Source organism: Nocardia wallacei (assembly GCF_029869545.1).
GTDB classification, from domain to species: domain Bacteria; phylum Actinomycetota; class Actinomycetes; order Mycobacteriales; family Mycobacteriaceae; genus Nocardia; species Nocardia wallacei_A.
Genome location: NZ_JARWQD010000239.1, coordinates 1 through 56549 on the forward strand (window position 1 = coordinate 1; position 56549 = coordinate 56549).

The following is a 56549-nucleotide window of genomic DNA, read 5'->3' on the forward strand; positions in this document are numbered from 1 at the left end:
CGGTCCCATTCCGAACCCGGAAGCTAAGCTCACCTGCGCCGATGGTACTGCACTCGACAGGGTGTGGGAGAGTAGGACACCGCCGGACAATATTTCCCGAAAAGGGGGCCCATACCGTGGGTCCCCTTTTCGTCGTTCCGGCGGACCGACGGGTTCAGCTCCCCGCGGTCAGCTCCTTGCCCAGGGCGTCGAGCTGATCGCCGGTCCCCTGTTCGCGCCATTGCGGCTTCTCGTGGCCGTCGAGGTAGGCGCCGTGCTCGGTGAGCGTGAGTCGCGTACCCGCCTGTGCCGCAGCGATTTCCACCGTGGTGACCGATAGCGTCGTCACCGTGTCGCCGCTGCGCATGGTGGAGGTGTAGGCGATCCGCTCACCGGGGACGATCTCGTGATAGGTGGCCTCGAAGGTCAGTTCGTTGCCGTCGTGGGTGCCCGCGGCCAGTTCGCGGCCGCCGACGCGGAAGTCGAGTTCGTGCCGGGCGTTGCCGCCGGTCAACCAGCGGGCCTTGGTCTCCGGATCGGACCAGGCGGCGAAGACCTGCGCCGGGGTGGCGGGGTACTCGCGTTCGTGGCTGAACGTGGCGTGGACTACGGAATGCTCTGTCATGACCTACTCCTTGCTCTCGGTGTTCTCGGCCAGCACCGCGCCCAGCGCGTCGAGCCGGCGCTCCCAGCCGGTGCGGCGCGCATGCAGCCATTGCTCGGCGGAGCGCAGCGCATCGGGTGCCAGTTGGCAGGTGCGAACCCTGCCGACCTTCTCGGAGTGGACCAGCCCCGCCTCCTCCAGCACCTGCAGGTGCTGAAGGACCGCCGCCAGCGACATGTCCAGCGGCTGCGCCAGCGCACTGACCGCCGCCGGTCCGCTGGTCAGGCGCTCCAGCAGTGCGCGGCGAGTCGGGTCGGCCAGCGCTCGGAAGACCAGGTCCAACCGCTCCGATTGGTTAAGCACATACTTAACTTTAGGTCGATTCCGCCAATAGTCAAGTAGCTACTTAACAAACTCGTCCGAGGTTCCGCGTCAGATCGATCCGAAACCTGTTCTCGTGTAGGCGCCCTGGCAACCTTGATGTCCGAAGGTCACGAGTATCAACGTCGTGAGCCCCGGCTCACTGATCGGCAACCCGCGCGCGGCGGTGGGTGACGACCTGGCCTGCTCGCGGACGGCGTGCGGTGCGATGTTGACCCGTAGGCTGGAGACATGTCCGGCATCCAGGGCGTGCTGTATGACATCGACGGCGTGCTGGTGACCTCGTGGCGGGCGATCCCCGGCGCCGCCGAGGCCGTGCGCGGCCTGCGCGAGGCCGGGCTGCGCCGGGCCTTCCTCACCAACACCACCTCGGCCACCTGCGCGGAGATTTCCGAAAGGCTTTGTGCCGCAGGAATTTCGGTTGAGTAGTCGGAGATCGTCACGGACCGACCCTCGATGCCGACCACCCGGATGTGATCGTGATCGGCGGTGCCGGAGCCGAATTCACGCACCGGGCGCTGAGCCGGGTGGTCGAGGCGATGCTGGACGGCGTGCCCGTCATCGCCATGCAGGGCGGCATGACCTGGGCGACGGCCGACGGTCTGCGGATCGACACCGGCGCATATCTGCCGGGCCTGGAGGCGGCCGGGCGATCGCGAATCGCCGACGCCCCGGAGACACCGAATCACGCCCTCGATTCCGTGGCCGAGTTGCCCGCGCTGCTGCGCGGAGTTCTCGAAGTGAAAACGCGCGAGTAACCAGAAATACTTCTAGAAACCTCCTGCAAAATGTCGCGAAATCCCTTGGGGGTGAGTATGGTCCAGGGTGGACAGGCAAACCGCTGGTAACTCCGTTTCGGAGCGCGACTCACCGGCGGTGGCAGCGAGGGCCTGATCCGGATGAGGGGGTTGGGCCCTCGCCGTTCCGACCTGTTTTCGGCAGACAATTGGATATCGACCGCCGGGCGCGTCGCGAAATCACCACAAGTACGTTAGACAACTTTCAGCTATCGTTATCGGAATTCGCGCAGTTAACGAAGCGGCCGATCCTTCCCTGATGGATCGGGCGCTTAGGTATTGTCTGGCGCGATGTCACAGGAAACGAACGCGGGCAGGATGTACGCCGGGCAGCCCGTAGAAGACCGGCAGCGGCAGCGACGTGCGCGTTTTCTGGAGTCCGGGCTGACGGTGTTCGCGCGCGACGGCTATGGAAATAGTTCGGTCGGCGCCATCTGCAAAGATGCCGGACTCTCCTCGCGACAGTTCTATGAGGAGTTCACCGGGCGCGAATCGCTGCTACTCGAGCTCTACGAACAGATCGACCGGCAATCGCGGGAAGCGGTGGCGGCCGCCCTGGCCGAACAGGCCGATCGGAACGCGGTCGAGATCATCGATGCCGCCGTGCGGGCCTACGTCGAATCGATCGGCCGGGACCCGCGTAAGGCGCGGGTCGCGTTGGTCGAAGTGGTCGGTGCCGGGCCCACCGTGGAGAAATTCCGGCTGGAATTGCGCCGCGCGTGGGGCTCGCTACTGGCCGGCGCGGCCGAAGATGCTGCGCTACAAGGGGAAATCCCGCCCGGCGATTACGAGATGCGCGTGCTCGCGATCATCGGCGCGGTCAACTATGTGGTCGACGCGTGGAGCGGTGCCGAGCCGCGCCCGCCGCTCGACGATGTGATCCGGGTGCTGCGCCGAATCATCATCGGCGCCGTCAGCGCGTGAGGCCGCAGGACTGGTCGTATGCTGGTGATTCGCTCTAGCATTCCAGTGTGACAGGCGTTGAGGTGGGGGAACCGTCCCCGAGTTTTGTTGTCTGCGGGGATAATCCGCTCGTATATCAGCTGGCGGCGCAGCTGGTGGATCGCTTTGCCGACGCCGTGGTGACCGTCGTGATCCCGAACCGCCGCGGTGGTTACGTACCGCGGCTGGAGCGGCTGGCGCGGGTGCGGGTGCTGTGCGCGGAACGGCTGGACGAGGAGACGCTGCGGGTGGCCGGTGTCGCGCAGGCGCGGGCGCTGGCACTGGTCGATCAGGCGGATGTGGAGAACTTCCACGCCGCGCTGCGGGCGCACGAGCTCAACCCGGACATTCGCCTGGTGATCCGAATGTTCAACACCGGCTTGGGTTTCCGCATTCGGACCCTGTTCGCCGACTGTGTGGTGCTGTCGATTTCCGAGATGGCCGCGCCGTCGTTCATCGCGGCCGCGCTCGGCGAGAAGGCCCTGGACTACCTGCGCCTGGGCGAGCGCACCCTGTATGTCACCGGTCCCTCCGGAATCCCGGAGGGCACGGTGGTGTGCGGACTGGCGGAATCGCCGTCGGGCGATATTCGCATGCTGGCCTCGACGCGTAGCGATTCACGGGCGCTGGCGCTGGCCGGACGCGCACCGTACCTGCTGAACGGGCGCAGACGGTGGCTGCTGCGGTTCCGGTATCTGGTGCGCAACAACCTGATTCGGCTCGTCGTGGCGTTGCTGACCCTGATCGCACTGGGCTGCGGGCTGATGGTGGCCTTCGGAAACCCCTGGGGCGATGCGGTATACGAGACGCTGCTGGATGCCGCCGGTGCGGCGCAGCCGGAGCGCGATCGCGAGCCGATCTTCAAGGCGCTGCAGGTCGCCGTCGTCTTCATCGGGCTCGCTCTGACTCCCGTCGTCACGGCCATGGTGGTGGGCGGGGTGCTGCGCGCCCAGCTGTCGGAGCAGATCGGCCCGGAGCCTTCGGATTTCAACGATCACGTGGTGGTGGCCGGGCTGGGCAATGTCGGCATGCGCGTGCTGGAGCAGCTCTGCGATCTGGGCGTGCCCGTGGTCGGACTGGACTACGACGAGAACGCTCGCGGCATCGCGCTCGCGCGCACGCTGGGTGTGCCGGTGGTGATCGGCCAGGCCACCTGGGAGGACACCCTGGAGGCGGCGGGGGTCTCGCGGGCTCGGGCCCTGGTGCTGCTCACCAGCAGCGACGCGGTGAATCTCGAGGCCGCGCTGCTCGGTCAGTCCTACCACCAGGCCCATCGCGAGGACCTGCAGGTGGTGCTGCGCCTGTCCGACGACGACCTGGCCCAGCGGGTGGAGCGCAGCCTCGGCGGATCCGTCGTGGTGCGCAGCGTCTTTCAGCTCGCGGCGGAGGGATTCGCCGCGGCCATGGCCGAGCGCCGGGTGATCGCGACGCTGTCGATCAACGGTGGCACCCTGATGGTCGCCGAGGTTCCGGTGGAGGCCGGATCGTCGTTGGTGGGCAAGCCGATCCGGACCGCGGGCCTGCCGGTGCACACCCGGGTGCTGGCCCTGCAGTCGGTGGTCGGCGCCGAGTTGGAGTGGGAGCCGGATCAGGAGGCCCTGCTGGCGGCGGGTAATCAGCTGGTCGTGGTGTCCAATCGCACCGGGCTCGATCATCTGCTGGAGCAGAGCGCGGGTGGCCGGGCGGACGACGATCCGATCGAGCCCGCCCCGGCGCCCGCGCGGTAGCGTGCGCGCATGGAGACGATTCCGATCCAGGTGCCCGACGGGAGCACCGTGCCGGTGCGGCTGGTGGCGGCGCGCGGTGCGCACCGGCATCCGATCACCCCCGACACCCCACGTCCGGTAATCGTGATCATCCCCGGGCTCGGTGTCCCGGGCGTCTTCTACGGCGACTTCGCGCGGGAACTGGCGGGCCGCGGGTTCGACGTGGCGATCGGGGAACTGCGCGGCAACGGCGACAGCCGCCCCAAGCCGAGCCCCAGCAGTGCCTACGGCTACCAGGAACTCGTTTCGGTCGACTTCCCGGCGATCTTCGAGGTGGTGCGCGAACGCTTCCCCGCGAGCACCCCGATCCTGTTGGGGCACAGCATGGGTGGGCAACTCGGGGTGATGTACGCCGCGCGCGTCCGCGGGCGGCTCGGCGGCCTGGTCCTCGTCGCCTCCGGGACTCCCTACTTTCGCGGTTACGGCGGGATCGCGCGCTCGGCCATGCTGCTGGGCCCGGCGGCGATCTCGCTGACCGCCAATCTGGCCGGTTTCTGGCCCGGCGACCGGATCACCGCGGGCGGATTCGGGCGGCAGTCGAAGGTGCTGATCTCCGACTGGGCCCGGCTGGCGCGCACGGGCCGGTTCGTTCCCGTCGACGCCGACATCGACTACGAGGAACGCATTGCGCGCCTGAAGCTTCCGGTCCTGTCGATCACGCTCGAGGGCGACGACCTCACCCCCCGCAGCTCCGCCGATCATCTGCTGGAGAAGCTGCCGAACGCCCGCATCACCACCTGGCACCAGCCCGGACCGCGGGGGCACAACGGCTGGATCACCGATCCCGCGACCACCGTCGACCGCATCGAGCGGTGGGTCCGGGATCGGTGATCGCGCCCGCTATCCCCGTGCGGGCTCCATCAGCATCTGCTGGAAGAATTCCCAGATCAGCGCGGCCTGGAAGGCCATCTGCTTGTTGTCGGCCGCACCGCCGTGGCCGCCCTCGATATTCTCGTGATACCAGGCGGTGTGGCCCTGTTCGGCCAGGCGCGCGGCCATCTTGCGGGCGTGGCCGGGGTGGACGCGGTCGTCGCGGGTGGAGGTGGTCAGCAGGATCGGGGGATAGGTCCGATCGGCTCGCGTGTTCTGGTACGGCGAGTACTTTCCGATGAACTCCCACTCCTGCGGATCGTCCGGATCGCCGTACTCGGCCATCCAGGAGGCACCGGCCAGGAGCAGGTGATAGCGCCGCATATCCAGCAGCGGCACCTGACAGACGATGGCGCCGAACAACTCCGGGTAGCGGGTGAGCATGACGCCCATCAGCAGGCCGCCGTTGCTGCCACCCACCGCGCCCAGCTGCCGCGGGGTCGTGATCCCCCGGGCCACCAGGTCCCGGGCGATCGAGGAGAAGTCCTCGTAGACGCGGTGCCGATTCTCCTTCTGCGCCTGGGTGTGCCATTCGGGGCCGTATTCCCCACCGCCGCGAATATTGGTCATCACCCAGGTGCCGCCGCGCTCGAGCCAGCCCATTCCGGAGGCGCCGCTGTAGGCCGGGGTGCGCGAGACCTCGAAGCCGCCGTATCCGGACATCACCGTCGGCCCCGGCTCACCCTTGCGGTCGCGGTGGCGAATCACGAAGTACGGCACCATCGTTCCGTCGTCGGAGCGGGCGAAGAACTGCTCGGTCTCGACGCCGTCGGCGTCGAAGAATCCGGGCTCCTGCTTCAGCGGTTCCGTCGGCCCGCCCACCGAACCGGCCAGCAGCGTCGCCGGAGTGGTGAAACCGCTTGTGGTGAGCATGAATTCGTCGCCGCCCTCGAGCGGATCGAGGTTCATGACGTTGGTCGTGGCCATCGGCGGGGTGTCGGCCAGCGGGGCGCGCGTCCAGCCGTCGGGTCCGGGGGTCAGCACGTAGAGCTTGGTCTGCACATCCTCGAGGGTGATGAGCAGCAGATGGTTCTCGGTCCAGCCGTAGCCGTGCAGGGAGGTGTGTGCGTCGGGCGTGAAGACGACCTCGAAATTCCTTGCGCCCTCGAGGAATTCGTTCAGATCGATGGTGAGTAGAGCGCCCGCCGGGTAGGTGGCGCCGCCCACCTCCCACGGCGACTTCAGCCGGACCAGCAGCCAATCCTTGTACCAGGACTCCGAGGCATCGCTCGGCACGTCGAGATGGCGGAGGGTGCCGTCGTCCTCGAGCAGGTATACCGATTCGTTGAAGAAGTCGGTCGCCCGGGCCACGTAATGGCGCTCGTAACCCGGCGTGCGGTCGTACCCGGCCGACACCATGACATCGGCGGGCTCGCCCTCGAACACCGTCTCCGCCTGCGTCAGGGGCGTGCCGCGCCGCCAGCGCTTGGCGATCCGCGGATAGCCCGACTCGGTGAGCGATCCGGGGCCGAAATCCGTTCCGACATAGACGGTGTCGGCGTCGATCCAGCGCAGCTGCGACTTGGCCTCCGGGAGGTAGAAGCCCCCGTCGGCCTCCGCGCGGAAGCGCTTGGTCACCATGTCGAACTCGCGCACCACCTTGGCGTCGGCCCCGCCGCGGGACAGGCTGATCAGCGCCAGGGACTGCTCCGGGCGCAGCACGGCGGCGCCGCCCCAGACCCAGTTCTCCTCCTCGTCGGCGGCCAGCTCGTCGAGATCGATCAGCACCTCCCAGTCCGGGGTGTCGGTGCGATATTCGGCGAAGGTGGTGCGCCGCCACAGGCCCTTCGGGTGCTCGGCGTCGCGCCAGAAGTTGTACAGCCAGCGGCCGCGGCGCGCCGGGTACGGGATGCGGGTGTCGGTGTCGAGCATGTCGAGGATGCGGTGCTCCAGCTCGGAGAACCGGTCCGAGGTGGCGAAGCGGCCGACCACCACCTCGTTGTGTGCGCGGGCCCAGTTCAGCGCGCGGTCGGAGGTCACTTCCTCCAGCCACAGGTAGGGATCGGTCTGCTGCTCCTCGACACTCATGCCTGACATTGTTGCCGACGCCGCGGCTCGCCGTGTCGGTGAACCTAGGATTGCGGCATCGTTGCCGCCGCGCTCGGGAGGTTCGGATTGCCGCACTTTTTCTGGGAACAGCACTGTTGCCTGCCGTTGCTGCCGTCGGCCGATATCGCCGAGCTGGCGCGCTACCCGCTCGGCTCGTACCTGTCGGTGAACGTCGGATACGCCCCGCAGTCCACCTCGGACGCGCTCGGCCTGGTGCGGCAATTCCGGCGGGATGCCTTGGCGGACGGTCGTTTCCGGCTCGTCGAATCCGTCGACGACACCGTCGGTGACGACCGGACCATCGCGCTGGCGTTCGATCTGGAGGATTCCGGGCCGCTGGGCGGCGATCTCGACAACGTGGAGCTGTTTCACGAGCTGGGTGTGCGCTCGTTGCTGCCGAGCTACAACCAGTCCAATGCCGCCGGTGGTGGTTGCCTCGACACCGCCGATACGGGTCTGACCGCTTACGGCCGCGACCTGATCCGCAAGCTCAACGAGGTGGGCGTCTTCGCCGACGGCTCGCACTGCTCGGTGCGCACCGGCCTCGATATCGCCGAGGTCACCGGCGTGCCGATGATCTACAGCCACTCCAATTTCGCGGCGCTGTGGGCGCATCCGCGCAACATCACCGACGCCCAGGCTCGCGCGTGCGCCGGGACCGGCGGCGTGATCGGTATCAACGGTGTCGGAATCTTCCTGGGCTGCAACGGTTCCGGCGAGCGGGCCGCGCGCATCGAGGCGATGGCCGATCACCTCGCCTACGGGGCGGATCTGGTCGGGATCGAGCACGTCGGCATCGGCTCGGACTTCTCCTTCGACGGTGACCAGTTCAATGCCGAGATCGCAGCGGCCCCGGAGAATTTCTCCGAGGACTACACCCGGTGGGGCCCGCTGCAGTGGACGCCGCCGGAGGATCTGCTCGGTGCCGCGCGGGTGCCGGGGCTCGATGCGGTGCTGGCACGGCGCGGCTTCACCGAGGCGGATCGGGCGGCGGTATTCGGCGGGAACTTCCTGCGGGCGGCTCGGCAGGTGTGGCGGTAGCGCCTATCCCAACTGCACCAACATCTTTCCGAGGTTGGCCCCCGAGAGCACGCCGAGGAACGCGGCCGGTGCCTGTTCCAGCCCGTGGTACACCGTCGATTCCGTGCGCAGGGTGCCGTCGGCGAGCCAGGGGGCCGCCGTGGCGATGTACTCGCCGAAGTTCTCCAGGTAACTGTTGACCAGCATGCCGCGCAGCGTCACCTCGCGTTTCACGGCCGTGAACAGATTCGGGATGGGTTGTGCGGCACCGTTGTAGCCCTCGATGGCGCCGACCAGCGCGATCCGGCCGTGGGTGCGGATCGCGTCCAGTGCGACCCGCAGGTGCTCGCCGCCGACATTGTCGAGGTAGACGTCGATGCCGTCGGGTGCGGCCGCGGCCAGCTGACCGGCGAGATCACCGGCCCGGTAGTCCAGCGCAGCGTCGTAGCCGAACTTCTCGGTCAGTGCCTTGCCCTTGACCGGGCCGCCCGCCGAGCCGATCACCCGGCTCGCGCCCAGCTTGCGGGCGAGCTGACCCGCGACGCTGCCGACCGCCCCCGCGGCCGCGGAGATGAACACCACATCGCCCGGGCGGACGGGCGCCACATCCGTCAGCGCCGCGTACGCCGTGAGCCCGGTGGTGCCGAGCGGGCCGAGGTAGTCCCGCGGCGCGGCCAGGGTGGTGTCGATCGGGGTCGCCGCCGCCGCATCGAGCACCGTGTGCTCGCGCCAGCCGAGAAAATGGGTGACGTTCGTGCCGACCGGGACATCGGCGGACCGCGAGGCGATCACCTCACCCACCGCCGAACCCTCCATCGGCGCGCCCAGTTCGAACGGCGCGATGTAGGAGGGCGCATCATCCATCCGCCCGCGCATGTACGGGTCGACCGACATCCAGGTATTGCGCACCAGGATCTGCCCCGGCGCCAACTCCGGAATCACCCGCTCCACCAACGCGAAGTTCTCCGCGGTAGGCACCCCGGAAGGCCGTGCCGCCAAATGTATTTCACGAGTAGTACGGGGTAGCGCACTGGTCGCGTTCGACATGACCGAAGCCTTTCTGAATCGAGTCCGAATCCCATCGACCCGGAACTACCGACGACACTAAGAACCCCGCCCCCCGCACCCCCAGGGCCGCCCACGCCACCCCCCGGGCCGCCCACGCCAGGCCCGCCCGCACGGCACATTCCCGCACCCCGTGCACGTTCCCGCACCGGCTCCAGGCGCCTGCAAGGGGTGCGGCAACGCATAAGGCGTGCGGGAAAGTGCCACTCCACGGCGCGTCGAGCCGCCGGGAACGCGGGGGGCGCGTCAGCCTGCCGCCCGGTCTTGGGTGGGGGAGTTGCCTGTCCAGCGGCGGTAGGCTCGGCGCAGGGCGCGGTCGTCGGCGAAGCCGAGTTTGCGGGCTACCGCCTCGGTGGTCGAATGCTGTTGGGTGAGAAGGTGTTTCGCTTGCTCGTAGCGGAGCAGGTCGACCTCGTGCCGCCAGGTGGTGCCGTGGTCGGCCAGCCGCCGCTGCAGCGTCCGGGCACTGACGGCCAAGCGGGCCGCGACGGCGTCGAGCGCGGGCGGACCGGCGGTGAGTTCTGCGGCGAGCGCGGAACGGAAAGCCTCCAGCGGACCGGGAATCGGGCGGGCACTGGCCAGCACGAGATCGGCATGACTGCGCAGCAGATCCGCCAACGACGGATCCGCGCGCGGCAGCGGCGCGACGGCATCGGCGGCGGTGAAGGTGATGCTGTCGGCGGGGGCATCGAATTCGATGCGGGACGTCCCGAAGGCATCGATCAGCGCGGAATGATCGCTCGGCGCCGGATGTCCGAAGGTGATGCGCTCGGGCAGCACCGGGCGCCCGAGCGCCTCGCGGGCCCGGCGCAGGTAGTAGGCGAGCACATACTCGTTGATCACCGACGCGACCTTCGGATCGCCCGCGGTGGTTCGGAAGCCGACGGTGAGCTCGTCGTCGTGCCGGAGGTCGAAGCCCTCCGCGGCCGCGGTCACCAGGCGGTGGTACGGCTGCGCCGCGCGCAGCGCGTCGGCCAGGGTGGGACCGTTGGTGACCAGGTAGTCCCAGGTGGTCAGGGTGCCCAGCGGCGCGGCGGCCACGACAGCGACCCCGGCCCCCGGTTCCGGATGCGCGTGCGCGAGCAGCTCCCACAGGCGCACCAGTGCGCGCAGCGGAATCCGGTTGAGTTCGCCCGCCAGCGCCTGCGCATCGGTGCCCTCGACCGCGGCGAGCCGCTCGGGAGCGGCACCGGCCCGCCGCGCGGATTCCAGCACCAGCCGGGTCAGATGCGTTGAGACGGTATCGGCGATCGGGTCCAGCGGTGCGGTGCCCGATCCCGATGCGCTGTCTGCCACGCCTCCACGGTAGCGACCCGGACGATTCGGGCAATCCGGGATGTGAACGAACTTACTGCAACTTATCGGAGGTGGGTGGGCTCGCGACGGTGGTCGGAGTTAGGCTCGCAGGCGTGACTTCCCACTACGATGTCGTCGTTCTCGGTGCTGGTCCCGGCGGTTACGTCGCCGCGATCCGCGCCGCTCAACTCGGCCTGCGAACAGCGATCGTCGAGCAGAAATACTGGGGCGGTGTGTGCCTGAACGTGGGCTGTATCCCGTCCAAGGCGCTGCTGCGCAATGCGGAGCTGGCGCACCTGTTCACCAAGGAAGCGAAGACGTTCGGTATCACCGGCGAGGCGAGCTTCGACTTCGGCGCGGCATTCGACCGCAGCCGCAAGGTCGCCGACGGCCGCGTCAAGGGCGTCCACTTCCTGATGAAGAAGAACAAGATCGACGAGTTCGACGGCAAGGGGACGTTCACCGGCCCGAACGCGCTGTCGGTCGCGCTCACCAAGGGCGGCGAGGAGTCGATCACCTTCGACAACGCCATCATCGCCACCGGAACCGTCACCAAGCTGCTGCCGGGCACGTCGCTGTCGGCCAATGTCGTCACCTACGAGGAGCAGATCCTCACCCGCGACCTGCCGGGCTCGATTCTGGTAGTGGGCGCGGGCGCCATCGGCATGGAGTTCGCCTACGTCCTGAAGAACTACGGCGTGGACGTGCGGATCGTGGAGTTCCTCGACCGCGCCCTGCCGAACGAGGACGCCGATGTCTCCAAGGAGATCACCAAGGCGTACAAGAAGCTCGGCATCACCATCACCACCGGTGCGTCGGTGCAGTCGATCGAGGACAACGGCACCAAGGTCACCGTCTCGATCAAGGACAACAAGACGGGCGCGGTCGAGACCGTCACCGTCGACAAGGTGCTGCAGGCCGTCGGTTTCGCGCCGCGGGTGGAGGGTTACGGCCTGGAGAACACCGGCGTGCAGCTGACCGACCGCGGTGCCATCGCCATCGACGACTACATGCGCACCAACGTGCCGCACATCTACGCCATCGGTGACGTCACCGCCAAGCTGCAGCTGGCGCACGTCGCCGAGGCGCAGGGCGTGGTCGCCGCCGAGACCATCGGCGGTGCCGAGACCATGACGCTGGGCGATTACCGCATGATGCCGCGCGCCACCTTCTGCCAGCCGCAGGTTGCGAGCTTCGGCCTCACCGAGCAGCAGGCCCGCGACGAGGGCTACGACGTGAAGGTCGCGAACTTCCCGTTCACCGCCAACGGCAAGGCCCACGGCCTCGGCGACGCCACCGGTTTCGTGAAGCTGATCTCCGACAACAAGTACGGCGAACTGCTCGGCGGCCACCTGATCGGCCCCGACGTCTCCGAACTTCTCCCGGAGCTGACCCTGGCCCAGAAGTGGGACCTCACGGTCAACGAACTCGCCCGCAACGTGCACACCCACCCCACCCTGAGCGAGGCCCTCCAGGAGGCCATCCACGGGTTGGCGGGACACATGATCAATTTCTGATCCCGGCCGAAGGCGCCCTTCGGTTTCGGACCGGAGGGCGCCTTACTCTCGGTGGTAGGCCGCCTGGGCCTCGAGGATCGTGTTCATATTGGTTTCCAGGGTGATGATCAGGGCCTCGAGGTGTTCGGCCACCTGGGCGCCGAGGTCGGTGAGGGTGTATTCGACACGGGGTGGGATGGACTGCTGGACCTCGCGGTGGATCATGCCGTCGCGTTCGAGGGTCTGCAGGGTTTGCGAGAGCATGCGCTCGCTGACGCCGTCGACGCGGCGGCGCAGGGCGCTGAAACGGTAGGGGCCCTCGCGCAGGGCGACCAGAGCGAGGACACCCCAGCGGCTCGCGACGTTCTGCAGCACCGGTCGTGAGGTGCAGTTCCGGGCGAAGACGTCGGCCTCCAGCGTCGGGTCGGAGCCGTCCGCCGCGGTGATCTGCCGGGTGGTCATGTGCTTGATGCTACTCATTCGTTTGGTAGTGCCGGAATATCTAGTACTAACTATTAGTTAGTGCCGTATATTCCGTACGCAACCAGGAGGTAGAACATGACCGTCGCCGTCACCGCAGCCAGTGGACAGCTGGGCCGTCTCGTCGTCGAGGAGCTGCTGCGCCGGGACGCCGGGCCGGTGGTCGCCGTCGTCCGTGATCCGTCGAAGGTGGCCGATCTCGCCGACCGCGGCGTCGATGTCCGGCAGGCGTCCTACGACGACGCGGAGGCGTTGGATCGCGCGCTCGCCGGGGTGGACCGGGTGCTGCTCGTCTCCGGCAACGAGTTCGGCGCGCGAGTGGACCAGCACGCCACCGTGATTCGCGCCGCCGAGCGGGCGGGGGTGCAATTGCTCGCCTACACCAGCATTCCGCGCGCCACCGAGAACTCGATGATCCTCGCGCAGGAGCATCGCGGCACCGAGGAGACGCTCGCGAAAGCCGCTGTGCCGCACGTGATTCTGCGCAACGGCTGGTACTGGGAGAACTACCTCGGCGGCGTGGCACCGGCCGTCGAGAGCGGTGTGCTGTACGGCGCGGCCGGTGCCGGTCGGGTGGCGGGCGCGGCGCGGGCCGACTACGCGGAGGCGGCCGCCGTCGTGCTCGGCACCGAGGGGCATGCGGGCCGGGTCTACGAGCTGGGTGGGGATGAGCGGCTGACGTATGCCGATCTGGCGCAGGTGATTTCGGAGGTGTCCGGGAAGCCGGTGCGGTATCAGGATCTCGCGCGGGACGATTACGCCGCGGCGTTGGAGAAGTCGGGTCTGCCCGGCGATTACGCGAGGGTGCTGGCCGACGCCGACACCGGGATTCGGGCCGGAATGCTCGACGTGACCAGCGGTGACCTGCAGAAGCTGCTAGGGCGTCCCTCGACACCCGCCGCCGAGGTGTTCCGAGCAGACCCGCAGGCATAGTGCCCTAATCGGTCACCCACTGGACGAGCTGGATGACGATGCCGTTGGGGTCGAGGGTTTGGAAGTAGCGCTCGCCCCACGGCTCGGTCTCGAGCGGTGTCACGATCGGGACGCCTTCGCGCCGGACGCGCTGGTACTCGGCCTCGATGTCGTCGACGACGAAGGCCACCAGCGTGCCCTGGCCCGCGCTCCCGGCGATGCGTTCCGGCTTGAAGGTCGGCAACCCGGTGCGCAGGTAGATGATGTTGAACCCGGCGTCGGGGCGCCCCAGCGAGACGAAGCCGTCGGCGGACATCTGCACCTCGAAGCCGAAGTGCTCGGTGAGGAATTTCGCCGACGCCTCCGGGTCGGGCACGTTCAAGGAGAGGGCGGATGCGGTGATGTTCATGGAACCTCCTCGAATAACTCTATACTTAGTACGCTGTACTTTGTAGAGAAATTTCCGGAGCGGCGCATCGTGACCATGATCACGCCGATACGATCGGGCCGGAGGTGCGTGCAGAGTGGACGATCGGGACGGATCCGCACGCGGCGAGAAGGAACGCCGCGGGCAGGGGCGCGGGAGAGTTGCCGCGGAACGGGCACCCGGCGGGCGGCGCGAACGCAGCGGCGGGGGCGACCCGGCGCGCACGCTGGAACTGCTGTGGCGCGAGCCCGCCCGGACGTCGGGGCGCGGCCCGAAGCAGCGCAGCAGTGTGGACGAGGTGGTCGCGGCGGCGGTGGAGATCGCCGATACCGAAGGGCTCGAGGCGCTGACGATGCGGGCGGTGGCGGCCCGGCTGGGCCTGACGCCGATGGCCACCTACACCTATGTGCCGGGCAAGGCCGAGCTGCTGGATCTGATGCTCGATGCGGTCTACCGGGAGATGAATCGCGCGGAGCTCACCGGATTGCCTTGGCGGGAAAGGGTTTCCACGGTGGCCGCGGAGAACCGCGAGCTGCTGGCCCGCCATCCCTGGGTCGCCTACGTCCCCACCACCCGCCCGCCGCTGGGGCCGGGCCTGGCCGCCAAGTACGACCACGAACTGCGCGCCTTCGACGGTCTCGGACTCGACGATGTCGAGATGGATGCCGCCCTCACCCTGCTGCTCGGCTTCGTCACCTCGGTGGCCCGCATCGCCATCGACACCGCGCGCGCGGCGACCGACAGCGGCATGTCCGACCGCGAGTGGTGGGAACGCACGGCCCCGGTCCTCGAGCGCGTCTTCGACCCCGAACGCTATCCCCTCGCCGCCCGCATCGGCTCCGCCGCCGGTCGGGCGCACGACAGCGCGTACTCCGCCGACCACGCCTGGGAGTTCGGTCTGGCCCGCGTGCTCGACGGCCTGGCCGGGCTCATCGAGAAGCCCACCCGCTGAACGAGTTTCAGGAGACGAGGGGGCGGACCTCGGCGGCGGCGAAGCGGACGAACTCGACCGGGTCGGCGTCGGCGGTGGGCTGCAGGATGACGGTATCGGCACCGGCGTCGGCGAGCCGGGCCACGGCGCCTGCCACCGCCCGGGCATCGCCCGCGACGCCGACGCCGTCTTCGTCGGTCGCTCCGATTCCGTCGATGGATTCACGGCCCGTGCGAACCATGTCGGTGCGGAGGCGCTCCAGGGCGTCGGGACCCGTCGCCGTCGACAGATTGGCCAGCACGCGTCCGGCGCCGGGACGGCTCGCCGCCGCCCGGCCCTCCCGTAATAGCGTGATCGCCCGGCGCAGCGCGGCGGCGGAGGTGCCCGAGGTGAGAATCGCCCCGTCGGCGATCTCGCCGACCAGGCGCAGGGTGCGGGGACCCGTTGCGGCGGAGATGATGTCGGGCGCTTGCGCCGGGGGCCAATCGAGCGCGACGTCCGCGAGCCGGACGTAGCGGCCCTCGACGGTGAGCCGCTCACCCGCGAGCAGCCCGCGCAGGGCGTCGACATACTCGCGCAGCAGCGTGACCGGGGACTCGACACGCGCGCCGATCTGCCCCATCCAGTCCTGCACGCCGTGCCCGACGCACCACACGGCTCGCCCCGGGAAGAGTCGTTCCAGCGTGGCGATCTCCATGGCGGTGGCGGCCACATTGCGCAGCGGTACCGGCAGCACGCCGATCCCGACGCGCAGCCGCTCGGTGCTCGCGAGGGCCGTGGCGACCGAGGAGATCCCGCCCCCGAAGAAGCAGTCCTCCCACAACCAAAGCTCCTCTAGCCCCGAGTGTTCGGCGGCATGGGCGACCTCCCGCAACCGCTCCGGAGGAATCTGCGGAAGACACACGGCGCCGAGGATCGTCATACGACGATGGTTACCAGACCCCACCGACAACCGAGGTGTCAGTGGTCGGTCTGTACGCGCAGGGTGGTGATGGTGCTGGCCAGGCCCTCGTACTGGTTGACCAGCAGCACGATCTCGATGAGGCGACGCTCGTCGTAGTGGTCGGCGAGGGCCGACCAGGCGTCGTCGTCGATGGTGCGGGTCTGCACCAGTTGGTCGACCGCGGCCAGCAGGGCCCGCTCCTTCGCGCTCCATCCAGGGGCCTGCGGGCCGAGGCGCAGGCGGTCCAGGATCTCGCGGGTGACGCCCGCCCGCCTACCCAGGCGAATGTGATGGTCTGTCTCGTAGTCGCATTGGCGCAGATGCGCCACTCGCAGGATCACCAGCTCGGTCTCGTAGCGCGGCAGTTTGCCGCCCGGCATCAACCGTCCGGAGTAGTGCAGCCAGCCGCGGAACAGCCCGCCGGTGCGGCCGAGGGTGCTGAACAGATGCGCGTCGGGCGTACCCGCCGCGCGCGAAAGTACCTGCCAGACAACCCAGTTGACGGGCCCGAGTTCACGCAGGCGGCCCGGTTCGATGCGTGGCTTCGTCGACACCATGCCCCACGCTAACAGCCTGGTCCTCCGATTGCGAACAGCGATGTTCATCGAGTGTGCCGCGGTCACCGATGCGCGGCCAGCACCGCCGCGAGGCCCGCTCGCAGATCCTCGACGAAATACTCGGGCACCTCGAGCGAGGGGAAATGTCCCCCGGTTTCGGGCGAGTTCCAACGGACGATCCGCCGGTACCGCTCCCGTGCCCACGGGCGCGGAGTCTTCTCGGTGTCGCGGGGGTACATGGTGAGTGCGGCCGGGACATCGACCCGGAGTTCGGGGTCGAGCGAGTTGTGGCTTTCGTAGTAGATCCGGGCCGCCGAGGCGCCGGTCCGCGTCAGCCAGTACAGGGTGACGTCGTCGAGCACGCGGTCGATGGAAATCCTTTCGAACGGACTGTCCTCGGTGTCCGACCACTCGGCGAATTTGTCGAGAATCCAGGCCAGCAGCCCGACCGGCGAGTCGACGAGCGAGTAGCCGATGGTCTGCGGCCGGGTCGCCTGCTGCTTCGCGTACGCGGCGCGGTGCCGCCGCCCGGTGCCGTGCCAGAAGTCGTGGGTCTCCCGGACCCACGTGCGCTCGTCCTCGGTCAGCCCGTCCGTCGACATGCCGGGCGGTGCCTCCGCGAACGTGGTGTGGATGCCGAGCACGTGCCCCGGGAACCTACCGGCGAGAACCGTGGTGATATTGCCTCCCCAATCGCCACCGTGGGCCGCGAACGTGCGGTAGCCGAGCCTGTCCATCAGCTCCACCCATGCGGCCGCGACCTTTTCGGTTCCCCAGCCGGTGGTGGCCGGTTTGTCGCTGTAACCGAAGCCCGGTAGCGACGGGACCACGACGTGGAACGCGGGCGCGTCGGCGTCGTTCGGATCCGCCAATGCGTCTACGACGTCGATGAACCGGACGATGCTGTCGGGCCAGCCGTGCGTCAGGAGCAGCGGGGTGGCGTCCGCGCGGGGGGATCGGCGATGCAGGAAGTGGATTCCCAGGCCGTCGATGGTCGTGCGGAACTGGCCGATCCGGTCGAGGCGCTTTTCGAACGCCCGCCAGTCGTACCCGGAGCGCCAGTAGTGCACGACATCGATGAGATCGGCGAGGGGGACGCCCTGGTCCCAGCGGCCACGACCGGGCGCGGCGCCGGAGACCGTCTCGGGTTCCGGCAGTCGCGCCGCGGCCAATCGCGCGCGCAGATCGTCGAGTTCGGCGTCGGTCGCGTGGGCTTCGAATGCGTGGACGTCGCTGGACATGAGAACTCCTGGTCGGCGTGGAAGCGGCTCGCACGTCTCGTGAACCGGCTAAGACGGTTCTAACACGGTGCGACGCCCTACTGCAACCGGCTATGGTGGTTCTATGAGTGCTCGGTTCCCCGACTTCCGTCTCGGCAACGTGCTGGCGACCAGCTTCACGGGGACCCTGTCGGAGCGGCACGGCACTCCGGTGGAGCGCATTCCCACGCCGCGGCGATTCGTCGACTGGCTGGCGGTGTACGGCCTCGCCGTGGACTTCTGCACCACCGCCCAGCTCGAACTCGCTCGCGAACTGAGGGAGGCGATTCACGCCGCCGCGACGGCGGCCGCCACCCACGACGCCCTCCCCGCGGCGGCGGTCCGAATCATCAACGACCGCAGCATGCAAGGCCGGGCCGTGGCGGTGCTGACGCCCGATGGCAACAGGCAGTGGCGGCTCGGCTCGGCTACGGGCGTAGCGGATGCCCTGGGCGTGATCGCCGCCGACGCGATCGGCATCATCGCGGGCGAACGGGACGGGAAACTGGCCCTGTGCGCATCGCCGACCTGCCGGGCCGCCTTCTTCGACACCAGCCGGAGCCGCACGCGCAGATGGTGCGATATGAATACGTGCGGGAACCGCGAGAAGAAGGCGCGCTTCCACCGGCGCAAGGAATCCGATTCGGCGCGGTAATGCGAAAGCTATTGCCCGGCAAGCATTTTGAGTACGAGCGGGCGCGAGATCGTCCCGGCCACCCGCCGTGCGAGTTCGTTGGCGCTCGCCCCGTCCCCGTGGGCGGCGCGTAGCGCGTCGGCGAGTTCGGCGCGCGCGGCCTCGGCCTCCGCCTGGGCGGCGCGCAGGCGCTCGGCGGCCCGGTCGACGGCGTCGCCGGATACCGGCTCGCTGGTGGTCAATGGGTTGACCGCTGCGGGCTCCCGGCGCATGGCGGCGCGGGCGAATTCCTGCAGGAACTCCTGCGTCGCCACCGAATCCTCGGCCGCGGGGCCGAGGAGCAGCCGGGTGGTCTGCGGCACCGCGTGGGTCCAGGCGGCCAGTCCGCACAGCGCCAGCAGCACCCGCCCCGCGACTCGCTCGTCGACGCCGAACTGCTCCTGGGCGCGGGCGAATTTGCGCGCGTACAGCTCGTCGCGGCGGCCGTCGACATCGTGGGCGTCGGCGCCGCGGTGCAGTGCCTCCCACAGCAGCAGCCGCAGCAGCTGGGGATTGTCGCGGTGGTAGCGGAACAGTTTGCCCACGTAGTCGCCGGGTTCGGTGTCGGCCAGGGGCTGCACGACATCGGTGAATTCGTCCAGTGACTCGATGAGGATGACGTCGAACAGCTTGTCCTTGCTGCCGAACAGGCCGTAGATGCGTTCCTTGTTGACCCCGGCCGCCTCGGCGATGCGGTCGACGCGGGCGCCGGCGAGGCCGTACTCGGCGAATTCGTCGCGGGCGGCGCGCAACAGTGCCTGCCGGGTCGCATCGCTGCGTTTGGTCGGAGCGCTCATGGGTGTGACCTTACCAGCAGTCAACCAACTATTCGGTTGACTTTGCCGTCGACCCGGCTTACCGTCGTCCGCATGGCAACAACCACGGTCCCGAATCAGGCCGCCGCCCAGGTCGTCCGGCGCTCCCCGGAGGCCTCACCCCGTGCGCACACGGGCCGCACCCTCCCGATCTTCGTCCTGTCCGCGCTGCTCGCCACGGGCCAGATGTACGTTCCGATCCCGCTTTTCACGGCCATGCAGGCGGATTGGCAGGTGGGCGCGAGCGTGATGACCTGGATCATCAGCGCCTTCGCCTTCGGCTACGCCGGTGGGTTCGTCCTGTTCGGCCCGCTGTCGGACCGCTTCGGACACCGCCGCGTGCTGGTGACCGGCATGGTGGCCGCCGCGGTGGTCACGCTGTTGACCGGTCTGGCATTCAGCGTGCCGATCGAGATCGGCCTTCGGATAATCCAGGGCCTGATCGTCGGCTCGATCCCCCCGGCCATCATGGCCTACGTCGGTACCCGGATCGCGCCCGCGCACCGGGCCGTGGCGACCATGTCGGTGTCGACCTCGTTCCTCGCCGCGACCGTGGTCGCCCAGATCGCCGCGCAGACCATGGTGGCGTCGTTCCCGTGGCGGACGGTGTTCGTCGTGTCGGCCGTCGCGTTCGCCGTGCTGGCGGTGCTGCTGCGGACGGTGATGCTCGCCGACACGCCCGCGGGCGCGGATCGGCCACTGCTGCACAGTTATTCGGCGATTCCCGCGGTGCTGCGGATCCGGCCGCTGCTGCCGATGCTGGTGGCCGGTGCGCTGGCCATGGCCGTCATGGTCGGGATCTACACCGGAATCGAACTCACGGGCCTGGTGCACGGTTCGGGGGAACTGCTGACGCTGCGCGCCGGGGCGCTCCCGGTGATGGCGCTGCTGCCGGTGCTGGCGGTCCCGCTGGCGCGGCTGTCCAAACCCGGCCAGATCGTGCTCGGTGTGCTGATCGCCGCGACCGCGATGGTGCTCGCCGCCTTCGCGGGCAGCCACCTCGCCCTCCTGACGGTGCTGCTCGCCGTGCTGGTGGGCGGGCTCGGCACGATCGCCCCCGCGGTCCTGCAGAGTGCCGGTGAACTCGGCGGCGAGGCCCGCGCCGCCGCCATGTCGGTCGCCATGTTCAGCTTCTACGTGGGCGCCACCGTCGGCCCGCTGGTAGCGGCCGCCGCTGCGCCCCACGGGTTTTCGATGCTCGCGTGGTCACTGGCGGCCATGCTGCTCGCGGCCTTCGCCCTGACCCTGATCGGCATGCGCCTGCAGCGGGCGGCCGGGTAGATCGGGTAGGACCGGTTACCTTCGCAGAGCTTTCGGTTTGCGAAGGATCAGCACGACACCGGCGACCAGGAGCAGTAGGCCCCCGCCGGTCGCGGCGAGGCCGATGGTGAACTCCGAAGTCTCCAGCGGCGCCCGGCGGGTCTTGGCGGTGCCCGACGGCTCGGCGAAATGCTCGAGTTCGCCCGTGTAAGGCTTTGCCGCGGTGTCGATCTCGGGCGGGTGCGCGGCGGCGCGGACTGCCTGCGCCGCATTGATCTGCCCGGCCCCGACGAGGGCGTCGTGCCCGCCCGCCGGATGATTCGCGGTCCGGATCAGGATCGCGCGGGTCTGCGCCGGTGTCAGGTCGGGGTTGGTGGCCAGCATCAGCGCGACGACGCCCGAGGCCAGGGCCGTGGCCGGTGAGGTGCCGTCCGACGGCCGGTAGCCACCGTTCTTGTCGGCACTGATGATGCCGACACCGGGGGAGGCGATCGTGTTGTGCGTGCGCACGGTGCTGAATTCGGCGCGCGCGCCGCCCGGTTGCGTCGCGGCGACCGAGATGACGTTCGCGTAGCCCGCCGGGAAGTTGCCGTCGTTGGTCTCGTCGCTGCCGCCGCTGTTACCGGCGGCGGCGAGCAGCGTGACACCCTTGTTCACCGCGCGGCCGACGGCCGCCACCTCCGAGCCGTTCAGCTCGGAGAACATGCCGCCGCCGAGGGACATCGAGATCACGTCGGCGCCGTTGTCGACCGCGAAGTCGATGCCGTGGGCCAAGGGGGAGACGCCGTCCTTGGTGCGTTCGGGCGTCGCGTCCTGGTCGCGGCGGTCGTCGGTGACCCGCGCGGTGATGATCCGTGCCTTCGGCGCGACCTTCAGCACATCGGACACCATTGCGGTGCCGTGGATTCCGTAGCGGGCGTCGCCCGGCTTCAGTCCGTCCGAGTCGTAGAAGTCGGGACCGATCTTGTCGACGCGGCCTCGCAGGGCGGGATGGTCCTGATTGATGCCGGAGTCCAGGACCGCCACGGTCACGCCGTCGCCCTGGGTGGTCCGGTGCGCGGCGGGCAGGCCGAGGGCCTCGGACTCCCAGCTGGCCGGGGCGTCCTCGGCGACGGCCGCCGGGGCGGTGAGAGCGAGCGCCCCCAGCAATCCGGCCAGCACGGTGGCGGTCGCGCCGCCGCGGCGGGTGCGTGATGTCATCGCAGACCTCCGTCCCGCAGCCGGGGCAGATGGCCGACGAAGAGTCCGACCAGGTCCTCGGCATTGGCGTCCCAGGACTCGTAGTCGGTGTCCTGGCCGCCCAGCTCACCCCACTGCTCGGGCAGTCGTCCCGCGACGTGACCGTCCACCGAGCCGATGGTGGCGCCGACGGCGTACGGGAGGTTCGCGCCGGGCACCGCACGCAGGTAGGAGCCGTTGCGCACCTCCCATCCGGCCGCGAGGGTGCCGGGCACGGCGTACGGCGCGACGGCGCCCTCGACCTCCCGGTTGTCCTGAAAGAACTTGTGCACCCGTTCCTTCGGGCCGCTGTCCGGTCGGCCTTCGGGCAGCACGACCAGCGCGACGGTCGCGACCATATTGCCGGTGGTGTCCACGTAGGTGGCCCGCAGCACCGCCTCGCAACCGTTGTCCTGCGCCGCCGCCAGCGTGTTTCGGGTCAGGCCCCGGTCGCATCCGGTCTCCGGTGAGATCCCCACCCGATTCCAGATCGCACTGCCGGGTTCGTACAGCCCGCCGTCGTAGCCGGTGCGCCCGCCCAGGGAGATCGGGAACACCTTGTCGACCGGCTCGTCCCGCCACAGATTCTCGCCGTAGGCCAGGTTCGGCAGCACCTGCCGGTGATTGCTGTAGGCGTTCCCGGCGACCGCGCCACCGCCCAGCAAGGCCAGGGTGCCGACGACCGCGAGCAATCCGCCGAGCACCTTGCGCCCCGCGCCCCCGCCCCCAGGGACCTGGTGCTGCGGGAGCGGCTGATTCGGGGGTGTTCGGTTCGGTGGGGCCTGTGGGTGCCGGGGCGGCTGATTCGGGGGTGTTCGGTTCAGCAGGACCTGCGGCGGTCGAGGCCGCTGATTCGGGGGGATCTGGTTCGGCGGGAGGCCCGGCCCGGCGGGCGGTCCGGCTGGCACCGGCGGCATCTGACGGCCGTACGGCCGTGCGCCACCCGGCCCGGCGGGCGGCGGGTACGACATGTGCTTTTCTTCTCTCTCCGTCGCGCCGGACGGCGATGCCGTCCGGATCGGCTGCCGACCGTATTCGCGGTATGTTCGTGGCCGCGTGTTCTGGTGCGCACGGACAGTGTCCGGATGCGCAGAACCGGCCGAATCTGCCCGGAGTCGATGTCAATCCCGCAGGGCCTGACCGAGTTTGGTGAACTCGAGGGCCTTGCGGGCGCGGGTCAGCACGTTGGTGCGGGAGCGCAGGATGTGGCCGTGCAGGGTGTCGAGCGCGCGGTCCAGGTCGCCGGTGAGGAGGTATTCGGCGATGGCGATGTGGTCGGCGGTCATGGTCGCTATCCGCTCCGGCGTCGGCATGTCCAGCGAGCGGATCGGGCGGATCTTGGCTTGCACGCTGATCAGGGCGTCGGCCAGGGCCGCATTGCCCGCCGCCGTCAGCACGGCGGTGTGGAACTGCTCGTCCGCGGCGATGAGACCGGCGTCCGCGTCCGGCGGGTTGTCGCGCAGCCGGCGCCAGCGGTCGAGCTCCCGGCGGATCGCCAGCTGATCGTGTGCCGCCGTACTCGATCCGGCCGAACGGGCCGCCTCCGGCAGGGGCGTGGTGACGAACCGGACGCGCTGAATTCCCCGCGCCTCCAGAATGATTCGCAACTCGTACAGATCGCCGAGCTCGTCCAGTCGGGGCCGGTACGGATACAGGCCGTCGTCGTGGCGCTCCACCAGGCCGTCGGCGAGCAGGCGGGCCAGGGCCTCCCGGACGGGAGTCCGTGATACCCCGTACGTCTCGGCGAGGCGTTCCTCGCCCAGGCGCACGGTGGGATCGACCGCGCCCGCCGCCAGATCCCGGCACAGCGCGCGATAGACCCGCTCTCCCAACGAGATACGCCCCCTGCGCGTCATCTCGTGCGCCCGGTCAGATGGCCATCGCCGCGCGCACGGAGGTCTCCGCGCCCGCACCGCCCGCCCCCGAGGAGGCGATCCGGCCGGACTGCAGCACGTAGTAGCGTCCGGCGGCCTGCAGCGCGAAGCCGATGTGCTGCTCCACCAGCAGCACGCTCAACCCGCCGCGGCGCGTGAGTTCCATGATGGTGCGCTCGATTTCGGCCACCACCGACGGCTGAATGCCCTCGGTGGGCTCGTCGAGGATCAGCAACCTCGGCTCCGTGATCAGGGCCCGGGCGATGGCCAATTGCTGACGTTGCCCCCCGGACAGCAGCCCGGCCTTGCGGTCGAGCAGGTCGCGCAGCGCCGGAAACAGCTGCAGCGCCTCCTCGATCAGCGCCTTGCCGCGCTTGCGGCCGTCGGCCACCACCTGCAGATTCTCCGTGGTGGTCAGCTGCGGGAAACACTGCTGTCCCTGCGGAACATAGGCCATCCCGCGCCGCACCCGCCGCGACGGCGACAGCTTGGTGATCGTCTCGCCCTCGAAGCGGATCTGCCCCGACCGCACCGGCAGCAGCCCGACGGCGGCCCGCAGCAGCGTCGTCTTCCCGGCGCCGTTGTGACCCATGACCGCGGCGACACCATCGTCCGGAACGGTCAGCGTCACCCCGCGCACCACCTCGGTGCGATCGTAACCGGCATGGATGTCAACGAGTTCCAGCATCGGCAGCCTCCTCGGCATAGGTTTCGACGGCGGCCGCGGTGCCCAGGTAGACCTCCTGCACCTTCGGGTCGGCCTGCACCTGCTCGACCGTGCCCTCGCTGAGCACTCGCCCACCGGCCAGCACGGTCACGGAGGTCGCGAACGCCCGCATGAAATCCATATCGTGCTCGACGACGATGACGACTCGATCGGAACCGATGCGCCGCAGCAGGTTTCCCGTCTCCTCGCGCTCCTCTGCACTCATACCGGCCACCGGCTCGTCCAGCAGCAGCACCGACGCGTTCTGCACCAGCAGCATGCCGATCTCGAGCCACTGCTTCTGCCCGTGTGCGAGCACTCCGGCCGGTTTGTCCCGCAGATCCTGCAAACCCGTTGTCTCCAGGGCTGATTCGATGACGGGCACCACGTCCCGGCGCCGCCGCAGCAGGGTGAGCGGTGAGCGTCCGGAGCCCGCGGCGATATCGAGATTCTGCAAAACCGTGAGCTGCTGGAACACGCTGGCCGTCTGAAAGGTTCGGCCCACCCCGAGCCGTGCGATCCGGTGCACCTTGCGGCGCAACAACTCCACGCCCGATTTCTGTGCCGACCCGGTCGCGGGGACCAGGCCGGTGATGGCATCGATGAGGGTGGTCTTGCCCGCCCCGTTGGGACCGATCAGGAATCGCAGATCACCTTGCAGCACGGTGAGATCCACATCGGACACCGCCTTGAACCCGTCGAAATCGACCGAAAGCCCGCGGATTTCGAGGTACTCACTGTCCATGCCACCGGTACCGCCGAACCGGGGCCCGGTGGCCACGTCGCCTTTCGGGTCGGTCATCGCGCCTCGACCTTCCGTTCCGTCCCGGCATTTTCCGTTTCGGGCGGGTCCGCCGCGGCTTGCGGAGCCGCCGGTCGCCGAAACCGGTCGGCGAATCCCCTTGCCAGCGGCCACAACCCGGCCAGTCCGGCCGGAACGAATCCGACCACCACGATGAACAGCACGCCCTGCAGGTAGGTCCACCCGGACGGGAAATGCTCGGAGAGGCTGGTCTGCGCCCACGCCACCCCGATCGCGCCGAGCACCGGCCCCAGCAGCGTGGTCCGCCCGCCGATCGCCACGCCGATCAAGAACACGATCGAGGGCACCACACCGATATCGGCCGGGGAGATGATGCCGACGATCGGCGTGAACAGCGCGCCCGCGATGCCCGCGAAGAAGGCCGCCACCACATACGCGACGATCTTGATATTGGCGGGATCGTAGCCGAGGAAGCGCACCCGCTCCTCCTGGTCGCGCACGGCCACCAGCAACTCCCCGTAGCGGCTGTGCATCAGCTGCCGCGCCACGGCGACGACCAGCAGCAGCGCGGCGGCCGCGAGGAAGAACAGCATCCGCCGGTTCACCGGATCGTCGAGCCGGAAGCCGAAGAAGGCGCGGAAGTCGCTGAGCCCCGTGAAGCCGCCGATGGTCTGCTGCCCGGTGAGCAGGATGGCCAGCGCGGCGGTCAGTGCCTGGGACAGGATCGCGAAGTACGCCCCCTTGACCCGTCGCTTGAAGACCCCGAAGCCGAGCAGCGCGGCGAGCAGGGCGGGCAGCACCAGCACCGCCAGGATCGCCACCGGTGCCGATGCGAAAGGCACCCAGTACGAGGGCAATTCGGAGATCCCGGCGATCTGCATGAACTCCGGAACGTCCTGCCTCAGCCGCGCCGCATCGGCCAGCTGCATATGCATGGCCATGATGTAGGCGCCGATCCCGAAGAACACGCCCTGGCCGAGGGTGAGCATTCCGCCTCGCCCCCAGGCCAATCCGATGCCGACCGCCACGATCGCGAAGCACAGGAACTTCGCCAGCAGGCCGAGCCGGAAGTCGCTCAGGACGGCGGGCGCCACCGCGAACAACGCCACCGCGGCGAGCCCGAAGCCGCCGAGCGTGCGCAAGTGCCCTCTCGTGCCGTGCGGGATTCCCCCCGTGCGCGGGTCCCGATCGCTCATGCCAGGCTCCTCGTCCGAACGGTGAACAGACCCTGCGGCCGCACCTGCAGGAACACCACGATCAGCACGAACAGGATCACCTTCGCCACGGAGGCGGTGGTGGAGTACTCGATGAACGAATTCAGCAGCCCCAGCGCGAAAGCCGCGAGCACGGTGCCCTTGATCTGACCGAGCCCGCCGATCACGACGACCAGGAACGCGTCGACGAGATAGCTCTGCCCGATGGTCGGACTGGTCGATCCGATCAGCGTGAGCGCGACGCCCGCCACGGCGGCCAGTCCCGATCCGATGAAGAACGTGCCGACATCGGTCGAACGGCTGGATACGCCGCTGGTTTCGGCGAGGTCGCGGTTTTGCACGACGGCCCGGATGCGCCGCCCGAGCGGTGTCGCCTTCAGCGCGGCGGCCAGCGCGACCACCGCGACGACGGCGAGCACCAGGATGAAGATGCGGGTCTTGGGCACGACCGACCCGGCGAGGGTGAGGCCGCCGGACAGCCAGTCGGGGGCGACCACGTTCTTGGCCGGTGCGCCGAAGATGTTGCGCGCCAACTGCTGCAGGACGAGCCCGACCCCGAAGGTCACCAGCAGCGTGTCCAGCGGCCGCTCGTACATCCAGCGGATCAGGCCCATCTCCAGGGCGGCGCCGAGCAGCCCGCCGACCAGGAATCCGGCGAACAGCGACACCACCAGCGCCACGCCGGTGGCGTGCACGACCTGCTGCACCACGAAGGTCGTGTAGCAGCCCGCCATGATGAATTCGCCGTGCGCCATGTTGATCACGCCCATCTGACCGAAGGTCAACGACAGGCCCAGCGCCGCCAGCAGCAGAATGGATCCCAGGCTCAGGCCGGTGAACAGCTGGCCGATCGCCACTTCCATAGGGATTACCTCGATTTCGCTCGATCGACCGGTGTGGTCCCGTCCGCCCGATACCCGGACGAGACCACACCGCCCCTCATCGATGGCCGTCTGCTACTTCAGGCCCTTGGCCCACTCGTAGGACTTCAGATACGGGTCCGGCGCAATCGGCTTGCCGGAATCCCACACCGTGTAGATCAGGCCATCCGGGTGGATCTCGCCGATCCGCGCCGTCTTGGTGATGTGGTGGTTGGATCCGTCCACGGTCACGGTGCCCTCGGGCGCGTCGAAGCTGACACCGTCGGCGGCGTTCTGAATATCGGCCACCGCGAACGATTTCGCCTTCTCCACCATGTTCTTCCACAGGAACACCGAGGTGTAGGCGGCCTCCATCGGATCGGAGGTGGGCTTGTCGGCGCCGAAGACGGACTTGTAGGCGGAGACGAACGCCTTGTTCTGCGGGCTGTCGACGGTCTGGTAGTAGTTCCACGCGGTCAGCTGACCGGCGATGTTCTGTGGGCCGATGCCGGTGACCTCCTCCTCGGCGATCGACACCGAAACCACCGGCATATCGGCGGCTTTCAGGCCCGCGTTGGCGTACTCGCGGAAGAAGGCGACGTTGGAGTCGCCGTTGAGGGTGTTGAATACCGCCCCCGCCTTGGAATTTCGCACCTTGTTGACGATTGTGGAGAAATCGGTGGAGCCCAGCGGCGCGTAGTCCTCACCCTTGATCTCGATCCCGTTCGCCGCCGCGTAGGCCTTGATCTCACGGTTGGCGGTCTGCGGGAACACATAGTCGCTGCCGACCAGATACAGCGACGTGACGCCCTTCTGCTTCAGATAGTCCAGCGCGGGCAGGATCTGCTGATTGGTGGTGGCGCCGGTGTAGAAGATGTTCTTGCTGTCCTCCAGGCCCTCGTACTGCACCGGGTAGAACAGCAGCGAGTTCAGCGACTCGAACTTGGGCTTCATCGCCTTGCGACTGGCCGAGGTCCAGCCACCGAAAACCGCTGCGACACAGTCGGAGCTGATCAGTTTCTCGGCCTTCTCGGCGAAGGTCTTCGGGTCCGACGCGCCGTCCTCGGGCACGATCTGAATCCGTTTGCCCAGCACCCCGCCGGCGGCGTTGACCTGGTCGACCGCCAGCTTGGTGGAGTTGGCGACGGTGACCTCGCTGATGGCCATGGTGCCGGTCAGCGAGTGCAGCGACCCGATCTTGATGGTGTCGGTCGAGGTGTCGACACAGGATGCCGCGGCCGAGCCGGTTTCGGCGTCGTCGCGGGCGCCGCAGGCGGTCAGCAGCAGCGCCGACAGTGCGACGGCGGTCGGTGCGGCGACGACCTTGCGCAGGCGGCGGGCGTGGTCGCGACGAGCGTCACGAGAATCTGACATGGGCGGAACCCTTCTCACTCGCGGGACAGCGGCGTTGTATACAGCGGCTGTATCCGTGCGCCGAAGAGTAGGTGGGAAGTGTTGCGCCCGAATATTTTCCGGTGACGAGCATGTTGCATACGTTTCGGAAATGTGAACTTTGTCCGATTCAAGATCGCGCTGTCATTTCCGGCATGCTTTCGGCCGGAATCCACAGGTGAGTTACCGCAACACGTACGGCGAGATGGAACTGCGGTGCTCGCTGATGTCGAGGGATTTGCCAAGCGGCGGAAAGGCCCGCTGCGGGCAGTTGGTCCGTTCGCAGACGCGGCAGCCCGCGCCGATCGGAGTGGCCTTGGGGTCGTTGAGATCCAGCCCGTCGGCATAGACGACCCGGCCCGCGTGCCGCAGTTCGCAGCCGAGCCCGATGGCGAAGGTCTTGCTGGGCTCGCCGTAGCGGGTGGCGCGCCGCTCCACGGTGCGGGCGATCCACAGATACTTGCGGCCGTCGGGCATCTGGGCGATCTGGGTCATGATCCGCCCCGGATAGGCGAAGGTCTCGTACACATTCCACAGCGGGCAGGTGCCGCCGCTGGAGGAGAAGTGAAAACCGGTGGCGGACTGCCGTTTCGACATGTTCCCGGCGCGGTCGACGCGCACGAACGAGAACGGCACACCGCGCAGCTTCGGGCGCTGCAGTGTCGAGAGCCGGTGGCAGATGGTCTCGTAACTCTGCGTGAAGAAGGCCGACAGCCGCTCGATGTCGTACCGGAAGTTCTCGGCGACCTCGTGGAAATACGAATAGGGCAGCACCAGGGCGGCGGCGAAGTAGTTGGCCAGCCCCAGCTGCGCGAGCGTGCGCGAGTCGTCGGAGGCGAAATTGCCCTCCTCGACCAGCTTTTCGATCAGTTCGCCGCATTCGAGATACCCCAGCTCGGCGGCGAGCTTGAACACCCGCTGCCCGCCCGAGAGGTGCGGGGCGATCTCGAGCCGCCGGGCCTCGGTGTCGAAGCGGTGCAGCACGCCCTCGCCCAGATCGATGCGCTCGACGATCTGCACACCGTGCGCGGTGGTGAGGCGGCGGGCGATCTCGCGCTTGAGATCGCCGCCGTGGAAGCGCATCCGGGTGGCGAGTTCCTCTGCGGCGGTATCCAATTCGTGAATATAGTTCTGCCGCTGATAGAAGAAGTCGCGCACCTCCTCGTGCGGGCGGGAGATGGACCCGGACCCGCTGCCGTCGGCGAAGCGGTCCTCGGTGGCGGCGGCCAGCTGGGCGGTGGTATTGCGGAAGCGCCGGTGCATGTTCACCATCGCGCGGGCCAGACTCGGATGCGCCGAGACCATTTCGGCGATCTCCTGGGCGTCGGCCTCGATGCCGAGCTCCTGGTCCATCACCACTTCCTGCAATTCGGCGATGAGCCGGGTGTCGTCCTGGGAGGAGAAGAAGCCGGCGTCGACGCCGAACACCTCGCTGATGCGCAGCAGCACCGGTACGGTGAGCGGACGCACGTCGTGTTCGATCTGGTTGAGGTAGCTCGCCGAGATCTCCAGCTTCTTGGCGAGCGAGACCTGGCTCAGCCCTCGTTCGGTGCGCAGCTGACGAAGGCGCGCGCCGACGTAAGTCTTGGCCATATGTCCAGTTTATGGGCGGTTTCGCAGGTCTGCAAACATCCGATTAACAGAACGCGCGAGCGATGTGTCACACCCGCGCGCTACCGTCGAGTCCGTGCTGTTGACGCAAGTCGTCGCGGCGTCGCAGGCCGTGCGGGCGACGTCGTCGCGCAAGACCAAGATCGCGACCCTGGCCGGTCTGCTGGGGCAGGCCGGGCCGGAGGAGCTCGCGCCGGTCGTGGCCTGGATCTCGGGGGATCTGCTGCAGGGCCGGATCGGCACGGGTTGGCGCACGCTGGTGGCCATCGATGTCGACCCCGCGCCGGAGCCGAACCTGACGGTGGCGGCCGTCGACGAGGCGCTGAGCGAGCTGGCCCGCACCGCCGGTTCGGGCTCGGCCGCCCGCCGCCAGGAGCTGCTGGCGGCGCTGCTGTCCGCGGCGACCGTCGGCGAGCGCGATTTCCTCGTGCGATTGCTGACCGGTGAGCTGCGGCAGGGCGCCCTGACGGCGATCGTCGCCGAGGCGGTCGCGGTGGCCGCGGAGGTCCCGATAGATCTGGTCCGCCGCGCGCACATGCTGTCCGGCCGGTTGCCGGTCACGGCGGAGGCGGCGATGACCGGGGGCGCGCCCGCGCTGTCGGAATTCCGGTTGGAGGTCGGCCGCCCGGTTCAGCCCATGCTCGCCTCCCCGGGCGCCACCCTCGAGGATGCCTTCGAGGAGTTCGCCGGGGAGGTGAGCGTGGAGCACAAGCTCGACGGCGCGCGAATTCAGGTGCACCGCAAGGGATCGCGCGTGTGGGTCTTCACCCGGACACTGCGCGACATCACCGGCAACGTGCCGGAGCTGGTGGAGCTGGTCACCGGGCTGGACTGCGAGAGCGTGGTTCTCGACGGAGAGACGCTGGCCCTCACCGATGCGGGGCGCCCGCGTCCGTTCCAGGAGACGATGAGCCGCTTCGCGATCACTCCCGACGCGGTCCGGCCGGAGGCGGATCCGGCGGTCACCGAGGCCGCCGCGCTCGGGCAGGCCGTCCCCGCGGCGACGACCACCCGCGAGCTGCTGCTGCATCCGTACTTCTTCGACTGCCTGCATCTGGACGGCGCCGACCTGCTCGATGCGCCGCTGTCCGAACGTCGCGCGGCATTGGCGAAGGTGGCCGCCGCGCACAGTATTCCGTCGCTGGTCCAGCCCGATGCCGAGGCGGCCGCCGCCTTTTTCGACGGCGCCCTGGCCGCGGGGCACGAGGGCGTCGTGATCAAGTCGCTGTCCGCGCCCTACGCCGCCGGGCGCCGCGGCCGGGCCTGGCAGAAGATCAAGCCCACCCACACCCTGGATCTGATCGTGCTCGGGGCCGAATGGGGTTACGGCCGCCGCACGGGCTACCTGTCGAATCTGCATCTGGGCGCCCGCGATCCGGACGGCGGCGAGCCGGTCATGGTCGGCAAGACCTTCAAAGGTCTCACCGATGCGCTGCTGCGGTGGCAGACCACCGAATTCCCGCGGCACGAGCGAGCCCGCGACGAGCACACCGTCTACCTGCGGCCGGAGCTGGTGGTCGAGATCGCGCTCGACGGTGTGCAGGTCAGTCCGCGGTATCCGGGCGGCGTCGCGTTGCGTTTCGCGCGGGTTGTCCGCTACCGCCCGGACAAGGAACCCGCCGAGGCCGACACCATCGACGCCGTGCGTGCGCTGCTACCGGGGCAGGCCGCCGGGCGACCGGACCCGGCCGTCGCCGAGTAGACGGGACCGGCCGGGCGGCGATCTGCTGCCCGTTTCCGGTCGGTGGCGCCGTGATGGGCGGCGCGCCGGTCGCGAAGATCAAAACCAACCGGTAGGCATGCGAAGCTGATCGCGTGCGCCGCGGAGCCGGTGCACGCGAGCTGGTCGAGGAACGAACCGGACAACCGAGCGGATGCGCCGCGGCGTGCTGACACATCGGGGAGTGATCGGGACTTGGCAGGTAGGCAGCGGGTGGCCGCCCGGATCTGGACGGCGGCGGTGATGACGGCGGTATCGGTACTGGCACCGGTCGCGCTCGACGCGGAGCGGTCGACCGCGCGCGCCGACCTTCTCGAGAACCTGGTCGATCCGCCCCACGAACTCGCGTCCATCCTCCCGACACCGCTGGACGACAAGTTCTACGCACCGCCCCCGGGCCTCGAAAAGCGCCGCCCGGGAACGGTTCTCGCATCCCGCACGGTACGCAACTGGTTTCCCACGCCGACCCGATCCACCGAACTGCTGATCCGGTCCACCGATACCAAGGGCAGGCCGGTGCCGGTGATCGCCACGCTGCTGATGCCCCGGTCGGCATGGCGCGGCACCGGGCCGCGGCCGCTGATCTCCTACAACATCCCCATCTCCTCGCTCGGGCACAGCTGCACCCCGTCGCATCAGCTCAAGGAGGGCGTGCAGGCGGACCAGCTGTCGATCGAGCTGTTGCTGGCGCGCAACTACGCCGTGATCGTGCCCGACCACCAGGGTCCCCGGCAGGCCTACGCGGCCGGGCGGATGGGCGGTCACGCGGTCCTGGACGCGATCCGGGCCGCGGTGGGCCTCGGAATACCTGCGCTGCAACCGGATTCGCCGATCGTGGTATCGGGCTATTCCGGCGGGGCCGTGGCGACGGGCTGGGCGGCACAGCTGGCGCCCGAGTACGCGCCGGAGCTGAATCTGACGGGCGCCCTGATCGGCGGCGTGCCCGCCGACTACGAGATGTTGCTGGGCACCATGAACGGGACCAATATCGCATCCGGGATATTCCTGGCCGCGACCCTCGGGCTCGCGCGGGAGTACCCGGAGCTGCTGACGCTGCTCAACGACAACGGCTGGCGGCTGGCGCACGCATTCCGGGACATCTGCGTCGGCGGGGAGGCCGTGCTCGGCGTGGTCGCCTCGCTGAAGGTGGAGCAGCTCACCGACGTGCCCGACCCGATCTCCCATCCGATCGTGCGAAAGGTCCTGGCGGACAACAAGCTCGGGGCGGCCGCTCCGAAGGTTCCGGTCCTGATCTACCACGGCGTCAACGAATTCTGGATCCCCTTCGAACAGGCACGCAACCTCCACGCCGACTGGTGCCGCCGCGGCGCCCGCGCCCGCCTCGACCCCCTCCCCGGCGAACATTTCACCGTCGGCGCCCTGGCCATCCCCGCCACCGGCGCCTGGGTCGACGGCATGCTGACCGGCCGACTGGTCCCACCCGGCTGCACCCTCGCGGGTGATTGATGTGGCAACCGCCTCCACACTTCCCGGCGTGCTCTCTCCATATTTCCCGGCATGCTTTTGGCCGGGATTATCAGGCCCCTCTCAGCCCACGTTGCGGTTGTCGCCAAGGTTGCCGGGCAGACTCGGTGCCGTGGGGGACGGACCGGTATCCCGCTGCCGGCGGCGCTGACGTCCGCGCCGCCGGCGGCAATTCTTTCGGCGTTCAGGGTTCGAAGGAGTGGTGTCCGCTGAGGTTGGGCAGGCGGCACAGTCCGGCCGCGATCTCCGCGGCGAGATCGTCGTAGGCGGCCGCCAGTTCCGACAGCCGCCGCGAGGCATCGCGAGCCATCCATTCGGGCGCGTCGGTCAGCGCGAAGTAGGACAGCGCGGAGTACTGGGCCAGCCGGTCGATCACCGTGCCCACCGTCTCGGTATGTAGCCGCACGCCACCGCGTGCCCGCGGTAATTCCGTTGCGACCCAATGGTCTATGTCGTGCACCAACTGGGCGCGAAGGCTATCGATGCCGCGTGCGGCGATCGGCGTCACGGCGAGCCGCTGCTCGTGCAGCTCGGCCAGCCGGCAGGCACAGCGCAGCACGAAGTGATCCTCGTCTGCGGTCCCGCGGCATGCCTCCAGGAGGCGGTGTTTGGGTGGGAGCGATTCCACGGCGCCATCTTGCCCGCCGAATGTTTCCGATCAGCAACGACATTCGATGCCAGCCGCTCGCGGCACGGATTTTTCGCTCGAGCGTGGCGGCCCGATCATCCGCCCGGCTCGGGTGCCGGGAGCGTGCAGCGAGTATCGGCGGGCGGGGTGATCAGGTCGATCAGGTATCCGGCGACGGCCCTGTTCACGCAGTCGCTGGTCCCGGAGAACGCGACGGTGTGCTGTTCGCCCTCGACGGTGAGCAGGGTGCCGCCGAGGGCCTCGGCGAGGCTGATCCCGTCGCGGTAGGGGGTGGCCGGATCGCCGGTGATCGAGATAGTCAGTGTTTCGGGCAGTCCCTCGATACCGGTGGCATAGGGGTAGTCGAGAGTCGGTGCGGCAGGCCAGAACTCGCAGCCGTCGCGCGCGCCGTCGGCACCACGCCCGGTATCGGTGAACGGGGCCGCCGCCTGGATTCGGCGCTTCAGGTCGGACTCCTGCTCCGGGGTGCGGCGCTGTTCGTCCATGCAGTTGATCGCGTAGTTGGCCTCGTTGAAGTTGCCGTAGCGTCCGTCGGGCCCGCGCCCGGCGAAGGCGTCGCCCAGCGCGAGGAGGGTGTCGCCGCGTCCGGCCGCGATCTCGGCGATTCCCTTCGTGATCGCGGGCCAGGCCGCGGAGTCGTACAACCCCGCGGTCACCGCGCCGTACGCGCCGTCGAAGTCCAGTCGCCGACCGTCGGCGGCGGTTATCGGCCGATCGAGCAGGGGCCGGACGATGCTCTGGAATTTCTCGGTGGCTCGTCCGGGGTCGGTGCCCAGGGGACAGTCGGGCCGGGTGGCGCAGTCGGCGGCCATCGCGTCGAAGGACCGCTGAAAGCTGGTGAACTGCGCGACTCGCCGCTCGACGGTCCCCGCGCGTGGATCGATGGCGCCGTCGAGAACCATGGCCCGCACGGTGCGGGGGAACATTTCGGCGTAGACCGCGCCGAGCCGGGTGCCGTAGCTCTGACCGAAGTAGGTCAGCTTCTCGTCACCCAGCGCCGCGCGCAGGATATCCATATCGCGGGCCGCGTCCCGGGTGCCGACGTGGGCGAGCACGTCCCGGCCACCCGAACGCCCGGCACACCGGTCGACCAGCCCGCGGGTGTCCTGCTCGGTCCATGTGCCCGCGCCGACGGCGACGGAGGTCAGGGCGTCTCCGGCATCGATGTCGGCATCGGTGAAGCAGTCGACCGCCGGGGTGGAGGCGCCGACTCCGCGGGGATCGAAGCCGATGAGGTCGAACTTCTCGGTCACCGGGCTGGTCGCCCACGTCTTCGACGCGACGGCGGCCATGCTCATTCCGGGCCCGCCCGGCCCGCCGGGGTTGAGCAGTAGTGACCCCATCGGCTTACCCCGCGCGGGCGCTTTGAGCAGGGCGATCTGCGCGGTGCGGCCCGCCGGGTCGTCGTAGTCGAGGGGCACCTGCACCCGGGCACATTGGAACGCCGGGTTGCTGGCGAAGGCCTTCTCGTCGGCGGCGGTCGTGGCGTAGCCCGGACAGGGCTCGAAGGATAAACGCTGGTCGTAGAAGCGCTGCAACTCCGGGCTCGGCTGCTGCGGCCCGGAGGATTCCGGCTGGGTGCAGGCGCCGAGCGTCAGGGCGAGCAGGAACGCCGCGGCGGTCGGTGCCGCGCGTCGGCCGAAAGAGCCCGCGGGCCTGGCTCGTTCCGAGTTCCCTCGGGCGGGGGTGGTAATCCACGCCATGGCTGTCACTCCTCGATCCACCGGCACCGGCGTGCCGATTCGGGAGCCAGTCTCGACTGTGCCGCAGCGGCACGGTCAAGTGCCCCGGCCCGCTCACACCAGCTTTACACGCACTCCCGCCTCGCGGATGGCGGCGACCGCGCCCTCCTCGGCGGCGTTGTCGATCACGAGGATGTCGATCTCCTCGATGGGGCAGATGCGGGCCAATGCCGCCCGCTCCAGCTTCTCGGCGGTGGCCACCACGATGACACGCGTTGCGCGGTGGGCCATCTCGGCGTTCACGCCCGCCTCGTCGAGATGGCGGCACTGGGCGCCACCGGCCGCCGAGATCGCGTTCACGCCGAGAATGACCGTGTCCAGGTGTAATTCGGCCAGGGCGCGTTCGGCCAGCGGCCCGTGCAGCTCGTAGGACTCACGCCGCGCCATCCCACCGAGGCAGATGGTGCGCAGCTGCGGGCGCAGCACCATCTCGCTGGCGATGTTCAGTGCGTTGGTGACGATGGTCATCTGGCTGTCGGCCGAGGTCGGCAGGTCCGGTCGCCCGGCCAGCGCGCGGGCCACCGCCGTGGTGGTGGTGCCGCCGTTGAGACCCACCACCTCGGCCGGGTCCACCAGTCCCGCAGCGTATTCCGCGACGCGCTGCTTGGCCGCGTCGCCACTGCGGTACCGGGCGGGCAGCTCATAGGCGACCGACGTGGCGACGATGCCGCCGTGCGTGCGGGCCGCCAGTTGCTGGTCGGCCAGCGCGGTGAAATCGCGGCGAATGGTGGCGGGGGAGACGCCGAGCACCGCGGCGGCCTCCTCCACCGACAACCGGCCTGCGTCGGCCAGCAGTTCCAGCAGCCGGTTCCAGCGCTGGGACCGATCGGCCGCAGCGGTCATTTGACGCTACCGGCGGTCAGGCCGGCGACCAGGCGCTTCTCGATGAGCGCGAACAGGATGACAACGGGCACGATGCCGACCGTAGAGATCGCGAAGACATATTGCCAAGCCGTGTCGTATTGCCCGATGAACTTGGTCAAGGCCACCGACAGCGGCTGGTTCTCCGGCGTGGTCAGGATCACCAGGCTGGCCGCGAACTCGTTCCAGCACGACACGAACGCGAAGATGGTCGCGGTGACGATGCCCGGCCACACCAGCGGCAGGCTCACGCGGGTCAGGGTCTGCAGCCTGCTCAGCCCGTCGAGCTGCGCGGCCTCCTCGATCTCCACCGGTACCGACGCGAAGAAGCTGTGCAGGATCCACACCGCGAACGACAGGTTGAACGCCGCGTTCACGAGGATCATCGCCAGCCAGGTGTCGTTGATGCCGAGCGTGAAGAACTCCCGGATCAGGCCGGTCACCAGGACGGTCGGCTGCAACATCTGGGTCACCAGCACCAGGCCGAGGAACGCGACCTTGCCCGGAAAGCGCCGCCGCGCCGTGTAATACGCGGCGGGGATCGCCACCAGCAGCACGACCACGGTCGCGAATACCGAGATCACCACGGTGCTCACCATGTTGAACGACAGCGGCGTCTCCGGTGTGTTCCACATGCTCGAGTAGTTGCCCGGGCTCCACTGCTGCGGCAGATAGGTCGGCGGGATGCGCAGGATCTCCGAGCGCGGCTTGAGCGAACCGAGCACCATCACCACGTACGGGATCAGGAAGATCGCCGCGATCACGACGCCGACGGCGGTCAGCTCCCAGCGGCGGCGGGGTTTCCCGGCCCTCGCCACGGCCGTGGGATCGGTCATCGCGCCTCCTCACCAGCCGGGCGGATCAGCTTCACATAGACCGCGATGATCACCACGATCAGCGCGAAGTTCAGCACGCTCATCGCGGCCGCCGTCGCGACCTCCTGGTTCTGCCGAATCAGCTTGAACGTCAACGTCGTTGTCGTATCGGCCCCGAATCCGGCGATGCTGCCGGTCAGCACCTGCAGAATCGGCAGCGAGTTGAACACGTTGATGATGTTGATGACCGTCGCCACCGCGATCGCCGGACGCAGTTGCGGGAGCGTCAGATACCGGTAGCGCTGCCAGACGCCCGCGCCGTCCACCCGCCCGGCCTCCTCGATCTCCGCCGGAATCGCCTGCAGCCCGGCGAGAATCGTGTAGGTAGTGAACGGGATCGAGACGAACACCGCCACCCCGATCGCCACCAGGAACGCCGGGCCCGCCTCCTTGGTGAAGCCGAAGCCCCGGTCCAGCACGCCGATGTCGACCAGGAACCGGTTGGCGATGCCGACGTCCGGATCCAGCATGTAGGCGAAGATCGTCGTGGTCATCACCACCGACGCCGCCCACGGCACCAGGATCGCCATGCGCACCGCGGTGCGGCCCGGGAAATCCTTGTTCAGGAACTGGGCCAGGCCCGCCGACAGCACCAGCGTGATCGCCACGACCGCCACCACCCAGACCACCGTGTGCAGCAGGACGCTGCCCAGCTCCTCGATGGCGAACAACTTGCGGAAGTTCGCGAGTCCGGCCGGGCCGCGATCCTGGCCGTAGGCGCTCAGGGTGCGGGTGGAGGTCCAGAGCATGTAGCCCGCCGGAAAGGCCACCACGCCCGCGATGAGAATCAGTACCGGGCCGATCCACGGTAGCGCCCGCAGCGCCGCCGTGGACCGGTGCCCGGTCTTCACGGCGACGCCCCTCAACTCGCCGCCTGCTGAATCTTCTGCAGCACCGCGGCCGGATCGGCGCCCTGCGCGATGGTGCCCATCTGCTGTCGGATGGCGCCCTGCGCAGCGCCCCACTTCGGGTTGTTGCTCGGGTAGAACTTGGCCACGGGCAGCGTGGCCGAGAACGCCTTGACCACCGGGTCGTCGGCCATCGCCTGGGTGCCGCCGGCGGTGATCGGGATGAAGTGCTCGCTCTGCACGAACTTGGAGTACACGTCGGCGGAGTAGAAGTAGTCGAGGAACTTCTTGATGGCCTCGGTCTTCTTGCCGTCCTTCTTGAAGGCCATCAGGTGGTCGGCGACGCCCAGGGTCACCGGATCACCGGATTTGGTCGGCGAGGGCGCGGTCGCGTACTTCAGGCCCGGGTTCTTCTGCGCGATCATGCCGATCACCGGCGGCAGGCCCTCGATCATGCCGATCTTGCCCTGGATGAAGGAGTTGATGACGTCCTTGCGGTCGGTGGCACCGGGATTCGGCTGTGTCACACCGGATTCGGCGACCGATTTCATCGCCCGCACGCCCTCGGCATTGGCCGGGGTGTCGATGGTGATGTTGTCGCCGTCGCTCCAGTTCCCGCCCGCGCCGAAGGTCCAGATCGAGGTCTCGCCCTGGGCCTCCTCACTGCCCAGCGGCAGGCCGTACCCGGAGACACCGCCGCCGAGCGCCTGAATCTTCTCGGCCGCGTCGGTCAGCTCCGCCCACGTCTTCGGCGGCGTGGGCACGCCCGCCCGGGCCAGCAGGTCGGTGTTGTAGAACAGCGTGCGGGTGGAGGCGAACAGCGGTAGCGCCCACTGGGTTCCGCCGATCGAGGCGTTCTGCGCGAAGCCGGGCTGGATATCGCTGAGCACCGCGGGCGAGACGACCTCGGAGGCCGGGTAGAGCTGACCGTCGGTGGCGAAGGTGGAGTAGGCGTCGATGTTGAGGATGTCAGGGGTGGTCGACTTCGACTGCAGCTTGGTCCGGACCACGTCGTTGATCGAATCCCACGACTCCACCTGCACATTCACCTTGATGTCCGGGTTCTTCGCCTGGAAGTCGGCGACGATCCGGTCCCAGGACGCCTTGGTGCCGTCGCTGTAGGAGGCGGCCAGGAAGGACAGGGCGTTCGGGTCCGAGTCGTCCGACGAGTTGCCACCGAAACCGCAGGAGGAAACCGCCAGGGCCAGGCCGGTGAGCAGCGCTATCGACGAGAATGCGCCGCGGAGTGGACGTTTCACGAGTAGAACCTTTCCAAAGAGCACACCCGGCGATACGAACCGCGGATGATGGAGCGAACGATTCGATTGCACCGAGGTTAGCGCCAACGGTGATCGAATGTGACTGTTTCTGCCGTAAATTTGACATGAACGATCACGGCGCGGATCCTGGAGGGGTGCCGACCTCCGCCGAGCGAATCCCCGAAACCCATCTGGCCGCCGAGGTGGCCACCCAGCCCGACGACTGGACGCGGGCCGCGTCGATCGCCGCCGAGCACGCCGCGCTGCTACCGGCGGCGGGTGAGCGCGTGGCCGTCATCGGTTGTGGCACCTCGTTTTTCATGTCCCGTGCCTTCGCGGCGCTGCGCGAGTCCGCGGGGCAGGGGCTGACCGACGCCTGGCCCGCCGGTCAGCTGCCCACCGGTCGCGATTACGACCGCTACCTGGTCATCTGCCGCTCCGGGACGACCACCGAGGTCGTCGACGCGATGCGCGCGATCCCGGACGCGGTGCCGCGCACCGTGATCTGCTCCAGCCCCGGGACCCCCGTGCTCGAGTTGGGTGATCCGATCCTCATCGACGCCGTCGACGAGCGGTCGGTCGTGCAGACCCGATTCGCGACGACGACGCTGGCCATCCTGCGCCGCCACCTGGGCGAGGATCTGGACCCGGTGATCGCGCAGGCCCGCGCGGTGCTGGCCGAGGACCTCGGGCAGGCGCTGGCGGGCGTGCGGTACGCCGAGCAGATCAGCTTCGTGGGCATGGGTTTCGCGGCCGCGCTGGCCGACGAGGCGGGGCTGAAGCTGCGCGAATCCTGCCAGGCCTGGACCGAGGGCTACCTGGCCACCGAGTACCGGCACGGGCCGATCAGCATCGCCGCGCCCGGCCGGGCGGTGTGGGCGTTCGGGCCGGTGCCCGCCGGGCTCGCCGACGATATCGCCGCCACCGGCGCGCATTTCGAACATCGCGCCATCGACCCCATGGCCGACCTGGTGCGCGTGCACCGGCTGTGTGTGTTGCGCGCCGCCGACCAGGGCCTGGATCCCGACCGGCCGCGCGGCCTGAACCGCTCGGTGATCCTCGGGTGAGGGGCAGGCCGTGACCGCCGTCGCGCCCGCGGATCTGGTGCTCGCCATCGATGTCGGCGGGACCACGATCAAGGGCGAGATCACCGAGGCGTCCGGGGCCGTGCTGGGTTCGGGCCTCGTGGCGACTCCCGCCGGGGAGGCGGCCTTCGACGCCATGGGCGAACTCGGGGCGGGACTGCTGGCCGAGCTGCCCCCGGCGCAGCGGAATCGGGTGGCCCGCGCGGCCGTGGTGCTGCCCGGCATCGTCGACCCGGCCCGCTCGCTGGCGGTGTTCAGCAGCAATGTCGGCTGGCGTGATGTGAAGGTGGGCAACCGCTTTCGCGACCGTTGGGATATCCCGGTGCTGATCGAACACGATGTCGCCGTGGCCGGTTGGGCCGAATGGCGCTACGGCGCGGGCCGCGGGTGCGACGACGTCTGCGTGCTGATCCTCGGCACCGGCATCAGCGGGACGCTGTCGGTGGCCGGGCGGCTGGTGCGTGGCGCGGCCGGACAGGCCGGTGAGTACGGCCACATCCCGGTGCGTCATCGCGACGGATTGCGCTGCCCGTGCGGCAATATCGGCTGCGTGGAAACCGTAGCCTCCGGTGCCGCCATCGCCCGCGCCTATCGCGCCCGCACCGGCCGCGAGATCTCCGGTGCCGAAGCGGTTTTCGCGGCCCTGCCCACCGACCGCGAGGCCCGCGCCGTGGTCGACGACGCCGTCGCCGCCCTGGCCGAGGGCCTGCTCGGCATAGTCCACGCCACCTGCCCCGAACTGGTCGTGCTGGGTGGCGGCCTGGCCGGTGCGGGCACCGCGCTCACCCGGTCCCTGCAGGACCGTCTCACCGAATTGCTGCGCGTGGCCCCCGCGCCGCGCGTGGTGCTGGGTGAGTTCGGCGCCCGCGCGGGCCTGGTCGGCGCGGCCCGCTACGCCCGCGCGGGGGTACTGGAATGACCGACGACAGCATCGAGATCTACCTGCGTGGCCGGGTCGTGGCGCCGTCGCACCAGTATGAGGACGGTGTCGTGGTCGTGCGTGCCGACCGGATCGCGGCCGTTCAGTCCTATGCAGAATGGGCTGCGGCGCATCGGGATTCGCGACCACCGGAGCATCTCGGCACGATCGTGCCCGGACTGGTGGACATTCACAACCACGGCGGATACGGGCATCGGTTCGATACCACCGATGTGGAGCAGGCGCGGGCCGCCGCGGAATTCCATCGCCGCGATGGCTCGACGAGTGTGATCGCGAGCGTCGTGACCGGCGCCCCGGACGACATGGTCGCGCAGACGGCGACGCTGCGCTCCCTGGCCGCGGACGGGACGATCGCGGGCATCCACAGCGAGGGCCCGTTCCTGTCCGAGGCCCGCTGCGGCGCACAGGATCCGAGATATCTCACCGACCCCGACCCGGCGCTGATCGAGCGGCTGCTGGAGGCCGCGGGCGGCCACCTCCGCGTGATGACCCTGGCTCCGGAGCGCCGCGGGTTCGAGGTGGCCGCGAAGCAGCTCGCGGGCGGCGGTGTCGTCATAGCGCTGGGCCACAGCGACGCCGAGTACTCGGAATTCCGGGCCGCCCTGGCGCCGAACGGATTCGGCACCCTGGTCACCCATCTGGCCAACGGGATGCCGCCCCTGCACCACCGCACCCCGGGCCCGGTCGCGGCCGGTCTGGTGGCCGCCGCACATCGCGCGGCGGTCGTGGAGCTCATCGGCGACGGGGTGCACGTCGAACCCGGCTTCGGCGCACTGGTTTTCGCCACCGCGGCCGACAGGGTCGCCCTCATCACCGATGCCATGCAGGCCGCGGGGCTCGCGGACGGCGAGTACCGCCTCGGCCCGCAGTCGGTGCGGGTGACCGATGGCGTCGCCCGCGTCGCCAATGGCTCGATCGCCGGTGGCACCGCCACCCTGCTGCAATGCCTGCGCTGGACGGTTCGCGAGTGCGGGGTGTCCCTGCCCGACGCGGTCCGCGCCGCGACCGCGACACCGGCGGCGGCCCTCGGCCTCGACGATGTCGGTGACCTGCGCCCGGGCCTGCGCGCCGATGTGATCGTCCTCGATGCGGATCTGGCTTTGCAACGCGTCCTGCGCCGTGGACAGTGGTTGACGTGATCCTCACCGTGACCTTGAACCCCGCCTACGACATGACCTACCGCACGGAGCGGTTCGAGCGTGGTCGAGAGCATAGGGTGCTGTCGGTCGAACAGCGGATCGGCGGCAAGGGCATCAACGTCACCCGCGTGCTGAACCAGCTCGGAAAGTACTCCCGGGCAACGGGTTTCGCCGATCACGCCTTCGCGGCCGCCGCCGAGCTGGAGCTGCCGGTGGATTTCGTGCACGCGCTGCCGTGGGTCCGGCGCACGGTGGTGATCAGCGAATCCGGTGACGGCACCGCGACGGCGCTCTGGGAGCCGGGCGCGCGGGTCGGCGATCCGTACGCCGTCGAGCAGCTGATGGTCCGGGTCGCGGGCCTGCTGCCCGATACCGGCGGCATGGTGGTGTCGGGTTCGCTGCCCGGCGGCGTCGGCGACTCGGTCCCGGCCCAGCTGGCCCGCACCGCACTCGCGGCGGGCGTACCCACCCTCTGCGATGTGGATGGGCGCGCGCTGCGGATGGCCGCCGAGGTGCCGGGTGTGGTGCTGATGCCCAACCGCGAGGAGCTCGAGCGCCTGACCGGTGAGCCCGCGACCACGGCCGAGGAGGTGGTGTCGACGGTACGGCCGCTGCTCGATCGCGGCGTGCGCGCGGTGATCGCCACCCGCGGCGCCGAGGGCATGATCGCGGTCACCGGCTCGGGCGCATGGTCCGCGGCGTTGCCCGAGCCGGTGTCCGGAAACCCCACGGGCGCAGGCGATGCCGCCGCCGCGGCGGTGATCGCCGCACTGGCGGCCGCGCCCGAACCGGACTGGCCCGCGCTGCTCACCGATGCCGTGGCGACATCGGCGGCCGCCGTGGTCATCCCGGTGGCCGGGGAGATCGACCGCACGCTGCGCGCCCGGCTGGAGCCGACCGTGGCCGTCACCGAGCTGTGCGGTGCCCTCGAGGAGAGCCCGTGACCCTGCTGCCGATACCAGAGCTGATCTCCGCCGCGAGGCCGGGCGGATTGGGCGCGTTCAATGTCATCGCGCTCGAGCACGCCGAGGCGATCGCCGCCGCGGCCGCCGACGCGAAACGCCCGGCGGTTCTGCAGATCTCGCAGAATACGGTCGGCTATCACGGCGGCGTGGTGCCGCTGGCGCGCGCCTGCCTGGAGATCGCGGACCGCAGCCCGGCGCGGCTGGCGGTCCACCTGGACCACGCCACCTCGCCCGCACTGGTCGAGGCCGCCGTCGACGCGGGCGTCACCTCGGTGATGTACGACGGCTCCACCCTCGACTACGCCGAAAATGTCGGCAGCACAGCGGAAATCGCGCGGTGGTGCCACGCGCGCGGGGTATTCGTGGAGGCCGAACTGGGCGAGGTCGGTGGCAAGGACGGCGCCCACGCTCCGGGCGTCCGGACCGACCCGGACGAGGCCGTCGCCTTCGTCGCCGCCACCGGGGTGGATGCGCTGGCGGTGGCGGTGGGGTCCTCGCACGCCATGCACACCCGCGAGGCCCGCCTCGACGACGAACTCATCGCCCGCCTGGCCGCGAAGGTACCGGTCCCGCTGGTGCTGCACGGTTCCTCCGGAGTCCCGGACGACGGCCTGCGCTCGGCGGTCCGGCACGGGATGACGAAGATCAATATCGCCACCCGGCTGAATATCGTGATGGCGCAGTCGGTTCGGGAGGCACTCGCCGCCGACCCGGTCCTGTCCGATCCCAGGAAATACCTGGGCCCCGGCCGGGAGGCGGTGCGAAGGGAGGTGCAGCGGATGCTGTACGTGCTGGAATAGCCAGCCCGCGCGTTGCTTCCGGCTCGAATGGACTGCGCGGTACAGTTTTGCCGTCCCACCAGCCCCGCAGGCGAGAGGGGAGGACCGATGTCCGAGGCTGGGCACGACCCCGCGGACGCGGGCGAGTACCGCATGCCCGGTTCGGTGCGGGCCGCGCAGCTGGTGGCGCTGGGCATGGCCGCGATCGGCCTGGTGTGCACGGCCTCGGCGGCCTGGCTGTTCGGCGGGCGCTCCGCGCTGATCACCTCGCTGTCGTTCGTGCCGAGCTGGGTGCTCGGACTGACGGCGCTGGGATTCGGGGCCGTCGGCGGCGGCATCCGGGTGGGGGCGATTCTGCTCGCCGTTCTGAACATGCTGTGGACCGTGCCGTCGATCTCCGCGGGACATCCGCCGGGCTGGCTCGGCCCGGTCAGTTCGGTCGTCGTGATCGTGCTGCTGTTCCGGCGGGCCGCCCGCGACTGGTTCGAACCGGCCTGGTGATCGAGCGTCTCAGGAGACCGGAACGGCGGTGCGGGCGCGGGAGGCCAGGGGCGCCCCCGAACGGGCGGCGAGAATTTCGGCGGCCACGGCGACGGCGGTCTCCGCGGGGGTGCGTGCGCCGACGTCGACACCGGCCGGAGCGTGCAGCCGCGAGAGGGTCTCGGTGTCGAACCCGCCCGCCTGCAGGGCCTCCACTCGGCGCGTGTGCACGGCGTGCGATCCGAGGGCGCCGAGATAGCCGAATTCGGGTAGTCGCAGCGCCACCGTGAGCAGCGGGATCTCGAATTTCGGATCCTGCGATACCGCGACGAGCGCCGTGCGGGAGTCGATCCGACCGGCGGCCGACTGCGCGTTCAGGTATCGGTGCGGCCAGTCGACCACCACCTCGGCCCCGGGGAACGAATTCGATGCGGCGAAGACCTCCCGCGGATCGCAGACGGTGACCCGATAGCCGAGCATCCGGCCCTGTGCCGTCAGCGCGGCGGCGAAGGAGTTGGCGCCGAAGATGATCAGCCGCGGCGGCGCGGTGTAGGAGGAGACGAAGACATCCGATTCCGGCAGCGACACCAGTTCGGTGTTGTGGCGCCGGTCGGTCACCAGGTGCTGCCCGATGACCGAGGGATCCGAATGCCACACCACGGTGAACACGGTGACCGGGCGCTGGGCGTCGATCTCGCTGGCCACCTCGGCGAACTCGGGAAAGTGACTGCGGGAGAACGGCTCCAGGAATACGTCGATGGTGCCGCAGTCCGACCCCACGTCCAGTCCGGTGGTCCCGTCGAACCGGCGCAGCTCGCGGTGGCCGGTGCGCGCGGAATGCGCGGCCCCCTCGTATACCGCGGACTCGTAGCAGCCGTCGGACACCGAGCCGTACACGACGCCGTCGGGATCCAGCAGCATCATCGAACCGACCGGCAGGGGGGAGGGGCCGAACGTCCGGACCAGGGTCGCGAGGCCGCCCGTCCGGCCACTGTGCCACACCCGCATGAGGTCATCGACGATGTCACGCATCACAAACTCCCGATCAGGGTGCGCGAGTGGCCGGGTAGTCGTGGTCCCGTCCCGTTGCCAGATCGTCGCACGTGACGGCCACAATATCCGGTCTAGCGTCCAGAAAGGACCGAGCTCCGGAATTTCCTTGCGCAGTCTTGAGCACCGCATCCCAGTGTTTGTGATGGAGCACAACGGGGTGGCCCGGCCGGTTGTGGAAGACGGCGCGCGCGAGACCGCTCGGGGCCGTGCGCGCCGCCGCCAGCACCCGGGTCACGACATCCGCGCCGACGTCCGGGGTGTCGACGGGCATGACGGCCGCGTATCCGGCGCCCTCGGGGGAGTGCGCGACCGCGGCGAGCCCGGTTCGCAGCGACGCCGACAACCCGACGGCCCAGTCGGCGGCCCAGACCGGCCGGGCGCCGTCCGGTACTGCGGTGGCCGGAGATTCGCAGACCAGCCACCGCCCGTCCGACCACAGAGCCGGACCGGTCGCGCCGAGCACCACGAACACCGGCCCGCAGCCGCCGTCCCGCAGCGCCGCGACCGCACCCCGCAGCCACGCACCCCCTTCGGCCAGTACCTTCGGCCCGCCGTAGCGGGTACCGGCGCCCGCCGCGAGCACGAGCCCGGCACAGCGCCCGTCGTCGTTGCCCATGCTGTGACCTCCGCGGCCGGTCGTGCGTTATTGCCCTGCTCATGCGCTTGCTTCGGGCCCGTAACCGAGAGTAAACGCGGCCGGTGATCTTCGCCGCCCCGATTGGCAGCGGTGGTCGGCATGGTTGATGCTGGAGGCGATGACCGTTGCGGAGGATGACCTGGACACGCTCGATACGATGCCGGAGCCCGAGGCGGTGCGGCTGTTGCTGACCTGCTGCGCCTCACCCGAGTGGGCGCGGACGGTCGCCGCGGGACGACCCTTCGGCACCGTGACCGCACTGCTGGCCGCGGCCGACGACGCCGTGGCGGGACTGTCGGAGGAGGAACTCGACCTCGCCCTGTCCGGCCATCCGCGCATCGGCGACCGCCCGGACAGCCCGGACTCGGCGCGCGAGCAGGCCGCGGTCGTGACCGCCGGTGACGCGATTCGCGCCGAACTGGCCGACCGCAACCGGGAGTACGAGCAGCGATTCGGACACGTCTATCTGGTGTGCGCGACGGGCCGGTCCGCACCCGAACTGCTCGACATCCTGGTATCCCGCTTGAACAACGATCCACGCACCGAAAGGGGCATCGTGCGCGAGGAATTGGGCAAGATCAACCGAATCCGCCTGCGCCGCCTGGTGCGCGAGATCGGGCAGCGCGCATGAGCACGCTCAGCACGCATGTCCTCGATGCCGTGCGCGGTGCGCCGGCGAGCGGTATCGCGGTGACGCTGTTCGGCACGGACGGTACGGAATTGGCGGCCGCGCACACCGATGACGACGGTCGCATCGCCGGGCTCGGCGGAGATCTGGCGCCAGGCACCTACCGGTTACGTTTCGGCACCGGCGACTATTTCGCCGCCCTGCGGGTCGCCACCTTCTACCCGGAGGTCACCATCGCGTTCTCCGTCGGCGGCGAGCGGCATTATCACGTACCCCTGCTGCTGTCGCCGTTCTCGTACTCGACGTATCGGGGTAGCTGAGGCCCCGTGCGGCTCGCGGACCGGTGACCGGTCGGCATTTTGCCCGGCATGCGCGCCGCCGCCCGTGCGATTACGCTCGGCGGCAAAACCCTTGGTACCAGGGCAGCTTCGGCGCCTGCTCCGGATCGACGGTCGTTAACGCGGTGAACGACCCCCGCGATGGTGAGACGAGTGTGGTGAGTGCGGTGTGGCGTGTCGTGGCAATCGGGCCTGTCCCGGCAATCGGCTGTGATTAGATTCGCGCGTCGCCGTCGGAGTGTGCGAGGGCGACCGCCGGAAGAACCGCCCGATGCTGTGCGGAAGGAGCCTTCGCTGGGTCCCCATTATGCGTCGACGAGTCCGGGCGCGAGGCCCGAATTGCGTGATCGCGGGTACTTGCTGTTGCGCATGCCCGATTTCGGGCTGACGACGGACGAGTACGCGGTGCTGGCCGATGTCTACGATCGCGACCTGGAACTGGATCGCTGGCTACCGCCCGGACAGCGCCGCCGCAGCCGCGCCTACCAGTGTTTCGATGTCGCGGTCGACGGGTTGGTGTTCACCCCGAACGACACTCCCCGGCCCTACGTCCAGTCGATGTCGGTCAATCCGCTGCAGGGCGGGCTGGAGCGGGAGTTCCGGCTCGTCCCGTCCGGGCACCCGGTCACCGCGGTCGCCGAGAAGATCGCGCGCACCGTGGCCGAATCCCTTGTCGCAGCGGATCTTCTGACCGAGCGCGGCCCCGCTCGGCTGGTCGCGGATGCGCATTACATCCGGATCACCGCCCCGGGTGAGCCCGCGCCGGAGGGTGTGCACCACGACGGCCTGCTCGCCGGGTCCGCGCACCTGGTCCGGAGGGAGGGCATCACCGGCGGCGTCTCGGGCGCCTACGACACGCCCACCCACTGCCTGGAGAGTTTCGAACTCACCGAACCGCTGGACTCCTTCGTCTTCGACGACCGGAAGGTGATGCACTACACCACGCCGATCGAGCCGGTCGCCGGTGCCGAGCGGGCTTTCCGTGATGTCCTGCTGATCGGATTCCGCTCGTCATGACGGGCGTCCCGGCGTTCGTTGCCCGCCTGGACGCCCTGCTGCCCGAGGGTGAGGTGGTGGAGCTGGCGTCCGGGCTGGCCGCCATCCCGTCGTTCACCACCGAGGAGACCGCGCTCGCCGACCATATCCGAGAGCTTTTGCACCGCAACGGGATTCCCGTCTACCTACAGGAGATTTCGCCGGGAAGGCGGCAAACCGTCGCCCGGATGGGGCCGACGGCGGGCACGCCCGCGCTGCTGCTGAACGGTCATCTCGATATGGATCCGCTGGTGTTGGGGCATCCCGCCGACCCGTTCCGGGCGCAGCGGCGGGGCGACCGGCTCTACGGGGCCGGGCTGCACAATATGAAGAGTGGCCTGGCGGCGATCCTCGGCGCGGCACTTGCCGTGCGCCGCAGCGGGATCGAACTCCGGCGCCCGCTGCTTCTCGAATTCGTCGTGGGAGAACTACAGGGCGGCATCGGAACTCGGTACGCGCTGGAGAGCGGCCTGACGGCCGAGGCGGCGGTGGTGCCGGAGCCGTATTCGGTGCGCCGGATCATCACCCGCACGGCGGGGGTGCACAAGTTCGCGGTGGTGGTGCGGGGCGTCAGCGCGCATACCAGCCGCAGCGAGGAGGGAGTCGATGCCCTGCTGGTGCTGCGCAGGGTGTGCGACCTGCTGGAGGAGTGCCGACTTCCATTGCACAGCAAGGATTTTCCGACGCTGCCGCGGTTGCAGATCGCCGGTTTGGTCGCCGGGCGCGGCGAGCGGCACGACCTGTCGGGGATCAGCTACTGCGCCGACAAGGCCACCGCGCTGGTCGATCTGCGCTATCCGCCGCCGTACGAGCCCGCGGAGGTGACCGCCGCGCTGGATCAGGTGCTGGAACGCGCCTGCGCGCGATATCCCAAGGCGCGCATTACCTTCGAGCATCCGCCCGATCCGGTTTTCGGCGTCGGCGGCACCGAGATGCCCCCGATGGACGTGCCCGCCGATTCCGCGCTGGTGACCCAGGTCTCGGCGCTGCTCGCCGAAGTCTCCGACTTCACCGTCGCGGAAACCGGCCTGGCCCTGCCGTATTCGTACTGCGGCAACGACACCACCCACCTGGCCCGCGCCGGGATCGAATGCTGCCTGTTCGGCCCGCGCGGCTCCGGCCCGGACACCGAACACCACGTCCTGATCACCGAAATGCTCGCCTGCGCCCGCACCCTGGCCGCCCTGATCGTACTGCGCTGCACCTGACCCGAGGGATCACCCAAGCCCCCGCAACTGCTCACCGACGAGTTCGGCGAGCGGAATTCCGATGCGCTCGTACAGCTCCCGAGCGGTGGACAAATATCCCCGGGCCTCATCGATCCGCCCGTGCCGGGCGGCCAGGCGGCCCAGTCCGCGCAGCGCGTCCGCTCGACCGCGCCGGTCGCCGATCTGCTGGGCGACCTCGATCGAGTCCCGGTAGTAGCCCTCGGCGAGCGCGAATCGCGCCGGATCGCGGATCGACAGCTCCCGTTCGACATGCCCCAGCCCGCGCAGCGCGTCCACCTTGCCGAGCGGATCCCTGATCTCCCGGGCGAGTTGCAGCGCGTACTCGAAGTTGTTGCGCGCCTGCTCGAGATTGCCCGCCGCCCGCGCCAGATTGCCCAGCCCCCACAGTGCCCAGCCCTCGCCGTACTGGTCCTGAATGCGGCGGGCCTTGTCCAGCGCACTGGCCAGATGCTGCTGCGCCGATTTCGGATTTCCGTCCAGCCGGTCGAGATGCCCCAGGCCGCGCAGGGCGTCGCCCTCCAGCTTCACATGGTTGATGCTGCGGGCGATGTGCAGCGCGTACACGTAATGTTGCCGCGCGGCGTCGTGATTGCCGTGCAGCCGAACGGCTTCGGCGTACCCCCACTGCACCGTGCCCACCCGTTCCGGGTCGGCGAGTTCGATGGCGATGGACAGCGCCTCCTGCGACCACCGCTCGGCGGCGGTGTAGTCACAGGCCATCCGGCCCGCGCGGCCGAGACCGTCGAGGGCGTCGCATTGCGCAGGGCGGTAACCGATTTCGCAGGCGATGCGCAGCGCCTCGTTGAAATGATGCCGGGCGTCGGCATGTTCGCCGGTGATCCAGGCGGAGTGGCCGCGCTCGCATTGCACCTCGGCCAGGCAGCGCAGATCACCCAGTTCGTCGGCGATATCGCGCACCTCCAGGAATGCCTCGTCGGCCTGCACGTGTGCGCCGCGCATCCGCGCCATCCGGCCCAGCCCCAGCAGCGCCCACGCCTGCCCCGGCCGATCGCCGATATCGCGGGCGATTCCCAGCGCCCGCCCGTACAGCCGCTCCGCGACCTCCCAGAAACCGAGTCCGCACAGGTGCGCGGCCGTCAGCCGCGCCAGCTCGGTGGCTTGTGCTGTGGGAGCGGTGATTTCGAGGCAGCCGAGCAACAGCTCCTGTTCCCTGGTGAGCCAGGTCCGCGCGCGGGCGGCCTCCTCGGGCGGGTTGGGTGTCGGCCGCACGCCGACGGTGTGGAAGGGCCGGATCGCGTTCACGGTCCGCGCGACGGCCAGGCTGTGGTCGATCAACCGGCCGACCAGCGCCGCCCGCTCCGCGACCGCACCCTCCCGCTCGGCATGTAACTGCGCGCCCAGCCGCAGCATGTCGTGCATCCGGTAGCGCGGCCCGCTCGGCTCCGGCTGTGCGCCGTCGCCGGGCTCCGGCAGCGGATCCAGGAATCCCGCCTCACACAGCTTGAGTATCAACAGCTTCGCCGACGACTCGGAGACATCCGCCATCCAGGCGTAGGTCTGGGCCGTGATCTCGGTGCCGGGGAACCACCCGAGCAGCCGGACCGCGTGCTGCAGTACGGGTTCGCGCAGCCGCTGATAGGACAGTTCGAAGGCGGCGCCCACGGATTCGTCCTCGGCGGCGAAGCGCTCCAGAATATGTTCCGCCGCAGACTCGTTCGGCGTCGCGCCCACCGGAGTACCGCGGATCTCGGCGGCCAGGCTCGCGAAGTCCGCGGCGCTGTCGGCCAGCATGGTGGTGCCGTGGTGGGCGATCTGCCCGGCAATCAGCTTGAGCGCCAACGGTAATCCGCCGGAGGTCTCCGAGATCTGGCGCACCGCCGCGCGATCGTAGCCGTCGCGCAGGTTGGCGAGCCGCACCAGCAACTGCTCGGCCTCACCGAGCCGCATGCCGTCGAGATGGTAGGGATGCACCGGACCGCTGCCGGACAGTCCGGTGAGCCGCTTGCGGCTGGTGATCAGGACGAAGCAGCCGCGCGCCTGCGGTAGCAGGTCCTTGACCTGCGCGCTGTCCGCGGCGTTGTCGAACACGATGAGCGCCCGCCGCGACGCCATGGCCTGCCGCCACTGCTGTGCGCGCCGCCCCGCGTCGGCCGCGATCGCCGTCGGCGGCACCTTGATCTGGCGCAGCAGCCACTCCAGGAGGTCGGTGGGCTCGGCGGGCTCGCGGCCCGGGGTGTAGCCGAGCAGGTCGACCCAGATGGTGCCGTCGGGATAGTGCTTGTAGAACGCGCTGACCGCGTACCGCGCCAGGGCGGTCTTGCCGACGCCGGGCGGGCCGTCGATGACATGCACCGCGACCCCGCCGTGCTCCACATGCGCCGAAACCCGTTTGTGCAGTTCGGCTTTCGCCTCCTCGCGGCCGGTGAACGCGGGGACCTCGGGCGGGAGGTCGCCGACGAGCACCGCCGCCGGATCGGCGCTGCGCAGCAGTACGGCCTCGCGGTATTCGCGCTGCTCGGCGGCGGTCATATGCGCCAGGTCGGCGAGATCGACGAGTTGATCCCAGGTGGTGCCGTAGATGGTCGCCAGCTTCTTGAGCACCTCGGCCGTCGGCCGCACACCCTTCGGCCGCTGCCCGTCCGCGCCGTTGCCGCCCGGCCAGGTCTCGTATTCGGAGATGCGGCTCGGCTTCATCGTGTCGCTGTTGGAGAGGTCGTTGAACAGCTCGCAGACGTTCTCCTGGGAGAGATTCCCGGCGTAGCGCCACGCCGCCCGCGCGCGATATCCGCGCTGGCGCAATTCGGCGACGAACGGCTCGCGCATCGCGTGGTCGTCGAGGCCGAGTTCCCGGAAGCGGGCGTGCACGTCCTCGACCGCTCGCGGTCTGCGTGGCCGGTGTGGTCGGTTGGAACGGGCCACCGGGTGCCTCCCCCGACTGTTCCGGGTGTGATCCGTCTTTGGTAGCAGTACTCATTCTCCCAGGTCAAGTGGTTGTACCACTGTGAAGTAAGAGGTCCGCTCCGTGTGATCGACGCCGCCGGTCCGGCTGCTCAGCATGGAGTTATCCGCCCGGGTAGCACCGGGCAGCGGGAGAAGGGACACGCACATGGGAATTATCGTCACCGATTGGTTGATCACGAGCGATGTGGCTCTGGAGGCCGCGTTTCGCATCGATCTCCCCGGGCCGGACCGGGGTCAATGGGTGTTGTCGTATCTTCCCGCCGAGTACCGTTTCACCCGCCCGCAGGCCCTCGCGGGCATGATGCTGGCCGAGATGATCGTGCTCGATCCGCTCGCCGCCGAGGATGATTGGGACGCCGACGTGGCGTCGATGTGCGCGGCCGAATTGGGCCTGACCCTGACCCAGGCCCAGTGCCTACTGGCCCTGCGGGCACTCGGGGCGAGCGACTACGACAGCTGCGAGGACGACGATTCGCCTGAGCCGGAACCATTCTCACCCTGTACGGCCGGATGGCGGAAATGACCCAGGAGGATACCCGCCGCCGCGCCTCAGCCGAACAGGTTGCGGACGAACGGGAGTGAGTCCGGTAGGGAGGCGTTCACCGTGCCGCTGTGGTCGGTGGGGTAGGTCTTCAGTGTCACCGGTTGGTGGTTTGCCGTCAGTACCGCCGCGAAGCGCAGTGTCTGCGGGGTGACCACGTCGGTGTCGCGCAGGCCCTGGCCCAGGAAAAGTGGCTTGTCGTAACCGGATTCGGGCAGGCCCAGGTAGCGGGCGAGGAGGCCGTGCAGGTCGGGGATCTGCGCCAGCGGCCGGGCGAACAGGTTGCCGATCACCACGCCCTGCGCCGACAGCTCCTCGCCGAGCGGTAGCAGGCATTCGGTGCGCGCCCGTTCCAGCCAGGTGCGGCCGGAGTCGGTGAGGAAGGATTCGATGTCGAGTTCGGGGTAGGTGGTGCGCAGGCCGTTGAGGATGTACAGCAGGTACGCGGTGCCGTGCGGGCTCAGCCGCACCGGCGGGATCCCCGGCCCCAGCGGCGTCAGGATGTCCTCGATGTAGGCCGGGACACCGGTGCCGACCGCGCCGCGGTAGTCGAGTTCCGGTCCGCCGAATTCGGTTGCGTAGCGGGCGGTTTCGACGGCCGCGCCGCCGCCCTGGGACTGCCCGACCACGACCCACCGGTTCGACATCGACGGGTAGTGCCGGGTCGCGGCCTTGACCGCGTCGACCACGTTGTGCGCCTCGACCACACCGTTGAGATAGGGATGATCCCCGGGCGTCCCCAGCCCCGCGTAGTCGGCGGCGACGATCGCGTAGCCCTGCCGCAGCCAGGTACCCAGATAGGCCCAGTCCCGCGCGACATCGCCCGGGCCGCCGATGCTGTAGGCGCAGTCGTCGCCGAGCCCGACCGTGCCGTGCGCCCACGCGACGACCGGCCACCCGCCGGGCGGCGGCGGGCCCGGCGGGAAGTAGACCGCGGCACTGGCGACGGTGGGTTCGTCACGGACCGTCGTGGAGGCGTAGAGCATCCGCTCGGAGTTCACCGAGCCCGGCAGCGTGGCCTGCGCGGACAGGGGCTGCACGGATGTCACGGTGCCGGTCGCGGCGGGCGCCGCGCTCGCGCCGGTCGGCAGGACCAGAATTCCCGCCGCGGACAGCAGCGCGCTGACCGCGAGGATGATCGCTTTCCGCATCGCGTTCCTTTCGCCGGTTCGGCACCGATACCCCCTTCCTGCGGTGCGAGCACCAGTCTGACACTTGGACGAGCGTCCAGCACTGCCGGTGTGCCGGTGGGGAGGAAAGTGGCCGGGCGCACACGGACTGCGGCCGCCCGAACTTGTGAAGGTCCTCACAGGCGGGAATGGCGGCCGCGAAATCCGGGCGGTGGCCGATATCACCGAAACAGTACGGGCGTTACGCAAAACCCCACGTCAGACCTACTCGGTAGTAGACTAGGGACATGCAATTGCCGGGCAAATTTTGCAGACTTAGCAAATGTCCTGGTCCAGCTAGCAGAGATTCACACTAGCAACAGGTAGACGGCAATTTTTCGGTGTGCCATCGTGTGGATGTACACCCGATGGGCCTAGCAAGCCTGCAAATTGCCGCTCCAGCAGAGTTCGGACATCGCGACGGATTCCGAACATGGGGCACGACCGAACAAAGAAGTGGAGTCAGAGATGTCGACTGCCGGCACCCCGAAGACCGCTGCGGAAATCCAGAAGGACTGGGACACCAATCCCCGCTGGAAGGGCGTCACCCGTAACTACACCGCCGAGCAGGTTGCCAAGCTGCAGGGCACCGTCGTCGAGGAGCACACCCTCGCCCGCCGCGGTGCCGAGATCCTGTGGGAGCAGGTCAACGGCGGCGTGGACTACATCAACGCCCTGGGCGCGCTGACCGGCAACATGGCCGTGCAGCAGGTCCGTGCGGGTCTGAAGGCCATCTACCTGTCCGGTTGGCAGGTCGCCGGCGACGCGAACCTCTCCGGCCACACCTACCCCGACCAGAGCCTCTACCCGGCCAACTCGGTCCCGGCCGTGGTGCGCCGCATCAACAACGCGCTGCTGCGCGCCGACGAGATCTCCCGCGCCGAGGGCGACACCTCCGTCGACAACTGGCTGGTCCCGATCGTCGCAGACGGTGAGGCCGGCTTCGGTGGCGCGCTGAACGTCTACGAGCTGCAGAAGGCCATGATCGCCGCGGGTGCCGCCGGTACCCACTGGGAGGATCAGCTCGCCTCGGAGAAGAAGTGTGGTCACCTGGGCGGCAAGGTCCTGATCCCGACCTCGCAGCACATCCGCACCCTGACCTCCGCCCGCCTGGCCGCCGACGTGGCCGGCACCCCGACCGTGGTCATCGCCCGCACCGACGCCGAGGCCGCCACCCTGATCACCTCCGACGTGGACGACCGCGACAAGCCGTTCATCACCGGTGAGCGCACCGCCGAGGGCTTCTACCACGTCAAGAACGGCATCGAGCCCTGCATCGCGCGTGCCAAGGCCTACGCCCCGTTCTCCGACCTGATCTGGATGGAGACCGGCACCCCCGACCTGGAGCTGGCCCGCAAGTTCGCCGAGGCCGTCAAGAGCGAGTTCCCCGACCAGCTGCTGGCCTACAACTGCTCGCCGTCGTTCAACTGGAAGAAGCACCTGGACGACGCCACCATCGCGAAGTTCCAGAAGGAGCTGGCCGCGATGGGCTTCAAGTTCCAGTTCATCACCCTGGCGGGCTTCCACGCGCTGAACTACTCGATGTTCGACCTGGCCTACGGCTACGCCCGCGAGGGCATGACCGCCTACGTCGACCTGCAGGAGCGCGAGTTCGCGGCCGAGGAGCGCGGTTACACCGCCACCAAGCACCAGCGCGAGGTGGGTGCCGGCTACTTCGACGCCATCGCCACCACCGTCGATCCCGACAGCTCGACCACCGCGCTGAAGGGCTCGACCGAAGAGGGCCAGTTCCACTGAGTTCCCGTCCCATCGGGTAACTCCGCCGCCCCGGCGTCGCCCGGGGCGGCGGCGGGGCCGGGGGGGGGGGGGGGGGGCCGGCGGGCACCGGGTTCCCCACCCCCCGGCCCCCGGCTTCCGCCCTCCCCGCCCTTCCCACTGAACAGCCCCAGTGGGGAGGGCATCCTTATAGCGTTCCCCGTCGAAGGATCGGGCTCACCGGCCCGCTCTTTCGCCCCACCCCCACCGTGACCGAACAACCAGCAGGAGCGG

The 56549-nt window shown here is 69.2% G+C and carries 55 protein-coding genes and 1 rRNA gene; 26 read left to right on the top strand and 30 right to left on the bottom strand.

Going from position 1 to position 56549, the window contains the following annotated elements:
• Positions 1-88, top strand: a 5S ribosomal RNA gene (rrf, locus tag QH290_RS19880); the annotation flags it as partial.
• Between the two features lie 66 nt (positions 89-154).
• Here rrf and QH290_RS19885 read toward each other — a convergent pair.
• Positions 155-604, bottom strand: a complete 450-nt coding sequence (locus QH290_RS19885) for an SRPBCC family protein (RefSeq protein ID WP_280384447.1) — start codon at positions 602-604, stop codon at positions 155-157.
• A 3-nt stretch (positions 605-607) separates the two neighbouring features.
• Positions 608-946, bottom strand: coding sequence for an ArsR/SmtB family transcription factor (locus QH290_RS19890; protein ID WP_280266602.1), 339 nt, complete (start codon positions 944-946; stop codon positions 608-610).
• Positions 947-1195: 249 nt separating this feature from the next.
• On the opposite strand from QH290_RS19890, the gene QH290_RS19895 reads away from it, so the two are divergent.
• The 5 genes from QH290_RS19895 (at position 1196) to QH290_RS19915 (ending at position 5300) form a co-directional block, all read left to right on the top strand.
• Entirely contained in the window at positions 1196-1393 is a 198-nt protein-coding gene (locus QH290_RS19895; RefSeq protein ID WP_280384449.1) for an HAD family hydrolase, read from the top strand.
• Between the two features lie 44 nt (positions 1394-1437).
• A complete protein-coding gene (locus QH290_RS19900) occupies positions 1438-1722 on the top strand; it encodes an HAD family hydrolase (RefSeq protein ID WP_280384451.1) in 285 nt (94 codons plus the stop codon).
• Positions 1723-2052: 330 nt separating this feature from the next.
• A complete protein-coding gene (locus QH290_RS19905; RefSeq protein WP_280266601.1) occupies positions 2053-2685 on the top strand; it encodes a TetR/AcrR family transcriptional regulator in 633 nt (210 codons plus the stop codon).
• 47 nt (positions 2686-2732) lie between these two features.
• Positions 2733-4430 (top strand): NAD-binding protein, encoded by a 1698-nt coding sequence (locus QH290_RS19910; protein WP_280266600.1) that lies wholly within the window; start codon positions 2733-2735, stop codon positions 4428-4430.
• 9 nt (positions 4431-4439) lie between these two features.
• Entirely contained in the window at positions 4440-5300 is an 861-nt protein-coding gene (locus QH290_RS19915) for an alpha/beta hydrolase family protein (RefSeq protein WP_280266599.1), read from the top strand.
• Positions 5301-5309: 9 nt separating this feature from the next.
• On the opposite strand, the gene QH290_RS19920 is transcribed toward QH290_RS19915, so the two are convergent.
• Entirely contained in the window at positions 5310-7376 is a 2067-nt protein-coding gene (locus QH290_RS19920) for a prolyl oligopeptidase family serine peptidase (RefSeq protein WP_280266598.1), read from the bottom strand.
• Positions 7377-7454: 78 nt separating this feature from the next.
• On the opposite strand from QH290_RS19920, the gene QH290_RS19925 reads away from it, so the two are divergent.
• Positions 7455-8429: a dipeptidase gene (locus QH290_RS19925; RefSeq protein ID WP_280266597.1), complete on the top strand. Its 975-nt coding sequence runs from the start codon at positions 7455-7457 to the stop codon at positions 8427-8429.
• A gap of 3 nt (positions 8430-8432) precedes the next feature.
• On the opposite strand, the gene QH290_RS19930 is transcribed toward QH290_RS19925, so the two are convergent.
• Both QH290_RS19930 and QH290_RS19935 read right to left on the bottom strand, forming a co-directional pair.
• Entirely contained in the window at positions 8433-9455 is a 1023-nt protein-coding gene (locus QH290_RS19930) for an NADP-dependent oxidoreductase (protein ID WP_280384454.1), read from the bottom strand.
• A gap of 264 nt (positions 9456-9719) precedes the next feature.
• Complete coding sequence (locus tag QH290_RS19935; protein WP_280266595.1) at positions 9720-10769, bottom strand: AraC family transcriptional regulator; 1050 nt, start codon at positions 10767-10769, stop codon at positions 9720-9722.
• 113 nt (positions 10770-10882) lie between these two features.
• Here QH290_RS19935 and lpdA point away from each other — a divergent pair, with 113 nt between their 5' ends.
• Positions 10883-12286, top strand: coding sequence for a dihydrolipoyl dehydrogenase (lpdA, locus tag QH290_RS19940; RefSeq protein ID WP_280266594.1), 1404 nt, complete (start codon positions 10883-10885; stop codon positions 12284-12286).
• A gap of 42 nt (positions 12287-12328) precedes the next feature.
• Here lpdA and QH290_RS19945 read toward each other — a convergent pair whose 3' ends face one another.
• Positions 12329-12745 carry a winged helix-turn-helix transcriptional regulator gene (locus QH290_RS19945; RefSeq protein WP_280384456.1) on the bottom strand — a complete coding sequence of 139 codons (417 nt, stop codon included), beginning with the start codon at positions 12743-12745 and terminating at the stop codon, positions 12329-12331.
• A gap of 78 nt (positions 12746-12823) precedes the next feature.
• Here QH290_RS19945 and QH290_RS19950 point away from each other — a divergent pair, with 78 nt between their 5' ends.
• Positions 12824-13678, top strand: coding sequence for an SDR family oxidoreductase (locus tag QH290_RS19950; protein WP_280384458.1), 855 nt, complete (start codon positions 12824-12826; stop codon positions 13676-13678).
• Between the two features lie 4 nt (positions 13679-13682).
• On the opposite strand, the gene QH290_RS19955 is transcribed toward QH290_RS19950, so the two are convergent.
• Positions 13683-14066 carry a VOC family protein gene (locus tag QH290_RS19955; RefSeq protein WP_280266591.1) on the bottom strand — a complete coding sequence of 128 codons (384 nt, stop codon included), beginning with the start codon at positions 14064-14066 and terminating at the stop codon, positions 13683-13685.
• Between the two features lie 244 nt (positions 14067-14310).
• Here QH290_RS19955 and QH290_RS19960 point away from each other — a divergent pair, with 244 nt between their 5' ends.
• Complete coding sequence (locus tag QH290_RS19960) at positions 14311-15036, top strand: TetR/AcrR family transcriptional regulator (RefSeq protein ID WP_280384505.1); 726 nt, start codon at positions 14311-14313, stop codon at positions 15034-15036.
• A gap of 7 nt (positions 15037-15043) precedes the next feature.
• On the opposite strand, the gene QH290_RS19965 is transcribed toward QH290_RS19960, so the two are convergent.
• The 3 genes from QH290_RS19965 to QH290_RS19975 form a co-directional block, all read right to left on the bottom strand.
• A complete protein-coding gene (locus QH290_RS19965; protein ID WP_280266590.1) occupies positions 15044-15937 on the bottom strand; it encodes an LLM class flavin-dependent oxidoreductase in 894 nt (297 codons plus the stop codon).
• Positions 15938-15975: 38 nt separating this feature from the next.
• Positions 15976-16515: a carboxymuconolactone decarboxylase family protein gene (locus QH290_RS19970; protein ID WP_280266589.1), complete on the bottom strand. Its 540-nt coding sequence runs from the start codon at positions 16513-16515 to the stop codon at positions 15976-15978.
• A gap of 62 nt (positions 16516-16577) precedes the next feature.
• Positions 16578-17756, bottom strand: a complete 1179-nt coding sequence (locus tag QH290_RS19975; protein ID WP_280384461.1) for an epoxide hydrolase family protein — start codon at positions 17754-17756, stop codon at positions 16578-16580.
• A gap of 103 nt (positions 17757-17859) precedes the next feature.
• Between QH290_RS19975 and QH290_RS19980 the strand changes: the two genes are divergently transcribed.
• The gene (locus QH290_RS19980; RefSeq protein WP_280384463.1) at positions 17860-18429 is read left to right on the top strand and encodes a CGNR zinc finger domain-containing protein; all 570 of its coding nucleotides are present in this window, start codon (positions 17860-17862) and stop codon (positions 18427-18429) included.
• Between the two features lie 8 nt (positions 18430-18437).
• Here QH290_RS19980 and QH290_RS19985 read toward each other — a convergent pair whose 3' ends face one another.
• Positions 18438-19244 carry a TetR/AcrR family transcriptional regulator gene (locus QH290_RS19985; protein ID WP_280384465.1) on the bottom strand — a complete coding sequence of 269 codons (807 nt, stop codon included), beginning with the start codon at positions 19242-19244 and terminating at the stop codon, positions 18438-18440.
• Between the two features lie 72 nt (positions 19245-19316).
• On the opposite strand from QH290_RS19985, the gene QH290_RS19990 reads away from it, so the two are divergent.
• Positions 19317-20543, top strand: a complete 1227-nt coding sequence (locus QH290_RS19990; protein ID WP_280266585.1) for an MFS transporter — start codon at positions 19317-19319, stop codon at positions 20541-20543.
• Between the two features lie 15 nt (positions 20544-20558).
• Here the strand turns inward: QH290_RS19990 and QH290_RS19995 are convergent, their stop codons facing one another.
• The 9 genes from QH290_RS19995 to ramB all read right to left on the bottom strand — a co-directional run bounded on the left by QH290_RS19995 (position 20559) and on the right by ramB (position 30142).
• Entirely contained in the window at positions 20559-21722 is a 1164-nt protein-coding gene (locus QH290_RS19995; RefSeq protein WP_280384467.1) for a S8 family peptidase, read from the bottom strand.
• Positions 21719-22444: a hypothetical protein gene (locus QH290_RS20000; RefSeq protein ID WP_280266583.1), complete on the bottom strand. Its 726-nt coding sequence runs from the start codon at positions 22442-22444 to the stop codon at positions 21719-21721. Before QH290_RS20000 ends, QH290_RS19995 begins: the two co-directional genes overlap by 4 nt.
• Before the next feature lie 417 nt (positions 22445-22861).
• Positions 22862-23596 (bottom strand): GntR family transcriptional regulator, encoded by a 735-nt coding sequence (locus tag QH290_RS20005; protein WP_280384469.1) that lies wholly within the window; start codon positions 23594-23596, stop codon positions 22862-22864.
• A gap of 13 nt (positions 23597-23609) precedes the next feature.
• The gene (gene urtE / locus QH290_RS20010; RefSeq protein WP_280384470.1) at positions 23610-24302 is read right to left on the bottom strand and encodes an urea ABC transporter ATP-binding subunit UrtE; all 693 of its coding nucleotides are present in this window, start codon (positions 24300-24302) and stop codon (positions 23610-23612) included.
• Positions 24286-25122: an urea ABC transporter ATP-binding protein UrtD gene (urtD, locus tag QH290_RS20015; RefSeq protein WP_280384473.1), complete on the bottom strand. Its 837-nt coding sequence runs from the start codon at positions 25120-25122 to the stop codon at positions 24286-24288. Before urtD ends, urtE begins: the two co-directional genes overlap by 17 nt.
• On the bottom strand, positions 25119-26279 hold the full coding sequence (gene urtC, locus QH290_RS20020; RefSeq protein WP_280384475.1) for an urea ABC transporter permease subunit UrtC: 1161 nt from the start codon (positions 26277-26279) through the stop codon (positions 25119-25121). The genes urtD and urtC overlap by 4 nt, the downstream gene beginning before the upstream one ends.
• On the bottom strand, positions 26276-27160 hold the full coding sequence (gene urtB / locus QH290_RS20025; protein WP_280384477.1) for an urea ABC transporter permease subunit UrtB: 885 nt from the start codon (positions 27158-27160) through the stop codon (positions 26276-26278). The genes urtC and urtB overlap by 4 nt, the downstream gene beginning before the upstream one ends.
• Before the next feature lie 93 nt (positions 27161-27253).
• Positions 27254-28531, bottom strand: coding sequence for an urea ABC transporter substrate-binding protein (urtA, locus tag QH290_RS20030; RefSeq protein WP_280384478.1), 1278 nt, complete (start codon positions 28529-28531; stop codon positions 27254-27256).
• Between the two features lie 201 nt (positions 28532-28732).
• A complete protein-coding gene (gene ramB / locus QH290_RS20035; protein ID WP_280261221.1) occupies positions 28733-30142 on the bottom strand; it encodes an acetate metabolism transcriptional regulator RamB in 1410 nt (469 codons plus the stop codon).
• A 94-nt stretch (positions 30143-30236) separates the two neighbouring features.
• Here ramB and QH290_RS20040 point away from each other — a divergent pair, with 94 nt between their 5' ends.
• Both QH290_RS20040 and QH290_RS20045 read left to right on the top strand, forming a co-directional pair.
• Entirely contained in the window at positions 30237-31862 is a 1626-nt protein-coding gene (locus QH290_RS20040) for an ATP-dependent DNA ligase (RefSeq protein WP_280261219.1), read from the top strand.
• Between the two features lie 213 nt (positions 31863-32075).
• The gene (locus QH290_RS20045; protein ID WP_280261217.1) at positions 32076-33347 is read left to right on the top strand and encodes a lipase family protein; all 1272 of its coding nucleotides are present in this window, start codon (positions 32076-32078) and stop codon (positions 33345-33347) included.
• Between the two features lie 202 nt (positions 33348-33549).
• On the opposite strand, the gene QH290_RS20050 is transcribed toward QH290_RS20045, so the two are convergent.
• The 6 genes from QH290_RS20050 to QH290_RS20075 all read right to left on the bottom strand — a co-directional run bounded on the left by QH290_RS20050 (position 33550) and on the right by QH290_RS20075 (position 39599).
• Positions 33550-33993, bottom strand: a complete 444-nt coding sequence (locus QH290_RS20050; protein ID WP_280270017.1) for a DUF4254 domain-containing protein — start codon at positions 33991-33993, stop codon at positions 33550-33552.
• A gap of 95 nt (positions 33994-34088) precedes the next feature.
• Positions 34089-35717, bottom strand: a complete 1629-nt coding sequence (locus tag QH290_RS20055) for an alpha/beta fold hydrolase (protein ID WP_280384481.1) — start codon at positions 35715-35717, stop codon at positions 34089-34091.
• Positions 35718-35810: 93 nt separating this feature from the next.
• The gene (locus tag QH290_RS20060; RefSeq protein ID WP_280384483.1) at positions 35811-36599 is read right to left on the bottom strand and encodes a DeoR/GlpR family DNA-binding transcription regulator; all 789 of its coding nucleotides are present in this window, start codon (positions 36597-36599) and stop codon (positions 35811-35813) included.
• Complete coding sequence (locus tag QH290_RS20065) at positions 36596-37453, bottom strand: carbohydrate ABC transporter permease (protein WP_280384486.1); 858 nt, start codon at positions 37451-37453, stop codon at positions 36596-36598. The genes QH290_RS20060 and QH290_RS20065 overlap by 4 nt, the downstream gene beginning before the upstream one ends.
• Positions 37450-38343: a carbohydrate ABC transporter permease gene (locus tag QH290_RS20070; protein ID WP_280270021.1), complete on the bottom strand. Its 894-nt coding sequence runs from the start codon at positions 38341-38343 to the stop codon at positions 37450-37452. Before QH290_RS20070 ends, QH290_RS20065 begins: the two co-directional genes overlap by 4 nt.
• An 11-nt stretch (positions 38344-38354) precedes the next feature.
• Positions 38355-39599 (bottom strand): extracellular solute-binding protein, encoded by a 1245-nt coding sequence (locus QH290_RS20075; RefSeq protein WP_280270022.1) that lies wholly within the window; start codon positions 39597-39599, stop codon positions 38355-38357.
• 155 nt (positions 39600-39754) lie between these two features.
• Here QH290_RS20075 and QH290_RS20080 point away from each other — a divergent pair, with 155 nt between their 5' ends.
• The 6 genes from QH290_RS20080 to QH290_RS20105 all read left to right on the top strand — a co-directional run bounded on the left by QH290_RS20080 (position 39755) and on the right by QH290_RS20105 (position 45008).
• Positions 39755-40666, top strand: coding sequence for an SIS domain-containing protein (locus QH290_RS20080; RefSeq protein WP_280384488.1), 912 nt, complete (start codon positions 39755-39757; stop codon positions 40664-40666).
• Between the two features lie 10 nt (positions 40667-40676).
• Entirely contained in the window at positions 40677-41603 is a 927-nt protein-coding gene (locus QH290_RS20085) for an ROK family protein (RefSeq protein WP_280384490.1), read from the top strand.
• On the top strand, positions 41600-42763 hold the full coding sequence (locus tag QH290_RS20090) for an N-acetylglucosamine-6-phosphate deacetylase (RefSeq protein WP_280384492.1): 1164 nt from the start codon (positions 41600-41602) through the stop codon (positions 42761-42763). Before QH290_RS20085 ends, QH290_RS20090 begins: the two co-directional genes overlap by 4 nt.
• Positions 42760-43707: a hexose kinase gene (locus QH290_RS20095; RefSeq protein ID WP_280270026.1), complete on the top strand. Its 948-nt coding sequence runs from the start codon at positions 42760-42762 to the stop codon at positions 43705-43707. Before QH290_RS20090 ends, QH290_RS20095 begins: the two co-directional genes overlap by 4 nt.
• The gene (locus tag QH290_RS20100; protein WP_280384494.1) at positions 43704-44528 is read left to right on the top strand and encodes a class II fructose-bisphosphate aldolase; all 825 of its coding nucleotides are present in this window, start codon (positions 43704-43706) and stop codon (positions 44526-44528) included. Before QH290_RS20095 ends, QH290_RS20100 begins: the two co-directional genes overlap by 4 nt.
• 87 nt (positions 44529-44615) lie before the next feature.
• Complete coding sequence (locus QH290_RS20105; RefSeq protein WP_280384496.1) at positions 44616-45008, top strand: hypothetical protein; 393 nt, start codon at positions 44616-44618, stop codon at positions 45006-45008.
• Between the two features lie 9 nt (positions 45009-45017).
• On the opposite strand, the gene QH290_RS20110 is transcribed toward QH290_RS20105, so the two are convergent.
• Both QH290_RS20110 and QH290_RS20115 read right to left on the bottom strand, forming a co-directional pair.
• Positions 45018-46019, bottom strand: coding sequence for an XdhC family protein (locus QH290_RS20110; RefSeq protein ID WP_280270029.1), 1002 nt, complete (start codon positions 46017-46019; stop codon positions 45018-45020).
• A 13-nt stretch (positions 46020-46032) separates the two neighbouring features.
• Entirely contained in the window at positions 46033-46656 is a 624-nt protein-coding gene (locus QH290_RS20115; protein WP_280270030.1) for a nucleotidyltransferase family protein, read from the bottom strand.
• Positions 46657-46795: 139 nt separating this feature from the next.
• On the opposite strand from QH290_RS20115, the gene uraD reads away from it, so the two are divergent.
• The 4 genes from uraD (at position 46796) to QH290_RS20135 (ending at position 49886) form a co-directional block, all read left to right on the top strand.
• Complete coding sequence (gene uraD / locus QH290_RS20120; RefSeq protein WP_280270031.1) at positions 46796-47308, top strand: 2-oxo-4-hydroxy-4-carboxy-5-ureidoimidazoline decarboxylase; 513 nt, start codon at positions 46796-46798, stop codon at positions 47306-47308.
• Positions 47305-47625 carry a hydroxyisourate hydrolase gene (gene uraH / locus QH290_RS20125; RefSeq protein WP_280270032.1) on the top strand — a complete coding sequence of 107 codons (321 nt, stop codon included), beginning with the start codon at positions 47305-47307 and terminating at the stop codon, positions 47623-47625. The genes uraD and uraH overlap by 4 nt, the downstream gene beginning before the upstream one ends.
• Positions 47626-48012: 387 nt before the next feature.
• Positions 48013-48660 carry a 2OG-Fe dioxygenase family protein gene (locus QH290_RS20130; RefSeq protein ID WP_280270033.1) on the top strand — a complete coding sequence of 216 codons (648 nt, stop codon included), beginning with the start codon at positions 48013-48015 and terminating at the stop codon, positions 48658-48660.
• Entirely contained in the window at positions 48657-49886 is a 1230-nt protein-coding gene (locus QH290_RS20135) for a M20 family metallopeptidase (RefSeq protein WP_280384498.1), read from the top strand. Before QH290_RS20130 ends, QH290_RS20135 begins: the two co-directional genes overlap by 4 nt.
• Positions 49887-49895: 9 nt before the next feature.
• Here QH290_RS20135 and QH290_RS20140 read toward each other — a convergent pair whose 3' ends face one another.
• On the bottom strand, positions 49896-52787 hold the full coding sequence (locus QH290_RS20140) for a tetratricopeptide repeat protein (protein ID WP_280270035.1): 2892 nt from the start codon (positions 52785-52787) through the stop codon (positions 49896-49898).
• A 187-nt stretch (positions 52788-52974) separates the two neighbouring features.
• Here QH290_RS20140 and QH290_RS20145 point away from each other — a divergent pair, with 187 nt between their 5' ends.
• The gene (locus QH290_RS20145) at positions 52975-53352 is read left to right on the top strand and encodes a hypothetical protein (RefSeq protein ID WP_280384500.1); all 378 of its coding nucleotides are present in this window, start codon (positions 52975-52977) and stop codon (positions 53350-53352) included.
• A 26-nt stretch (positions 53353-53378) separates the two neighbouring features.
• On the opposite strand, the gene QH290_RS20150 is transcribed toward QH290_RS20145, so the two are convergent.
• Positions 53379-54521, bottom strand: coding sequence for a lipase family protein (locus QH290_RS20150; protein WP_280384502.1), 1143 nt, complete (start codon positions 54519-54521; stop codon positions 53379-53381).
• Between the two features lie 486 nt (positions 54522-55007).
• Between QH290_RS20150 and aceA the strand changes: the two genes are divergently transcribed.
• A complete protein-coding gene (aceA, locus tag QH290_RS20155; RefSeq protein ID WP_280270038.1) occupies positions 55008-56297 on the top strand; it encodes an isocitrate lyase in 1290 nt (429 codons plus the stop codon).
• The last annotated feature ends 252 nt before the right edge of the window (positions 56298-56549 follow it).

Coding starts and splice junctions, on each gene's coding strand:
- urtC (WP_280384475.1), bottom strand. CDS start 26,279: ATGAGCGATCGGGACCCGCGCACGGGGGGAATCCCGCACGGCACGAGA.
- QH290_RS20130 (WP_280270033.1), top strand. CDS start 48,013: ATGCCCGATTTCGGGCTGACGACGGACGAGTACGCGGTGCTGGCCGAT.
- QH290_RS20105 (WP_280384496.1), top strand. CDS start 44,616: ATGTCCGAGGCTGGGCACGACCCCGCGGACGCGGGCGAGTACCGCATG.
- QH290_RS20150 (WP_280384502.1), bottom strand. CDS start 54,521: ATGCGGAAAGCGATCATCCTCGCGGTCAGCGCGCTGCTGTCCGCGGCG.
- urtD (WP_280384473.1), bottom strand. CDS start 25,122: ATGACCGACCCGAAAGGCGACGTGGCCACCGGGCCCCGGTTCGGCGGT.
- QH290_RS19980 (WP_280384463.1), top strand. CDS start 17,860: ATGAGTGCTCGGTTCCCCGACTTCCGTCTCGGCAACGTGCTGGCGACC.
- QH290_RS19915 (WP_280266599.1), top strand. CDS start 4,440: ATGGAGACGATTCCGATCCAGGTGCCCGACGGGAGCACCGTGCCGGTG.
- urtE (WP_280384470.1), bottom strand. CDS start 24,302: ATGCTGGAACTCGTTGACATCCATGCCGGTTACGATCGCACCGAGGTG.
- uraD (WP_280270031.1), top strand. CDS start 46,796: ATGACCGTTGCGGAGGATGACCTGGACACGCTCGATACGATGCCGGAG.
- QH290_RS20135 (WP_280384498.1), top strand. CDS start 48,657: ATGACGGGCGTCCCGGCGTTCGTTGCCCGCCTGGACGCCCTGCTGCCC.
- ramB (WP_280261221.1), bottom strand. CDS start 30,142: ATGGCCAAGACTTACGTCGGCGCGCGCCTTCGTCAGCTGCGCACCGAA.
- QH290_RS19920 (WP_280266598.1), bottom strand. CDS start 7,376: ATGTCAGGCATGAGTGTCGAGGAGCAGCAGACCGATCCCTACCTGTGG.
- QH290_RS19955 (WP_280266591.1), bottom strand. CDS start 14,066: ATGAACATCACCGCATCCGCCCTCTCCTTGAACGTGCCCGACCCGGAG.
- QH290_RS20065 (WP_280384486.1), bottom strand. CDS start 37,453: ATGACCGATCCCACGGCCGTGGCGAGGGCCGGGAAACCCCGCCGCCGC.
- QH290_RS19950 (WP_280384458.1), top strand. CDS start 12,824: ATGACCGTCGCCGTCACCGCAGCCAGTGGACAGCTGGGCCGTCTCGTC.
- QH290_RS20005 (WP_280384469.1), bottom strand. CDS start 23,596: ATGACGCGCAGGGGGCGTATCTCGTTGGGAGAGCGGGTCTATCGCGCG.
- QH290_RS19990 (WP_280266585.1), top strand. CDS start 19,317: ATGGCAACAACCACGGTCCCGAATCAGGCCGCCGCCCAGGTCGTCCGG.
- QH290_RS20115 (WP_280270030.1), bottom strand. CDS start 46,656: ATGGGCAACGACGACGGGCGCTGTGCCGGGCTCGTGCTCGCGGCGGGC.
- QH290_RS19930 (WP_280384454.1), bottom strand. CDS start 9,455: ATGTCGAACGCGACCAGTGCGCTACCCCGTACTACTCGTGAAATACAT.
- QH290_RS19985 (WP_280384465.1), bottom strand. CDS start 19,244: ATGAGCGCTCCGACCAAACGCAGCGATGCGACCCGGCAGGCACTGTTG.
- QH290_RS19970 (WP_280266589.1), bottom strand. CDS start 16,515: ATGGTGTCGACGAAGCCACGCATCGAACCGGGCCGCCTGCGTGAACTC.
- QH290_RS20145 (WP_280384500.1), top strand. CDS start 52,975: ATGGGAATTATCGTCACCGATTGGTTGATCACGAGCGATGTGGCTCTG.
- QH290_RS19885 (WP_280384447.1), bottom strand. CDS start 604: ATGACAGAGCATTCCGTAGTCCACGCCACGTTCAGCCACGAACGCGAG.
- QH290_RS19945 (WP_280384456.1), bottom strand. CDS start 12,745: ATGAGTAGCATCAAGCACATGACCACCCGGCAGATCACCGCGGCGGAC.
- QH290_RS19905 (WP_280266601.1), top strand. CDS start 2,053: ATGTCACAGGAAACGAACGCGGGCAGGATGTACGCCGGGCAGCCCGTA.
- QH290_RS19975 (WP_280384461.1), bottom strand. CDS start 17,756: ATGTCCAGCGACGTCCACGCATTCGAAGCCCACGCGACCGACGCCGAA.
- QH290_RS19995 (WP_280384467.1), bottom strand. CDS start 21,722: ATGACATCACGCACCCGCCGCGGCGGCGCGACCGCCACCGTGCTGGCC.
- urtB (WP_280384477.1), bottom strand. CDS start 27,160: ATGGAAGTGGCGATCGGCCAGCTGTTCACCGGCCTGAGCCTGGGATCC.
- QH290_RS20055 (WP_280384481.1), bottom strand. CDS start 35,717: ATGGCGTGGATTACCACCCCCGCCCGAGGGAACTCGGAACGAGCCAGG.
- QH290_RS20060 (WP_280384483.1), bottom strand. CDS start 36,599: ATGACCGCTGCGGCCGATCGGTCCCAGCGCTGGAACCGGCTGCTGGAA.
- urtA (WP_280384478.1), bottom strand. CDS start 28,531: ATGTCAGATTCTCGTGACGCTCGTCGCGACCACGCCCGCCGCCTGCGC.
- QH290_RS20090 (WP_280384492.1), top strand. CDS start 41,600: ATGACCGACGACAGCATCGAGATCTACCTGCGTGGCCGGGTCGTGGCG.
- QH290_RS19895 (WP_280384449.1), top strand. CDS start 1,196: ATGTCCGGCATCCAGGGCGTGCTGTATGACATCGACGGCGTGCTGGTG.
- uraH (WP_280270032.1), top strand. CDS start 47,305: ATGAGCACGCTCAGCACGCATGTCCTCGATGCCGTGCGCGGTGCGCCG.
- QH290_RS19965 (WP_280266590.1), bottom strand. CDS start 15,937: ATGACGATCCTCGGCGCCGTGTGTCTTCCGCAGATTCCTCCGGAGCGG.
- QH290_RS20110 (WP_280270029.1), bottom strand. CDS start 46,019: ATGCGTGACATCGTCGATGACCTCATGCGGGTGTGGCACAGTGGCCGG.
- aceA (WP_280270038.1), top strand. CDS start 55,008: ATGTCGACTGCCGGCACCCCGAAGACCGCTGCGGAAATCCAGAAGGAC.